Genomic DNA, 49,340 nt, shown 5'->3' on the forward strand with positions numbered 1-49,340 from the left:
TTTGGTGTGGGAAGTTTAAGTTTATTACAAGTACGCCCCATCTCGGTTAACTCACCGCCGCAATGCCAGTCTGGTAAAGGTTCCAGACTACGAAATCATTGCATTACTTGTCTGGCAAGCTGAGGAAGGTATATCTTCTCAGCGCAGATTTGCCCGTTGCTGGGGACTTTGTGGTCTTTCTAGGTCTCGTTTTAATTGCAGGGCTAGAGCGCTTCTCGGCATCACTGCTCAGATCGTCAACGATCTGAAGTCAAGAGTCGATCTGTCCGATCAGTACATGATCATTGACAGTCTACCCATGCCTTTGTGTCAGCCAATTAGAAACCGCAGGGCTAAGGTATTTGAAGGAACAGCCAACATTGGCTATAACTCAACCAAAAAGTTTTACTACTACGGTTTTAAAGGCCATTTTGCCGTATCTCAAGACGGGTATATTCTTGGCTATGTAATCACCAAGGCATCAATCCACGATGCAAAAGAAGCAGAAGAGCTGATTCTCAGTACCCGTCCCGAAGGGCACTTTATCTTAGGCGATGAAGGTTATATAGGCAAACGACTGCACGATGCCCTCAAGATAGACGGTTATATACTGTGGACACCTTATCGGAAAAATATGAAGGGTGCTAAGCAGCATAACAAAAGAGAGCTAATGGCAATTCGCAGAACAATCGAGAGTGTGTGTTCAGTACTAAAGTACTACGGAATTGAAAATATACTTGCAAGAAGTGTAGATGGTTTCCAACAAACTGTCGAGATAATTGTACTAACTTACAATATCAGCTACATCCTACAGAGATATGGATTCAGCTTCTTCAACTAGCACCACGCGTATAATAATAATATTACTGATCCTGTTAGAAATTCAAATCTATCTTGATCATATTAATAATAAAGCTCAAGAATTAAACATCATTGAAGATAGGCATACTTTGTTTGTAATGCACAATAAGGCCAATTCTGATTATGATAGTTTGCTTTTCCAATACATGATTCAGAGTAATTATGCTATGATTCTTGATACTGAAGCTCAAAAGCTTGAAATTGAAGAAAATACAAGTGAAGACGATGATGATAATGATTTAAGCTTTTGGCGTGGTACAGGTGATTTGGACTCACAAACATATAGAGATAGCATGATCTCTGAACTTGAAAATGCAAAAAATTAATAATAACCTAATCAAATTTTTTAGATTGTTAAATTAAAAAGGTTGATAACCAACATTTTTTAGATGCTGATAAATCAACCTTTTTCTTTTTGAAATATAAAAACGATTAAAATAAATCCGGGTTTTCATATGCACAAATACAGATTAACATACAAATTGTTAGCGGTAACATACACATTCGCTATTGTTGATGAAAGCGCTTTAATATACACTTATTCCGGAATATTCAAACAGGAGGAAACTATAATGAATAAAAATAAAAACCGTTACAGTGGAAGTAAATGCGTATTTGTTTGTGCATCAGCCATTTTGAGCCTTTGGCTTGGTGCAACTTGGACTAACAATGTTAAAGCCGCTGAAGTTGACGCAAATCAAGCAGCAAACAACACCGAACAAACACAGCAAATACAACATCCTGCAACGGCTAATAACCAAGATAAAACAAAAGATGCAGGTAATCAAGCTACACCTACTGCAGCTAAGCAAAATAATGCGCAACCAGCAGCAAATGCAGAAAGTAGTGCTTCAGCTCCTGCAACACCTCAATCTGATACAGAAACGGTAAAGGACACAACTAAAGTTGTTATTCACTATAAAGGTGATGGTACTAAATGGGTACCTTATGTATGGGGCAAGAATCCAAGCAGTACTGGTGTTCAATATAATTGGGACGGCAAGGATGATTATGGTTATTATGCCAACATTACACTCGATAATGATGAACAAGAAGTAGGAGTTTTGATTAAAGGTACAAACTCCTGGGATAAAGATGGTACAGGTAACGACCGTTCATTGACTGTTGACGATAATGGTAAGGCTGAAGTTTGGTACAAAGAAGGTTCTGATGATAGTCAGGATGTAACTCCAAGCTATAATTCAGCTAAAATAACAGTTCATTATCATGGTAATCCTGATGCAACAAGTCTTAATTACTGGACTGATACTGATCAAAGTAAACAGACAGTATCATTATCGAAGGAAGACGATGATGATGAAGTTGGTAGCTTTGACTTGTCAGGCCAAACATTTAAAAAGATTTTTGTTTCACCGATTGGTAGTGATACTGAGACTAGAGAATTTACTCCGCTTCCAGGCGATGGAACTACTGATATTTATTTAGTAAATAACGATACAACGGCTTACTACACACCAAGCTTTGCTTTAGCACCAGAAAGCTTAGCTTCAGCTTCAATGGAATCAAGCAATATAGTAGATATAAAGACTGCTAAAAAGATGACTGCAGATGAAGCTAAAGCCATCTTAAAAATGAACAATAACGAAGTTGTTGATATATCCGCAGTTGACGCTGATCAAGATGGCAAGAGTAAAGAATTTAAGATTACCACAGCCAAAGATCTTGATATTTTAGCTAATAATCAAATTGGAATTTACAACAACTTTAAGTATATCGATATTGGCAAATACGTCAGATCCGATGCATTCGATGCCAAATATTACTATGACGGCGATGATTTAGGTGCAAAATACACTCAAAAACAAACCCAAATTAAACTTTGGGCACCAACAGCTAAGAATGTTGTTTTGAACTTATATAGTAACTCATTGGATAATGACTCACCTGCAACTAAGACATTTGTCATGATTCGTGGTGATAAGGGTGTTTGGTCAGTATCTCTTCCAGGTGATTACAAGGATTGGGCATATGATTACAGCTTAACCTTCGGTGATGGTAGCAAGACTGAAAGTAATGATCCATACTCAAAGGCAGTAACCATCAATGGTGTTCGTTCAGTTATTGAAGATTATGATGCAATTAAACCAGATGACTTTAATAGAATGCCTTCATTCTCAAGCCCAACTGATGCAATTATCTATGAAACCAGCATTCGTGACTTTACGAGTGATCCAAACTCAGGTATTAAAGATAGAGGTAAATATTTAGGCATGATTGAATCAGGCGTAACTCCTGATGGCCAGGTCACTGGTTTGGATTACTTGAAGTCATTAGGCATTACTCATGTTCAAATTATGCCAATGTTTGACTTCGCAAGTATTGATGAAACTAAAAATGATGGAACTTATAATTGGGGCTATGATCCTAAGAACTATGATGTTCCAGAAGGAAGTTATTCAAGCAACGCAGCTGATCCAACCACAAGAATCATGGAAATGAAAGAAATGATCAACGGTTTGCACAAGGCCGGTATTAGAGTAATCATGGATGTTGTTTACAACCACGTATACTCACCAAATGACCAAGCCTTGCAAAAGACAGTTCCAGGTTATTACTTCGAATACGATGATGATAACAATATGGTAACTGATAGTGGTTGTGGTAATGATACTGCCAGTGAACGCCTGATGATGAGAAAGTATATCTTGGATTCAGTTAAATACTGGGCTAAAAACTACAACATTGACGGCTTCCGCTTTGATATTATGTCATTGCTTGATACTACTACCATGAATGATATTCGGACTGAATTAAATCAGATTGATCCTGGTATGCTTCTTTATGGTGAAGGCTGGGATATGAGAACCACCAAGCGTGATATCGGTGCTGGTCAATACAATGCAGATAAAATCCCTTCAATTGGCTTCTTCAGTGATGATATTAGAAACTCAGTAAGATCTAATGAACCAACTTACGCTCCAGGTTTGGTTATCGGTGATGGAAAAGAAAAAACGTATGAAGCTGATGCTAAGAAGTTTATTGCCAGCTACTTGGGTGGTAAGGACTTAGCAATTCCTGGTGTTTCTTGGCAGATTCACCCATATCAATCACCAAGTCAAACTATCAACTATGTTGAATGTCACGATGGTCGTACTTTGTATGACTTGTTGAAGTCGGCTTTACCAGATGAATCTCCAGCTAATATTATTAAGCGTGATAAATTAGCAACGTCAATGATCATGTTGGCCGAAGGTGTGCCATTCGTTGATAGTGGCCAAGAAGCTTTAAGAACTAAAGACGGTAACAATAATAGTTTCAATGCTCCAATTTCAGTCAACGAAATTAATTGGGAACGTGTCAAAGAAAATCAAGATCTTGTTAACTACTTCAAAGATTTGGTTAATGTACGTAAGAGTCAACCTGCCTTAGGATTGAACAATTATGATGAAATCGCTAAGACAATAAAGACAGTCAATGCTGGTGAAGGTGGTATCTTTACTTTCGCTTACAAAGAAGATGGCAAGACACTTTATGTAGTATTTAATGTTAACGATAGTAATGCTGAATTGAATGATGTTGATTTGTCTAAAGCTGATAAGTTGCTAGACAGCGATGGAAATGTTGTCTTAGGCAAGGCTACAACATTGATGCCACTTAGCACGTTGATTGCTGTAGTTCCAGATGAAACTCCAGTAACCCCTAGTGATACTGGTAATACTGGCTCCATCACTAATACTGGTTCAGCTGATTCATCACAAATTCAAGGCAATGGTGATACTGATAAGCTTTTACCAGCTCTTGATATTGTCTTAACTAATAATGCTTATATCTATCAAAATGATGGAATTACTACTCTTAAAGAAAATGGTAAGAACATTGTCCTTAAATTGGGTAGAACTATTCATGCTATGAACAATGGTCAAATCTTTACCTTCAACGGTAAGAAATTCTACCAAATTGGAGAAAATAAATACGTCAAAGTTAATAATACTTCGAAACGCAAAGTTTTGATCCATAACGCTTTTGTTTACGCAAAGAGTGGTAAGGCCATTAAGAAAGGCCACAAGCATATTGTTCTGAAGAAGGGCACAATCTTGACACTGGATAATGATAAGATTGTTACTATCAAAGGTAAAAAGTTCTATCGCATTGGTAACAATAAATATGTCAAAGTTGCTAATGTTAAAAAGGATTAATTGCTATTCATAATCTTTTCTCCACATAATTACAAAGCTCTGAATCTAATTAACCATTTACTTAATACTTAAAATTATTTTGGAACAAAAAGTGTCTGGAAAAACTAACTGATTTCCGGGCATATTCAAAAAATCGAAATTGCTTTTTTAGCAGTTTCGATTTTTTCTTTTCTTTATTTTTATCCGATTATTAAAAAAAGCCCATTTATTGAGCTCTTCTTTGCCAATATTTGCTTAAGTTCATGGTCATAAACATCAATCCCTACATCTGTTGCCGCTTTATTTTTGCCTCACAGATGAGTTCGGCGTATGCCAAAACAGTTCTTCATGTGCCCGAAGATTGGCTCTACATCTGGCTTTCTGCAGCCGTAGATTCGTCTGCCTTCTTCGCTTTGAAGAACTTTCTTTGCTTTTCCTTTTAAATACTTCTTGCCAATCAGTGTAGCAGTCATCGCATTGAATAATTATACTCGCTGCCTTAATATTGTAGTCTGGCTTGAGCTGGCCGTTTTTCATGTGATCTTCTTTCATATGCATAAAGATAGCGTCATGATCGGTTTTGGAATAACTGTTGCGGCCATCGAAAATCTGCTTGGCTTGTTCATACTTTTGTGCACGAGGAATATAATCCTTGCGCAGACGATGCAGGATTTTTTTAATCCTCGACGCTTTTGTTTATTAGGCGAGCCGCCGGGAACGGCACGAGGCTCTTTCTCAATTTCATCGCCAAGTCTTGCAATTTCTTGCTCGGTTTCTTCTGCCAATATTTCCATGCCAGTACTGGTTTGAATTTCTTCTTCCCGCATTGCCCGGGCCATATTCTTGGCAATTAATTCATCGTAAAAAGCCATTGCCTGAGTTTTGAGCTTGATTCCGTCAATAAAAATTGCCTCTTCGCGGATTAATTCTTCTTCTTGAAGCATATTAACGAAGTAAACAAAGCTTTTTTTAATCAATAGATTGGCATGCTCGCTTGAACGGAAGTTGTTAATTGTGTGGTAGGAAATGCTTCTTTGTTCGGCTAAAACCATCGGCTGGAATCGAATCAACGAAATCATTAATGACGTTGACGAGATGATTTTTAGGAATGGAAAAATCCAAGTTGAGTGTTAAAGCAGTCTGGCCTGTGATATAATTTTGATACATGATTAAGTCCACCTTTTTGTTTTTATTTTGTGGTGATTTAATAATATCAAGGCCTGGACTGAAAGTACACAAAAAATGCGCTAAGAGAGAAATCTCTTAGCGCATTTTTGTTTAGGTCAGGGAATTAGTTTTTCCCAGACACTTTTTATATTCAACTACTTTTTCTTGGTCATTTGTCCGTCCATCATCTCATAAATATGATCCGCATATTTTTCAAGACGAGGATCGTGCGTAACTAACATGATTGCTTTGTTACGTTCTTTGGCTAGTTTTTTGAACAGCTTGCCAACTTCTTCTACATTTTGCGTATCCAATGAAGCTGTAGGCTCATCTGCCAAAAGAATTTCAGGATTGGCATATAGTGCCCGTGCAATTGCTACTCTTTGCTGCTGACCACCGGATAATTCATTAGGATATTTTTTCACCAATTTTTCAATTCCTAAATCCTTAAATAATTTTGCCAGATCATCCTTAGACAGATTGTTTTGCTTTTTGACCTTATCAACCAAAATAAATTGTTCGGTCACGCTCAAATATGGTACCAAGTTGTAGGCTTGCAAAACAAAGCCGATTTTGTTCAAGCGCAATTTATTGCTTTCCTTGGCTGAAAACTTGGTAATATCTTCGTTATTAATTAACACTTGGCCAGAAGTTGACTTTTGAAGAGAACCAGCAATGGTTAAAAACGTACTTTTACCAGCGCCGGATGGTCCCATAATTAAGACCACTTCTCCTTTATCAGCTTCAAAATTGACATCCTTCAGGGCTTCAACTTGAGCGTCGCCTTTACCATAGACTTTTTTTACATCTTTTAATTCAATTACTGCCATTTTTATGCTCCAATCGCTTGTGCCGGATCAACTTTCAAAATTGATCTTACTGGAATCAAACTGCCGATAATGCCCATCAAAAGCATGCCGACCGTACCAACAACCATGATCGCCGGACTAAAGTTCATTGGAACAGCAGCTGGCAATAAGACTGCCGTCAGCCACATTGCAAGAAGAGCAACGATTACGCCGCTAGCCATCAAAATAATTGATTGACTGATTGTAGCATTAACCAAAGTCTTTGATGGAATACCTTGTGCACGCATAACTGCAAAGTTGTGCAATTTTTGCATCGTCAAAATGTACAAGAAGGCTGCTACGATGATTAATGAAATAACGAATAAGAAACCAATCATCAATTCAAAAGTCATGTTTTGAGCTGAATGGCCTGGCAACTTGTTAATGACAGTCTTAATGTCATATGTCTTCGCATTCTTGTGATTGAACTTATAATTGCTGTTTTGTGAGATGATTGCTGAAGTTTGGACATTAGGCATGGTTACCTTTAATTTCTTCCAGGTAGCCATTGAACCATAGACAATTGGGCCAATGTTGATCTTGGCATTTTTAAGAAAGCCAACGATCTTGTATTTCTTCTTCGAATCATTCAAAGAAATTTTGTCGCCTAATTTATAGCCCTTTTGTTCGAAGGCCTGGTCAACCGTAACTTCATTATTTTTCTTAGCCTTGCGACCAGAAACTACTTCTTGGTCTTTATAAATGAACTGATCCTTATCGATCCCCAAGAATTGTGCAGACATTGACGGACGATTCTTGGCCTTAGCTACAAAAGGCGTTAAGCCAACGTATGCCTCTTTTTTGCCTACTTTAGCATTTTTAAGATCAGTCTTGGTTAATACCGACTGACTCATGCTAATATTGGAATTTTTATTCAAAACAACTTTTTGTGCTTTCCAAGATTCAATCGCCTGGGTATTTTCATCAGCCAATCCTAGAGCCAATGAAGAAAGCATGAAAATTAAGTAGCTGATCAAAAAAATCACCAAAATGATCAAGCCGTAACGCATTTTTTCACGCTTTATTTCCTTAAAAGCTAAAAACATTACCTTTTACTCCCTCTATCTATCAAATACAGACTTTCTTTGAATCGTTTCAGATTCTTTTCTCTATTTTCGGGATCAGCGAAAACAGAATTGATAACTTCATGACTCAGAACCATTGCGCTCCACATTTCAGGGCTCATTTTCAGCAGCTGCTCAGAGTTGGTCTTCATCGCACCGGGAAGAGCAGCCTCATTGCGCAGCATATGCAGCTTCATCATTGCCTCATACTTGCTGTGCTGCGTTTCTGAAATAAACTTACAGACTTGATCATAGAAAAATGCTGGGTCAAATTTTTCCGATGGCTGCATATTCATATGAATCTCTTGAATTGCGATTCTGTACAAATAAGTATATGCATCGGCCAAATCATCGAAGTATTTATAAAACGCGCCTCTGGCAATATTGGCATCCTTAACAATTCTAGCTACCTGTGCATCAGTTAAAGCATGATTGTTAAATTCATGCAGCAAAGCCGCAGTTACACGCTTTTTCTTCTCATCCGGCAAATTTAAAAAAGTTTGTTTAACCATCAAACAAGCCTCCCTTAAATGACACTCCGTCATCAACTATCATTATGATAGGAAGAAGATGACACGATGTCAATATTTAATTACAAAAAAGCCGGAAAATTCCAGCTTAAGCGAGTAACCGATTGTAGTAAAACAATCTGGCAATACCATCGCGCACTTCAAACTTAGTTAATCCACAGTTATCCATCGTATCGATTTTGTCCATATCACCATTAGTCAAATAATGAGCAGCCATCATTCTAATTAATCTGCCATGGGCAACTACTAAAACATTTTTATCAGAATACTTACGATACATTTCGTCTAAAAATTCGCCGCAGCGCTTGTCAAATTCTTCGTAAGTTTCGCCATTTTTAGCGTATTTAACGTAATCGCGGTTAACCTTGCCCCAAGGATCGACAACATCGGGATATTTGTCTCCGATCTCTTCCATCTTCATGCCATCCCAGTCGCCAAAGTCAAACTCAAGCAGGCGCTTATCAAGTTTAATTTCTTTACGGCCTTTAGTAAAAATCTTGGCAGTTTCTACAGCGCGCTTCATTGGACTTGAATAAACCACGTCGAATTCATTTTCATCAAAGTTAGCGGCAGCCTTTTTGGCATAATTGCGTCCGTCAGTCTCATTAAGTTCCGCATCAACAAGGGATCCTTGCAAGCGGTTGTCTTTATTAACATCAGTTTGACCGTGTCTGATAAATACTATTTCCATCTTTTCAACTCCCGTTCTTAACTATAATTATCTTACTATCTTGTGTACTTTCTTTCCATTTTCTTAACTATTTTAAATATAAAATTTGCTTATTTAACATTTAAAAAGTATACAATACTATTAGAAAGATAAATGTTAAAGGAGCTAATGACAATGGGACGCATTACAATTCAACGCGATGGTTTAACCTTGGTAGGCGATCGTGAAGAACCATTTGGCGAAATCTATGATATGGCAATTTTGATGCATGGCTTTACTTCCAGCCGCAATACTGACTTGCTTAAGCAAATTGCCAATAATTTGCGCAATGAAAATGTTGCCAGTGTCCGCTTTGATTTCAACGGTCACGGCGAAAGCGATGGCAAGTTCGAAGATATGACCGTGGTAAATGAAATTGAAGATGGCAAAGCCATTTTAGATTACGTCCGAACTGATCCGCATGTTCGCAACATTTTTTTGATCGGCCATTCTCAAGGCGGAGTAGTTGCTTCAATGCTTGCTGGTCTTTACCCTGATATAATTAAAAAAGTCGTCTTATTAGCACCTGCGGCTCAATTAAAAGATGATGCATTAAAAGGCAGCACTCGCGGGGCTACCTACAACCCTGATCGCATCCCTGCCAACGTACCTTTTGGCAATAAAAAATTGGGCGGCTTCTACTTAAGAACTGCTCAAGTATTGCCAATTTATGAAATTGCTCAGCGTTATACCGGCCCTGCTTCAATTATTGTTGGTTCCAAGGATGAAGTAGTTGATCCTAAATACAGCAAGAAGTACGACGAAATTTACGCTAACAGTGAATTGCATCTAATTGAAAATGCTGATCACAGCTTTACTAATGAATACAAATATCAAGCTGCTCAACTAGCCGCTGACTTTGTCAAACCATTATTTTAATGCCGCTTAAAGTCAAAATTGGTACGAAAGACAAAATGATCCTTTGTACTGTTATCCGGTGAAAATTGAAAATCGAAATCATGAAACTCCTGCAATTGCACGGGAGTTTTTATTTGCTCTTCGGCAATAAAGCGCACTATTTCCCCACGCGCCATCTTAGCGTGAGTAGCAATCGTCCGCCAGCTATCGTTTTTCTTTTCTTGAAAATCAATGCTGATCATCCTTCTGTTATCGTTTAAATAAGGCGAAACCATACGTGAATATTCTTTTGAAGCAAGATTAATTACCAGATCATCATCCTTAAACAAGGAATCAGCAATCTGATGATTCCAAAAGTGATACAAACTGTAATCCTTGAACCCCACCATCTTGGTTTTCATCTCCAAGCGATATGGACAAACTCCGTCAAACGGCCGCAAGCTGCCGTAAAAACCGGAAAGGATTCGCAGATTTTTTTGAATATAATCAAGTGCTGGCTGCGTGAACAAATCAGGTGCCATATATTGATATTGAATACCTGAAAAGGCAACGATTGCTGGCGTTAACCGCTCATTCAAATTCATTTCCGCTAACTGCTTTTCGGCCTGCTGAACCACACGGTCGCTAGCCTGCCATAGCTCTTTTAGTTGCGCAGCAGATCTTGTTTTTAAAAAAACAGCCAGCGTCTGCGCTTGCGCAAGAAATTCCGGCTCAGTTTGAACGGGAAAGGCGTCCAAATCACGTCTCATCTTTTTAGCAGGAGCAATAATAATTTTCATCTTTTCCTTTCCTCGCTTTTTAAGTTAAAATAGCTAAGTATTAAATAAAGGAGTATTTTTCATGAATCCTGATTTTGCAATTGTCTTAAATTTCAAATTAGAGTCTGAACAAAACGCCGATGCGGATTTTTTAGTCAAAACCGCACGCAATGTCGGTGCACGAGCAGTTAGTGGTGGCGATTTTCTAAAAAAAGCCTGCGCTAAATATACTATTTTTTTAGCTGATGAACAAAATGGCGTCGAACTTACCAAGGACAATGTCATTGATACCTTAGTTCAAAACCGCAAAAACGGAAAAACGACTGTCATTAATCTTACAGTTAATGCTGATGGCAAGTTTAATGCAAATAATCAAGCTGTTTTAGACCAAATCAACAAATGGATGCACATGTTTGGTCATGCTTTCAACGAAGGCAAGCTTTCGAACTTAACTGTTGATCAAGATGGCCTTGTATTAGAAAATCGCCATGCAAATTACCAAAAATACGTCTTTTTAAAGAGCCCTTTGCCTGAAAAGATTGTTGTTTCAGGCCTTGAAAAGGCACCTAATCGCGTAGAATGGATTGAAAATCGAATTGATCTTGATTTCTCTTTTGCACAAAACAAAATGAGCATTAATTTGGTGGAACCCGATGATGAATTTGAATGGCAAGTTTTACGAATTCAAGCCCATCGACCAGAAGATGATCTTGCCGAAACTAAATTTTAAAGCAAAAAGCCTAGGATTTTTTTCTAGGCTTTTATTATTGAACCATGATCAAAAAATTGTCTAAACCGTTTCGCTTCATTATAAAGCGTAACTTCATCATTAACTTGCGATAATTTATAACCGACGAAGTAAGGCGGCGCATCAAAGCGAGTAATTAATTTGGCACACACTCCGCCGTCTTCGCGCGGATAAAAGAAGAGGTTATAAGAATCGCAGCGGCCGCTGTACATAATATTAAGCATGTATTTGACGCCGCTTTGAATCCAGTCGGCCCATAAGGCCAGATCTTTTTTAGTTAAAGAATTAATATTTAGTTCTGTATAGCCTTGAACGGGATGCTGGGCAATATTGACTTCCACATCTTGATTTTTAAACAAGCTTTCTCCCTCAAAGTTGTTGGGATGAATATACTTGTAGCCATTTTTGCGCTCTAGACCAACTATCTGAATATGCGGATGAATTAGAGAACCGCCAGAATGCGGGCCATAATTTTTGTACCAAAGAACGGATTCGTATTTGCCGCTATTTTGCATCTCCTCTGCACAGCTCAAAGCAAATTTGATCATCTTCCGATTGTGCTCCTTAGAGTAAGTAGCAATATCGCCGTTATGGTCGTGGCTTTCAATCAACACGGTTTGCATCGTATCACGCAAAGTAGGAAATTTATTATGTAGCCAAATCAAGTCGCCATCACGCTTATAAATATCAGTTAAGTGAGCAACATCGCAAAATGGACATTGTTTTTGCTTGACCGTAGCCTTTTTCCGGTAAGATTGCGGCTTGTTCTTAGCGATTCCCATTTGAAAAACAAGTGGATCATCCGTCATTTTTTAACCCTCTTCGTTTAAATTGCCTTTCTTTAATATTATAATAAAAACGTTAATTTAATTGTACTTTCTTTACTAACCGCTTGGTAGATGATACACTGTTGGTTAACAAACGTTCATTCGATGTTTGAAAAGAAATAAGTTGGGTAATCATGCAATCTAGAAAAGATCTAAGAAAACGTAACAATCGCAATAATATCATTCTGATTATTGGCGGGATAATTATCGTGCTCGCAATTATCTTTGGGGTCGTTATCCACAATAATCGGGGTGCAAGCGAAGCACGTGAAAGAAAATTCGCTACAACTCATTTTAATCCAAACGTTACTATTTACGGCGTGAAGGTTGGAAACTTAACGGTAGCAAAAGCAACTGCCAAGATTAACCAAAAGGCCAAGAATGTTGTTGAGCTGAAGAACCATAAAGTAATCTTGAGCCATGATAGCTCAATTAAGACGATTACTAAAGCAAAAGTGCAAAAATACTTTACGAAGCAGCATACCGACGTACCAAGCAATTACAATTACACTTACAGTTCAAGTGAAATGGCTACTGCTAAAAAGAAGCTGAACCAAATGAATAAAGCCGTTGTTTCTTATAAAATTGCTGGCAAAACTTACCAACTTAAAGCAACAGACTTGATTGATGATGCTACTTACAGCAATGGCAAATATGATTTTAAAGATGTCAGCAAGCTAACTGCCAAGTTAAAGCAAATGAACAAGGACGTCGGTACTCTGAAGAAGAGCTACAAGTTCACTGTTCCTTCTGGCTCTAGCGTTAAAGGCAAAACCATTACCGTTACAAATAAGAGCTATGGCTGGGGCATTTATGAGCAAAAGGCTCAAGCAGCAATTGAAAAAGCCTTTATGAATGGTACCAAGACAATCAATGGTGCTGATTATATCTATGGCTTAGGTTACAGTACTTATGCTCATGGCTACGGCAAGAGCAATCATGGAATCGGCAATAACTACGTTGTTGTTTCTATCAAGAAACAGGAATTATGGGTTGTCAGAAAAGGCAAAGTTGCTGTTCACTTAACCGATGTCGTTACTGGTACTTACACTGGTAAGGGCAACCGGACTCCTACTGGTGTTTGGTATATTCAATACAAGAAATCACCAAGTACCCTTCGCGGCTACAACGATGATGGAACTAAATATGCTTCCAAGGTTAAGTACTGGATGCCATTTACTTTAACTGGCTGTGGTTTGCATGATGCTAGTTGGAGAACCGATTGGAGCAAGACAGCCTACCTTAAGGGTGGTTCACACGGATGTGTTAACATTCGTCCATCTGAGATCCACAAGGTTTGGAAAAACGTCATCAAGGATGAAGCTGTAATTGTTTACAACTAAACAAAATAAAAAATAGAGCTCGTTGGAGCTCTATTTTTTTACGCTTTTTTATCTAACGCCTTCCATGAAGCCATTAATTCGCTTAACCATGAAGAACATCAAGACACCGAAAATGACGCTTACCAAGCCAACAGCCCAGAAATAGGCCACTTCAGTATTTGTTGAATATAATTTAACAATCTGCGCGTTAACGGCCTGTCCAGTGGCATCTGCTAGGTACCACAAACTCATCATCTGTGACCGGTAAGCATTAGGCGCAAGCTTAGTAGTAATTGAAAGACCAATTGGTGAGATAAGCATTTCCGCGATTTCAACAATAAACCAGGAACCGACTAACCATAATGGAGAAACTCTTCCCTGTGTACCAAAGAGCATTCCAGGAATGGCCATCCAAATATATGAAAAACCTGCAAAAATCAGGCCACTGGCAAACTTTCCTGGTGCACTCGGTTGATTTTTCCAGTGTTCCCAAAGCCAAACGAAGAATGGCGTGAGAATCATAATGAAAATTGGATTCAGCGTCTGGAAGTTGGCTGCTGAGAAATGCCAGCTGCCAATATGCAAAATAGTTCTTTGTTCAGCAAACAAAGCCAAAATAACTGAACCTGATTCTTCAATTCCCCAGAAAATAGCAGCAGCGATGAACAATGGGATATATGCCTTAACCCGTGAATGTTCAATTTCATTAACTTTCGGACTGCGCAGCATTGCAACGAAATAGTAAACCGGCAAGGCAATCGCAACAATTGTCAACAAAGTAATAACATTATCGACATTCAATTGACCCATTGAAGCCATAACGCCTAGAATTGCAGCAATAATGGCAATGCAAATTACGATCCATTTTACAATCCGCAATAAATCGGCTTTATCAATTGGATCATTAGGTAATAAGCCGTCAGTTGATAGATACTTTTTCCCGCCAAAGTAATATTGCACTAGACCAAAGAACATCCCTATCGCTGCCAACGAAAAACCAGCATGAAAGTTGGTCTCACTGTCAAATAAGTGAAAGCCAAAACCGTTAGCGGCCCAAGGAACCAAAATAGGTGCAATGGCACTGCCCAAGTTGATTCCGAAAACAAACATACTAAAGCCGGCATCCCGTCTTCGATCTTCTTCTGAATACAGGCCACCAACCATATTAGATACATTTGGTTTAAGCAAGCCAGTCCCAACTACAATTAAAGCAATTGAAATATAAAGCGCAGCTGTACCTGCTGGCAATGCTAGTACAATATGACCCAGCATAATGAAGACACCGCCAATAAACACAGTTCGGCGTGATCCCCAAAGACGATCTGACAACCAGCCTCCGGCAACAGTAGCTAGATAAACTAGTGAGCCGTAGATCGACATGATCGATGCCGCCGTCGTTTGGTTCATGCCTAATCCGCCTTGAGTCACGGCATAGTACATGTAGAACAGGAGAATTGCTCGCATGCCGTAATAGCTAAATCGTTCCCACATTTCTGTAAAGAACAAAGTAGATAAGCCTCGAGGTTGACCAAAAAAGGTAGTATCCATATTCTTGTTATTCATTTGATTACAATAAAACTCCTTTAATCAAAGTTTACACAAGTCATTATTATACAGGCTAAATTCTTTATTCGTCAAAAAAAGCCCTATCCTAACGGATAGAGCTTTTATCATAATGCTTTTTAATTCAAATTAGTTCAAAGCCTTAGCAACAGCGTCGTTAACAGCCTTTCCTTCAGCTTGAATCAAATCTACTCTGGTTTCAATAACCTTAGTATCCATTTGAATTTCACGCTTCAGCAATTGAACGTTAAGCTTTGGTTCAAAGAATTCTTTGAATTCCTTCAATCTTGCAGGAGTTCTGAAGACTCTTGAGATAACTTGAACGAAGGTAGCAAATTCCATGTCACCACCAACAGTCTTATCAAGCCAATCCCAATCTTCTCTAATCCAATCCCAAGCAGCTTGTTCACCCTTGTGATTGGAAAGTACGCCAGCAAACCAGCCACGCAAGTCTTGTGGCTTAATCACATCAGCGTCTTCGAAGTATTCAATCAACTTATTAATTTCAGCTGGATCAGTTGTATCAGTAGCAGCGTTACGCAAATCAGCTTTATATGAAGCATCAGCAGTTCTTTGATATTCCTTGATCAATTTAGCCATCAAGTTGTGACTGCCAAAGTTATTAACTTCATTGATTAAAACGTATGGACGAACATCAGCATTCAAAGCTTCCAGGTTGTCTTCATTTTCTTCAAACAACTTATGTGCAGCCTTGATTGAATCACTGTTGCCAGCGTAAATGCTTGCACCTAATTCATATGGACGAATTTGAACATCGTCATCGCTTTCGCCCTTCTTTGGCATCCAACCTAAGCGAGCAACTTGCTCTTTAGATAATTTGTCATAAAGCTTCTTCAAGTTCTTTTCTTCATCAGAATCAGGATCTACAAATTGACGAAGCTTAGCAGCAGTTGTGTACAAAGCGTTGATGACTAAACCAGACTTAGAGTCAGCGAATTTTGTCAAAAGTGGCACAATTTCAGCATAAGAAATTTGCTTGCCTTCTGCCAAAAGACGAAGATCTTGCAATAATTGCAACTTAGCAATTGGATCCAAATCATCAAGGTCTGACATAATATCCTTCATCAAAGTATCGTCATACTTAATGATGAAGTGGGAATTGTTGCCAACATTGACACGTAATGGATGACCAGCCTTTTCACGCAAAGTCTTGTAATCGCCGAGATCAAGTTCTTTTTCAGACATAATCTTAGGTGCGTCAAAGTTTGCATTCAAAGGAATTTGCCAAGTTCTGTCGACATCTTTTCCTTCACCGATAAAGAATTGCTTTTGACTTAAAACAAGGTGACCATTTTCAGCAACTTTAGCTGTTACAACTGGATAACCAGGTTGTTCAAGCCATGAGTGCATGATTTTACCAATATCCAAATCAGTTGCAGTTGAAAGTGCATCCCAAAGGTCATCACCAGTTGCATTGCCATACTTGTGGTGATCGAAGTAGTACTTAAGTCCCTTGCGCAAAGCATCGTCGCCAAGAAGTGCTCGAACCATTACAAGCATTCTTGATCCCTTGGCATAAACAATCGCTGCATCAAAGGCAGAGTCGATATCAGCCGGATCATTAATCTTCATTTGAATTGGTTGAACACCATCAGTAGCATCCCGACCAAGAGCAGCAGGTGCCTCGCTGGTTTGGAACATTTCCCAGATGTGCCATTCTGGCTTCAAAGCATCAACGGACAAATATTCCATCATGTTAGCAAAACTTTCGTTCAACCATAAGTTGTCCCACCATTTCATCGTTACTAAGTCACCGAACCATTGGTGAGCCAACTCGTGCGTAATAACGGTAGCAACCAATTTCTTCATTTCAAGTGAAGTATTGTCAGGATCAAGAAGAAGATATGCTTCACGGTATGTTACAAGACCCCAGTTTTCCATCGCACCAGCACTAAAGTCTGGCAAAGCCAATTGCCATGAGTTTGGAAGTGGGTACTTAGTTTGATAAAAGTCTTCGTAAAATTCAATTGCTTCTTTAGCAATTTCAAGAGCAAAGTCTAATTCCTTAGCCTTGTGTGCCTTAGTTGCAAAGACACCGATCTTAACGCCATCTTTGGTTTCAGTTATCTTAGATTGCAAATCACCAAAGGCAAATGCAACCAAGTAGCTAGACATGCGAACTGTTTCTTTAAAGTAGTGAACCCCATCTTCCACTTTTTCTTCAGGCATGTTAGCAAGAGCAATTTCGCCAGGTTGTTCATCCCACTTAAGTGCCAAACTAAAAGTTGCTTTAGCTTCTGGTTCATCAACACATGGAAAGGCTTGACGTGCAAATGTTGTTTCAAATTGGGTACCGATAATTTGCTTCTTTTCACCATTTAGTTCGTAATATGATGGATAAATGCCCATCATTGTATCAGTCAATGGTGCGGTATAAGCGATTGCAATCGTAGTCTTACCGGTTTTGCCTAATTCAATTTTAATTGCTTCATCTTCATCGCTAACTGTGAATGGTAAATCTTGACCATCAGCCTTAACTGATGAGACTTTCATAAACTTTTGACTAATTAAAACAGTCTTTTCTTGAGCATCCCCAGTTACAGTTGAAGTACCTGAAATCTTCTTATTTTTACGGTTAACGTCAATAAAAAGATTGTAATGTTCAGGATGAAAAGTTTCATAAACACGTTTAACTTCCATATTTTTCCTCCTAAAATATCATTTGTCCCCTAAATTCTACCAAAAAAGCGTCTCTAACCGTTAAAAAATGTGATTATTTATCGATTGTAAGAGCTCCGTCTTCGTTTTGTAACATTGCTGTCACATTATGCTTGTAGTATATAAGCGTAGTCATTAAGAGAACATTAAGTTTAAATTTTTAGGGAATGAATGAACTATGAATAATAACGTAAAATCAAACTTCAAATCAAATTTATTTAAATTATTCGCAGCTTTAGTACTTGCCTTCACAGCAATCATAGCTGTACAAACTTTTACTACTAATACTTCTACTAACCAAACCGTTCAAGCTGCTACTCTTTCCAAGAGGGAAAGGGCAGCTAAGAAGTGGATTGCAATGCACGAATCAGGCGGTAGCTACACTGCTAGAAACGGTGTTTGTTACGGTAAGTACCAATTAAACATTGCTTACTTACACGGCAATTTATCAGCTAAGAACCAAGAAAGGGTTGCTGATCAATATGTTCACAGCCGTTACGGTTCATGGGTTAATGCTAAGAAGTTTTGGTTAGCTCACCACTGGTACTAATTAAAAGCTCTCAGTTAATTAATTCCGCTAAAAATTCAGAATAAAAAACAGGTTAGAAACAATTTTTCTAGCCTGTCTTTTTTTACTTAAAATTATCTTTTTTGATCGAACGATAACACGCGATCAGCATTACTCCAATCGAACATGCCATTGCAATATAAGCCATCGGACCAATTGTCACAGCATTAGAAGCCGCTGTTTGCAACATTTGATTTTCCATTGCATAAGCAACAATCCAGCGTCGCATCAAAGATGGCGTCAAGATAAAACTGATCATTGCAATAATTGAAGTAATCAAAGTAACATTTCTAGCGTATGGCTCCTTAAAGAATTGTGCCAAAACGCAGAGAGCTGGAGCAATCATCAACAGCAAGATCCACATTACGATCATTCGACCGGAACTGGAACTCATCATCTGCGCACTATTTGTCGCATAACGATAAGAACTCCATAGCTGCCCGCCAGTGAACGTATTCAACAGATTAAGGAAGTACGTTCCCTGTTGACCATAGGCACCACCTTGATTTGATAAAAAGCCTTCGACAATATTCAAACTGTCCGTTGACCCGGCCGAAGTAAAGTTTACGGTGACAACCTGCTTCATATACGTCGCAAGAAACATTGTTACAGAAGCACCCAATTGCAGGGCTCGCAGCATGCTGAGTTTTCTTGAAGCCTTCATCTTAAATTCAAGGCTAAGCACTCGATTAGGATGATGCGACCGTGCAATAAAGTAGATGCCAATTACTGTTAAAATCAGCAGAACAACCAAGCCCCACCAGATTTTTACCATGATTAGGAACAGAGCAATTACAATCAGCAAAACTGAAACATAAGGCCGATCAGAAAATATTTTCCAAAAATTCAACCTAACATGGGTATATTCTTTCCGCGTGCTGTTGACATTGAAATTAGGAATCGTACTTTTACGTGGTTTTACACTCTCGCGATATACGCGCCGACCATTGGCTCTGGATCTGGCGTATTGACTTTTTGCCTTAGTGGCATGTGCCTCCTGATTTTCGCTCTTCATGCGATACTCTCTTCGCGACATATGTGCCATCAAGATCTCTCCCTTCTGAAAAACCAATCTTAGCACAATTCAATAATTCAAACTTATTTTTTTGAATTATTTTGAAAAAATATTAACGTTTGCAATAGATGTTAAAATAATCATTATTGATTAACGAAAGAGATGAACCTTTTTGAATTCTGAAAAACTACCTGCTGGTTGGCATAAAGCCTTCTATACACTATGGCTCGGCTGTTTTATTACGGGGATGGGCTATTCGATGACGATGCCGTTTATTTCCCTCTTTATTTCTGATTTGGGCAATTACAGCAAACTGCAAATCAACTTATATTCCGGTTTAGCCTTTGCCATGACCTTTATCGCTCAAGCGATTGTCTCGCCATATTGGGGAAGCCTAGCCGACAGAAAAGGTCGTAAATTAATGTGCATGCGCGCTTCAGGCGTAATGGCACTAACAATTACCTTAACGGGATTGGCTCCTAATGCAATCTACATTGTTGTCATGCGTTTTATTCAGGGATCATTCTCTGGCTATATTAACAACGCAACTGCCTTAATGGCCGGGGAAACTCCACATAAACGCAGCGGTTGGGTTATGAGTCAAATGATGACGGCTGGTACTGCCGGCAACTTGGTTGGACCACTTCTCGGTGGTGCCCTTTCAAGCTTTTTTGGTAATTGGCTTGGTGGCGCCTGGGGCTATCGGATTCCATTCTTTATTACCGGTGTATTGATGTTTCTTGTATTTTTAGGCACAAGCTTTTTAGTTCATGAAGACTTCACACCGATTTCTCGTGAAAAGATGAAGCCAATGAATGAAATCATGAAGAGCCTGCCTAGCATTAAACTAATCGTTGTCATGTTCATCACAACCATGCTGGTTCAGTCCTCAACAATGTCTATTGATCCAATCGTTTCACTGTATGTTAAATCAATGATGCATGGCGGCGATGTTGCATTTGTAGCCGGCGTAGTCGCAGCAACGCCAGGTCTGGGAACGTTAATCGCTGCCTCTAAAATTGGACACAAAATGGATGAAATCGGGCCTTTACGCGTCTTAAGAGTTGGACTGATTATTGGCGCCGTCTTGTTCATTCCGATGGCGCTAACCAATAGTCCTTGGGTACTGGCTGTTTTAAGATTCTTTCTGGGAATTGCCAGTGCTGCCATGTTGCCAGCTGCTCAAACCGTTTTAACCCTGAATACCCCACCTGAAAGTTTCGGTCGAATATTCTCATACAATCAGTCCTTCCAGGCAGTTGGTGCCGTTCTGGGTTCAATGATGGGGTCAACTATTTCCGGACTTTCCAATTATGCTACAGTCTTCTGGGTAACGGGCTTCACGCTTTTGCTCAATTTCTTATTAGTTTTAATCTTTGCCTGGGGAATTTCTTACCGCAATAAATAAAATAAATCCATGACCTTTTACAGTCATGGATTTTTTATGCATTCATTTCTTTTTTAAAAACATCTGCCATCCTTTGATCAAATGCACACATGGAAATTTTCATTTCATAATCAGGATGATCAGCCAGCCAGTTTTTCGCGGTGGCAAAAGCAATCTTGGCAGCATCTTCAGCAGGATAGCCATAGACTCCAGTTGAAATAGAAGAAAAGATAATACTATGCAAATTATTTTTCTTAGCTAAATCAAGACTGTTTTGATAGCAGGCTGCCAAAAGTTTTGCATCTTCTTCCGGACTCTGAAAACGGTAAATAGGACCGACCGTATGAATTACATGTTTAGCAGGCAAATTATAACCCTTGGTAATTTTGGCTTCACCGGTGTCACAACCATGCAAAGTACGACATTCAGCTAAAAGCTGTGGACCAGCTGCGGCATGAATTGCACCATCAACGCCGCCTCCACCAAGAAGAGATTTATTGGCCGCATTGACGATTGCATCGGCCTTCATTTTGGTAATATTGCCCTGAACGATTTCTATTTCTGACATTTTATTGCACTTCCTAAAGTTGAAATTAGCTCAGTTACAATTACTTTTTACCATAAAACATCGGATATTTGCTATTAAAACTCATCATCCGCGGCGCGTAATTTTTCTGAGGATCAAAAAGAAATTCGCTAAACGCCACATTGTTTACGTTCATCACTTTATCCATATCCACATTAAGAATAACAGAAATTAATGCTCTAATTGCAATCCCGTGACTTGCAACCAAAATCGTTTTATCAGGATATTTGCTTAACAGACCATTCAAGAAACTCCGACACCGTTTTTGAATTTGCGCAAAACTTTCAGCGTCATCTGCGTAATCAACATAATTAGACTGAACACATTTTAAGTCGTCAAATGCTCGTTGATAGGCTAATTTTTCTTGTTCTTCATCTTTCCACTTGCCCATTCTAAGCTCGACGATTCTAGAATCGCGATGAATTTTCTTTTTATTCTTGGTCAGAATTTTGACAGTTTTTATTACCCTAGTTAAAGTACTGGCATAAACATAATCAAATTGCTTCAATCAATATATGGTGCAATTTTTTCTACGGCTTTTATGCCTTCTGCGCTCAGATCAGGATCATTATCGCCGTCAACAACTCGATCCCAAGTATCTGCACTAATGCCATGTCTAACAATTACTAATTTCATGCTGCTACTCATTTTCTAAATAAGCGGCAATCACTTGCAAAACGCCTTGTTCATCATTGCTTGGTGCGATAAATTTAGCAGCTTTTTTGGCACAGTCCAGCCCATTTGCCATCGCATAGCTCAGGCCAGCAAGCTGCAGCATTTCAATATCATTGCCACCATCACCAAAGGCCATTAGTTGTGACCGCGGAATGTTCAAATAATCCAGAAGTTTTGCTAAATCAGTGCCTTTACTTACCTTGGGCGCAATTAAATCCATCCAAGGACCACCACCGCTAACACCCTGAATTTTCAGAGCGTGGTTTTGGTTAAAAACCTGTACTATTTCTTTTACCTTTTCAACTGGAGCATTCAATGTAATTTTAAAAATAGGCTGCGCTACTTCCATAAAATTTTGTACTTGCATTGGATGAACGTATGCCTGACAAATCACTTTTTTTAAAATTAGGATTTGCATCTTTTAAAATAGACGACTGCGTTTCAATTCGTTACCGCTGGCTACGATAAAATGAATATTGTTTTGTTTTAATTTTTTCAGAATCCGAGCAAATTTTACCCTATTAAAATCACTTTTGCTGTTAAGAAAAGTGCCGTCCATATCAACAGCAATTGCTTTAAATGGTAATTTTGTCATTATTCTCTCCAAACAAAAACGCCTTATCCCAAAAGATAAGACGTTTTTTAGCATAAGCAAATTTTTGATTAACCTTTATCAGCACCAGCAGTAATTCCGTTAACGTAGAACTTCTGCATTAAGACAAACAAGATAGTAATTGGGATAGCGATAATTACACATCCTGCAACAAATTGAGCAAAGTATGCAGTTGCATTACCTTTTGCTGTGTGGACCATGTTGTAAAGCCCATAAGCAATAGTGTAATCCTTAGCATTTCCTGAAGTTGAAAGGATAATACCGGAGAAGATGAAGTCTGTCCATGGTGCGATGAATGCTGTTAAAGCAGTATAAACGATCATTGGCTTTGAAAGTGGCAAACCAATGTGGGTAAATACTTGCCATCTAGTAGCACCATCAATTTCAGCAGCTTCGTCGATTGACCGTGGAATAGTATCAAAGAATCCTTTAGCAACGTAGAATCCTAATCCGGCACCACCTACATATACAAGGAACAAACCGAAGAGGTTCAACATGTTAAGACCCTTCAAAATGTAGTACAAAGCGATCATTGACATGAAGCCTGGGAACATTCCTAAAACTAAGGCAATTTGTAAGAATGGTTTTCTAAATGCGAAGCGAAGTCTCGATAATACGTAAGCTACAGAGATTGTTAAGAAAGTGGAGACAATCATTGAAGCAATTGAAACTACCAACGTATTAATAATCCAGTTTGCATATGGATATTGTGGGTTCGTGAAAATCCCAATATAGTTTTGTAATGTGAATTTATCAGGCCAGAAGGTCGAAACAAATCCAGTATCATTGTATGAAAAACTAGCTAAGACGATCCACACAATTGGTAAAATCCAAATAATCGCTAAGATGGTTAAAAGGATATACCGCAAGACCAATGAGAGCTGTCTCTGGTGTGTATAAGACTTCATGTTTATTAGCCCTCCTTGTAAGCATTAGTGTGTCTGTAGGCAATTAAGGATACGGTCGCACTAAGAATAAAGATCAAGATACCCAATACGGCTGAAGCGTTGTAACGTTGCTCCTGACCGAAGGTCAAGTTATATAGCCACGTTACCAGCAAGTCGGTAGATCCGGCACCGTTGTATTTACTGTTCATTGGGGCACCACCAGTTAAGAGGAAGATAACGTTGAAGTTATTGATATTTCCGATAAATTGTTGAATCAGTGATGGAGCCATGACAAACAAGATTTGTGGGAAAGTAATATATCTAAAAATTTGAACAACATTAGCACCATCGATCTTGGCGGCTTCAATTTGATCTTGTGGCAAATTTTGAATAATCGCGGTTGAAATCAGCATTGAAACTGGGATACCAATCCACATGTTAACGATAATAACCGTAATTCTAGCTATAATTGGTGAAGCCTGGTCGTCAATAAAGTGAATTGGGGAACTAATCCAGTGCAAGTTCATTAAAATGGTGTTTAAAGCACCCTGGTAGTCCAAGAATTGAGCCATCATCAACAGTGAAACGAATTGAGGAACAGCCCAAACAATTACGAAGATCGTTCTCCAGAAGCCTTTATGCTTAATACCTTTTGATTCAATCAATAAGGCAAGCAAAACGCCAAAGAAGAAAGTCGTAACTGTTGCTAAAACGGCCCAAATTATGGTCCAACCCAATACTGGGAAGAAAGTACCAGCTAAATCACCGTTAAGCACACTGCCAAATGCTTGAAAACCAGTCCAAGAGAAGGCAATTGGGTGCTCACGGTCATAGTTAGTAAAGGCCATTGAAATCATGAAGACCGTTGGCAAAATAGTGAAGAACAAAATTCCAAGTAATGGAAGAGTCATCAATGTTGCGTGTAAACGTACGTCAAGTAAACTCTTCAATTCTTCAATATTAGTTGGAATATGTTCGCCATCACGCTTCAAAATATAATTGTGTTTAGTAGATCTTAAGTTTACGCAGTAAAGGTAAATCATTACGATACATAAGATAATTGCCAAAACACCAAACAACAGAATCAAAACTGAGTTCGAAGGCTGTTTAGTAATATAAACTCCTTGTGAAGCATCATAAACAACCTTTTTGGTTTTATCGGTACCTAATGTAACCAGCATGCTTAATGCTGAGATACCGCTAAAAATAAACCAAACAACAAAGATTACTTCTGATAACAGGAAAGCTAAACCTTTTACCCATTGCTTATTAGCAAGAGCATTGCTACCCATTATGAAGAAAGATAATTTGGTAGCTATATCCCCTTTAGTCCATACCTCTCGATAAGTTACTTTAGGAGCTACATTCTTTTTTCTCTTAAACATAACTTCTCCTCTTTTCAAGCAAAAAGGTTGGACTATTTAGTCGACCAACCTTTGCTTATGCTTTAAAAGTTAATTACTTCTTTTCAATGTTCTTAGCAAGTTTAGCAAGTTGTGCCTTGTATTGTGATGGCTTGACCTTGCCGTCGTAAGTACCACTGATTAATGGAGCTGAATCGTTCCAGAAAATAGCCATTTGTGGAAGCATTGGTTGCAATACTGAGTAACCTGGCTTAGACATTTGCATTACGGCCTTAGCAACTGGATCGCTTTGAACAGCGCTTGAGTTCACAGCAGCCTGCAATACAGGAATTTGACCAGCTTCCTTGTGAGCAATTAATTGTGCCTTCTTGTTAGTGATGTAAGCAGCTAATTCTGAAGCAGCCTTAGCGTTCTTGGTGTGTGAGTTAACAGCAAAGCCTTCAATACCAAGGAATGCTTCCATTTGTACAGTCTTGCCCCCAACTTCAATCTTAGGATATGGAGCAACTGCGAAGTTCTTACCCAAGATATTCTTGATGTTAGCAGCGTCCCAAGGACCGTCCAAGATAGCTTGAGCATTGCCCTTCTTTAATTGGTTCAAAGCGTTTGAAGTTTGCATTACGCCCTTGTTGTTCTTTTGAGCTGCGTACCACTTTAAAGCGTTAACACCTTGTTGTGAGTTAAAGGTTGAACCCTTAAGGTCTTGTCCGTTGTCACCATACAACTTAGTGCCTGCTGAGAACATTACTGGCCACATTACGTATGCGTTAGTAAAGTCAGTAGCAACTACACCCTTAGAGGTTAAAGTCTTCCAGTCCTTAACATCGCTAGCTGAAAGCTTTGACTTGTTGTAGTAAAGGGTTTGAGCTTGTTCTGCGTATGGGAATGCGTAAATCTTGCCCTTCCAAGTTACACCCTTTGAAGCTACGCTTACGTAGTTGGCTTGAATATCTTTAGTAGCTGATGGTGAAAGTGGGTTAATGTAACCAGCTTCAGCCATTTGACCTAATTGATCGTTTGGAACTTCAAATACGTCGGCAGCCTTTGATGGGTCCTTACCAACATCAGTCTTAGCGTTAGCTGAACCGTTTGGACTTTGAACAACACGCACCTTAATGTTCTTGTACTTCTTAGTAAAGTCCTTAGCAATCTTCTTGTAGTAAGGAACTTGTTGGGTATCAACCCAGAGAGTCAAGCTAGCGCTCTTGCTACTGCTGCTTGATGATGAACTATTTGAAGAGCCTTTTGAGCAAGCTGCAAGTGACATTGCAGCTAAAACAGCTGTACTACCTAATGCCAATTTCTTCCAAAACTTCATGACTTTATCCTCCTAAATAAAACAAAATAATATATACAATATCTTACCAAAAGCAGTTCAGTCTGCAAATTGTAAGCATTAATTAAATTAATTTTTACTAAAACTAGTTAACAATAGCCTTAGTAGTGTCCTTGTCAAAGAAGTGAGCCTTGTTAACATCGAAGCCCATTCTTACCACATCTCCCGGCTTATGATAGTCACGAGCGTTAACGATGGCTACAAATTCAGTGCCGTCAACTTTTTGGTAAAGTTGAATTGTTGAACCTAAAAGCTCAGAAACAACAACTTGTGATTTCACAACGTCATTTGGCCAAGTTTCCAAGAAGGCTTCTTCTGAGTGGATGTCTTCTGGACGAATGCCAAAGACAACATCCTTGTCCGCATAGCCCTTTTCTTCAAGCATCTTTGCCTTGCCTTCTGGAACCTCGATGTCAAGACCCTTGCCATCTGAAATTCTTTGGTCCTTGTAGTGAACGTTGAAGAAGTTCATTTGCGGTGAACCAATGAATCCGGCTACGAATTTGTTGACTGGGTGGTTGTATACCTCCAGCGGCGTGCCGATCTGTTCTACCTTGCCGACTGACATAACGACAACTCTGTCGGCCAAAGTCATGGCTTCAGTCTGGTCGTGCGTTACGTAGATGGTGGTGGTGCCAAGTCTTTGGTGCAGCTTGGCAATTTCAGCACGCATGGACACACGAAGCTTGGCATCCAGGTTTGACAGTGGCTCGTCCATCAGGAAGATCGGCGCATCACGCACGATCGCACGTCCTAAGGCTACACGCTGACGCTGACCACCTGAAAGGGCTGCCGGCTTCTTGTCAAGATAGTCGTTCAAGCCCAGGATGTCGGCTGCGTGGTGAACACGCTTGTCGATGTCTTCCTTCTTGTAGTGGCGCAGCTTCAAGCTGAAGGCCATGTTGTCGTAAATGGTCATGTGCGGGTACAAAGCGTAGTTCTGGAAAACCATGGCAATGCGACGGTCCTTTGGGGCAACGTCATTCATTACCTTGTGGTCAATTTCCAAAGTACCCTTTGAAATGTCTTCCAAGCCGGCAATCATTCTCAAAGTAGTGGACTTACCACAACCTGATGGACCTACGAAAACGATGAATTCCTTATCTTTGATATGTAAATCAAAGTCGTTTACTGAATAGAAATCATTGCCTTCATATTTTTTATACATATGGTTTAAATCAACCTCAACCATACTTTCCTCCTACTTTCCTTTATTTTTCCTCAAATACTTTCTCAATTTCGCTTAACTTCAAATCTGCAGTTGAAGGAACAATGTAATCAGCTTCTTTAAGAAGTTCCTTGTCACCGATTCCAACTGCAAATTGACCTGCAGCTTTGATTGATTCAACACCGGCCTTTGCATCTTCAAAACCGATAACTTCATCAGCCTTGAAACCAGTAAGTTCTTGAGCCTTTTCATAAATTTCTGGGTCTGGCTTGCCGTGATGCAAGGTCGCTGGATCAACAATGCCATCAAATTCATCCATAATGCCTAAACGATTTAAAATCTTTGGTGCATTCTTGGAAGCTGAAGCAATTACCATCTTCAGGTTTTGTGCCTTAGCATCTTTAAGCAATTGTGGTATACCTGGCAAAATATCCTTTGGTGTCATTTTTTCAACTTGTTCAACAAACTTAGCATTCTTTTCAGCAGCAAATTTTTCTTTTTCTGCTTCTGAATATTTATTTTCTTGGCCACCATATTTCAAAATGAGTTCTAATGAATCCATTCTTGAAATACCACGTAGAGAATCAAGTTGATCTTGATTTAAAGAGATTCCTAATTCTTTAGCGAGGTTGTTCCAAGCACTTAAGTGGTAGCGAGCTGTGTCAGTTAAAACGCCATCTAAGTCAAAAATTAATCCTTTAAGCATTCGGTTTTACCTTCTTTAAGTACTACTTCCTTACCTTTTACTAATACTTCTAGGTCTTCGCCTTTAAGCAAAGTAATCTTTGTTTCTTCATGATCAACATAAACTTCAATCAAACGATTACGGTAGTTGATCTTGAAGCTGTAGTGATCCCAATCATTTGGAACGAATGGGTTGAACTTCAATTGGTTGTGATCGTAACGCATACCTGCGAAACCTTGAACAATTGCAAGCCATGAACCACTCATTGAAGTGATGTGCAAACCATCAACCGTATCGTTGTTGTAGTTATCAAGGTCAAGACGAGCAGTTCTTTCATAAAGCTCAATAGCCTTCTTTTGCTTGCCAAGTTCAGCAGCCAAAATAGAGTGAATACATGGAGAAAGTGAACTTTCATGAACTGTTAATGGTTCATAGAAGTCAAAGTTCTTTTCTTTTTGCTCCATAGTATATTCATCGTTCAAGAAGTAGATCCCTTGTAAAACATCAGCTTGTTTGATGAATGGTGATCTTAATATCTTGTCCCATGACCAGTGTTGGTTAATTGGACGTTGATCTTCGATTTCACTAACTGGACGGATATCTTTGTCTAAGAAGTCATCTTGTTGTAAGAAGATGCCGCGTTCTTTATCTTCTGGTAAGTACATCTTGTCTACGATGTCTTGCCATTTAGCTTTTTCTTCTTCAGTTACGTGAACTCTTTCTTGAGCTTCCTTTGTAGCAAGTGGCAAACGTTGCAAAGTGTACTTGAGTAGCCATCTTGCCATAGTGTTGGTAAACCAGTTGTTGTTAACGTTGTTTTCGTATTCGTTAGGACCTGTTACACCGTGTATTACATACTTGTTACGCCACTTAGACCAGTGAACTCTAGCTGCCCAGAATCTTGCGGTACCAACTAAAACATCCATACCTTCGTTCTTAACGTAGCTATCATCGCCAGTGTAATCAGTGTACATAGCGATTGCGTGAGGAATATCCGCATTTCTGTGGATTTCTTCAAAAGTGATTTCCCATTCGTTGTGGCATTCAATACCATTGAAGGTAACCATTGGGAATAATGCACCTGGAAGACCTTGTTCCTTAGCGTTATGGTAGGCACCTGGCAATTGATCGTGACGATATTGAAGAAGTGCTCTTGTAACGCTTGGCTTAGTTACGGCTAAGTACATTGGAACGATGTAAGCTTCAGTGTCCCAGTAAGTAGCACCACCGTATTTTTCTCCGGTGAAACCTTTAGGTCCAACATTCAAGCGCTTGTCTTCACCATAGTAAGTCATGAATAATTGACAAATATTAAAACGAATACCTTGTTGAGCTGCGTCATTGCCAGCGATTTTAACATCACTTGTTTCCCAGCGCTTCTTCCAAGCTTCTGTATGATCTGCTAAGTTATCTTCAAAACTCTTTTCTTGAAGCTTGGTCATTAAGTTGTTAGCAACAGCTTTTTGATCTTTGTCTTCAACGTCACGGCTAGTTACAACAATGACATCTTTTTCAAGTTCATAGCTTTCGTTTTCGTTTAAGTCTACTGAGAATTTTTCGCTTAATTTTGCATCTTCAGTAGTAACTTCGCCGTTAACTGCTTCACCGTTATGACGCAAGCTTTCTTTAAGCAAAACAGTGAATTGTGGAACATCATAAGGATTTGACTTAGTTTTTACTTGAATAGTCTTAGCTTCTTTATCTTCGCCAAGTGGAATCCAGAAACGGGCGCCATAGTTACTATCCTCGTTAACTACAGTTCCATCTAAAGTTGAGTCAAAGTAAATCTTTGCATGACCTTCAAGTACAGTTGCCTTAACTTTAATTAGAGCAGCTTCTTTTTGAATAATATGAAGGAAACGTTCAAATTCAAATTTTACTTTGACGTCCTTGCCTTCATAAATAAAACTTCTTGTAAGAAGACCTTGGTGCATATCGAGTGCTAATTCAAAATCATCAAATTTTACTTTAGCTAAGTCGATCTTTTCACCATTTACTGTAATTCCGATTCCGATAAAGCTGGGTGCGTTAGGAGTTTTACCAAAGTATTTTGGATAACCATTCTTCCACCAACCTACTACAGTTTTGTCTGGAAACCAAACCCCAGCCAAGTAGGTACCTTGAAGACTGTCACCTGAATAGCCTTCTTCAAAGTTTCCTCTCATACCCATGTAATCATTACCAATTGCAGTCATACTTTCTTGCAATCTTTTATCTTCAGAATTAAAAGTATGAGTTACAACTTTCCAAGGATCGATTTCAAAAATTCGTTTCATAATCATTCTCCATGAAGTGCTCTTTTGTTTACGTTTCCATTATTGCGGATGTGAAAGCGGTTTACAATATCAAAATCGATGTTAACGGTATCAGAATTAAGATAAAAAATAAAAGACGAGTGATACACTAGCCTTTTATTCATCATTTCTTATGCTTTAATAACTACAAATCCCTTTGGAGCAAGCTTTCCGCCATCATAGTTTTGTTTCAGCAATTCATTGTCAGCGGCAAGTCGAATATCATGATCGGTTGTATTGAAGTAAGCAATTATGTGTTCTTCACCTGTTCGATCGACCTTGATTAAGCCATCTTCAGTTACAGATAACAAAACTTTTCCTTTACCAAAGGTTTGTGCATGCTTTAAGCGCATTTCAACTAAAGCATGAACTCTCTTCCAGATTGGGCTGTCTTCTTTGCTCCAATTCATTGGCTTACGACAATCGGGATCATTGTCGCCCTCCATTCCCATTTCATCACCGTAGTAAATACATGGGCTTCCAGTTTGCGTAAAGATAAAGGCCATTGCCTGCAATGCGAGATCTTCATCCCCGTTAGCCACGGTTCTAATTCTTGCAGTATCATGACTGTCCAAAGTATTAAGCATTGCCTGGTTGGTGCTGTCACGATACAACATCATTTGATCGTTCAAGTGCTCAACCATAGCTTTAGCTGACATTGCATGGTGGAAGAAGTGATCTTCAACCTGCAAAGTGAATGGATAGTTCATAACGCCTGAGAATTCATCACCATTGAGCCATGGACGAGCTGAGTGCCAAATTTCACCAACGATATAAAAATCAGGTTTAATTGCAACCAAAGCTTGGTGGAATCTCTTCCAGAAGTGGTGATCAACTTCATTGGCAACGTCCAAACGCCAAGCATCAATATCAAAGTATTTAACCCAGTAAGTAGCAATTTCAAGCAAATAATCTTGAACTTCAGGGTTGGCAGTATTCAGCTTAGGCATTGTTGGTTCAAAGGCAAAAGTTTCATATGGTGGTTGGCCTTCACCCTTAGCTGGATTGCGATATGGTTCAACTGGGAAGGAGTTAATGTGGAACCAATCGGCAAAGCGTGATTTTGCACCATTTTCAACTACATCTTGCCATTGCATTGAGTTCTTGCCGATATGGTTGAATACGGCATCAAGCATAACTTTCATGCCACGTTTATGAGCTTCATTAACAACCTTTGCAAACAAGTCCTTATCACCAAAAGCAGGATCGATTTCAAAATAGTCGACAGTATCGTACTTGTGGTTGGAGCTTGCTTTAAAGACAGGGCAGAAGTAAAGGCCATTAACGCCTAGCTTTTGCAAATAATCCAAGTGGTCAAGTACACCTTGCAGGTCACCACCATAGAAGTCTTCGCGGCCAGGGTGATCGTCTGGATTCCAAGGTTTAGTACCTTTAGGATCATTTGACTTATCGCCATTAGCAAAACGTTCTGGGAAAATTTGGTACCAAACTGTATGTTTTACCCAATCTGGCGTTTTATCCATATCAATTTCATGGAAATATGGAACTCTAAAGTAGGAACCATCGGCTAGTAAGCTTTTCTTACTGTAGTCATAAATGCCACGGTCCCCAAAAATCTTGCGATCGCCATCTTTGCCAGTTACTTCAAAAGTATACTTGATTCGGTGGTATGGCACTTCAAGCGTAGCTCCCCAATGATCTTCTACCTCACCTGAACCAATTTTTTCCATTTCAACTTGTTTAGCAGATGAAGGTGGCATGTAATTGTCAACATAGTGCACAATAATTTTTTCAACATCATTTTTTGCAGTGTGAAAACGAACGCGTACACGGTTGCGATCAAGAACAAAACAATCTTCGCTTTCTGATCTATGACGTAATGCAGCTACTTGCATCTTTTAATTCTCCTTTTTTCTCATCAAAACAACGCCAGCATATGGCATCAAGGTTAATTTTTGCTTATTTAATTGATACTGACCTGCACTTAATACTTCAGTTTCATATTCGGCTGGAATTTCCACAGTCGTTTTTTCCGGACTAAGTGAAACCGCAACAATGGCACTTTCATCTCCGAGATCACGCTCATAAACATAAGAGTTTTTATCCGTTGACAATAGATAGTAGCTACCATCTTGGAAAAGATCTGTTTGTTTCAGAGCTAGCATCTTTTTATAAAAACTAAGAATTGAAGTATCATCATCAACTTCATCTGCTACACTGGCAGCATCAACTTTTTCTCCGTCAATCCATGGCTTTACTTTTGAAAAGCCGTTAAATTTATCATTATTCCATGGCATTGGGCCACGTGCAGGCAGCTTATGCGTTGCACTAACCATTGCTATGGCTTCTTCTTCACTCTTGCCTGCTTTTTCAGCGGATTCAATAAATGGCTTAACCGTCATATCTTCAAACTGTTCGGCATGATCAAATTTCAAATTTTGCAAGCCTAATTCTTCACCGTAATAAATCACAGGAATTCCGTGTTGCAAATACATTAGCATTGCCAAACTGCGTGCTTCAGTGTCATTGTTGGCAACCCGCGTTCTAAGACGAGCCATATCATGGTTGCCCCAATACAAAGTTGGTTCTGAAATGCCATTCAAGGTCTGCTGCCAAACTGCTTGATTTTGCTTAAAAGCAGTCATATCAAGCGGTTTAGGCTGATATTGAGCTGAGAAGCTTGGATCAACGTGACTATCATCTTCACTGAAATAACGGAAGGTAATTACGCTATCCATCAAGTGATTGCGCTTGCTAGTGTAGTCAACTGCTAAGTTAACGCTGGCACTAGCTGCTTCACCTAATAATAGAGTTTCTGGATAGTCCTGCTTAATCTTTTCGCAGAATGGCCGCATCCACTCTTGCACTTGTGGCAAGTTAGCGAAAAACGGTTCTGCAACAACCGGCTTGTCACTATTATCAACAGTTGGAAAACTCTGACGCAAATCAGCTTTGCCAATATGAATAAAGGCATCCAATCTTAAACCATCGATCCCCTTATCCAGCCAATATTCCGCAATTTCCAGCATCGCATGTCGTACTTCAGGATTTTTCCAATTCAAATCAGGCATTCGTTTGTCGAACAAGTGGAAGTAAAATTCACCGGTTCCAGCTGGGTCGGGCTCCCAAACACTGCCGCCAAAGAAGCTGCCCCAATTGTTGGGACGCTTATTATTTTCGCCGGCAAAAATATAATAATCACGGTAAATGCTATTTGGATTCTTAATTGCATCTTGGAACCATGGATGCTGATCCGAAGTATGATTTAAGACAAAGTCCATAATGACGTGAATCCCTGCTTCATGGAAAGCCTTAATCAAGTTTTCCATATCCTCCATCGTCCCCATATGTGGATCAATGGCAAAATAATTTGAAACATCATAGCCATTGTCAACTTGTGGCGATACAAAAACAGGATTCAGCCAAACAGCGTTAATACCTAGGTTTTTTAAGTACGGAATTCTCTTTTTTATTCCATTAAGATCCCCAATTCCATCATCATTCGAGTCTTGGAAGGACTTGGGGTATATCTGATAAATAATTGCGTGATCATACCAATGTGCCATAATCTTTTCCTCCAAGTCACAGTCTAGTCGATTACCGCAACCGCTTTCAACTCAAAATATGATGTTATCGATATCAAAAAAAGGAACGAGAAAAGGATATCGTTCCCTTTATCTAGTTGATCCTCTTCGAATCAAAGTTGGTTTTATCATTACTTCTCCTTGCGGTGAACCCGACTGCTCAATCTTTTGCAGCAGCATGTTTGCCAGCATTTCACCCATTTCCATAATTGGCTGTTTAATCGTTGTTAATTTTGGATTGGCAACTTGATCCAAAAAGACGCCATCATAGCCAATTACGCCAAAGTCTTCTGGCACTTTGCCGTTTTCAATCCGCAACTGTCGTTCAACGCCAATTGCAATTCGGTCGCTTGCGCAAATGAAGCAAGTATCCTTTTTGAATTCACTAAAATGTTCATGAATCAAATCCTGAGCAGAATGGCTGTGATTTGGCAAACGATAAATTTGCGGAATAATTTGATTCTTTTGCAAAGTATTGATATAACCGGCCTCACGCGAATATTCAAACGGTTCTTTAATATCAATTCCGATAAAAATTATTCGCTTATAAAATCGATTCATTGCATATTCGGTCGCAATTTTTTCACCTAATTGATTATCGCTATCAACGAAGTCATAGCCACGGTGATTTTCACCGAATAAAACAAAAGGCTTATCTAATTGATCGAACAATTCATAATTTTTGTTGCGTGCTCCAGTAATCAAATAACCATCTGCACGTCCGGTTTCGATTTTCGTCGGATCGGCCACTAGCTGCATCGCATATTGCTTTTCATTAAGACCGCGAGCAAAGCCGAACAACAAGTTAATATAATAAGGCTCAGTCGAATCAATGTCTTCCAAAGTAACAAACTTTACAACATTAGAACGATTATTAACTAATGCTTGCGCAATAGAATTCGGATGATAATCAAGCTTAGCAATTGCTCGTTCAACTAAACTCCTCAATTCTGGCGTAACTTGTTCAGGGTGGTTGATCACCCGTGAAACTGTCATCTTTGAAACATTAGCTTCTTTAGCTACATCTGATAAAGTTACCATAGTTTTATTTACCTATTCTAAATACATTTGTCTAAACTGGTTTAAGTCTGATTGGCTAAAGCCAAGTTCTTTTTTGAAAAATGAATCAAAATTGCCCCAACCTGCACGAATAGTATCGGTAATGCCATGAATTGCTGTTCCTTCGCCTTTTGTAACGTTCATTTTAGCAATCATGCTCGAAATTTCATCAGTGCTTGGAAAGTTTTTAGCAAGTGCAAAATCATACAAGGTATTGGTTAGCAAATAATCACGGGCAATCGTGTCATCATCAACGCCGAGTGCCATCAAAATAAGCGCCGATGTCATTCCTGTTCGGTCCTTTCCTGCACTGCAGTGATAAACAAGTGCCTCATCTTCTGGAAGTTCGAGCAGTTCGGCAAAAATTTTTGCAAATTCTTCTTGGCTGTGCGTGTTAAGAATCGCTCGCTGATAGATTTGTCCAATGAAATTGTCCTTCAAATCAGGTAAATGATGGAAAAATCTGAATAATTTATTATTAGCTTTATCCTCATTTAAATCATTTGAATATAGTGGTGCATCAACATATTTCACATGATCCCAAAGAACATCGGGAGCAGAATTTTTCTCATAATTTGAACGTAAATCGCAGTCGACAGTGATCCGCAATTTGGTCAACGTGATCTTATCTTTGTAAGATAAAGAACTGAGTGAATCAGAACGGTAGATTTTATTCCATTTCACGCTTTGCCCTTGATTATTTTTATAACCACCAATATCGCGGAAATTAAGCGGCCCATCAAGTGCGACAATTCTATCATGTGTCATTTGTTATCACCTCAATCATGTAATCATTTTCATTCTACTTTCGATTATAGAATTATAATGAAAGTTGCTATCTTTAAGCAATTATAACTCTAACTAATATATCTTAATCTCACCTAATACTCAATCAATCATTAGTTGTATATTAAAAAAAGAGTTGGTTATAACCAACTCAGATTTACCTATTTATTTACTAAATGATGATTATCAATTGTCCATGATTCAAAGCCGTACTTCTTTGCCAGGTCAAAATTAATATGGTGTGCACTTTCAATAATCGTCTTATGAGTATTGTACAGAATCTCTCTAATATCATCCGAATTCTTTTCATCAAGTGCTGCAGTGATTTCATCCAGCAGAATAATTGGACGATCACGTAACAATGCTCTAGCAATAACTAAGCGCTGTCTTTGACTACCTGATAAGTCTTCTTGTTCAGGGTGAATTACTCGATTCAGCGGATCTTTACCTAATTCATCAGTTAAGCCTACTTCACTTAAAACTTTTAGTAGTTGCTGATCAGTAAACGATTCACCTAAACATAGATTATCTTTAATCGTCCCTTGGAATAACCATGGCGTTTGAGCAATATAAACAGATTGTGCAGAATTAGGATCTTCACCACCAATTTTTATCGTACCATGTGATGGTTTAAGCAGACCTGAAACCATATTAAGTAGCGTACTCTTGCCTGATCCGGATGGACCTTGCAACAATACCTTTTTGCCATAAGCTAAATCAAAGTTCAAATTCTGATAAATTAGATGATCCTTGGTAAGTTAAGCTAACATCATCAAATTTGATATCTGGCTTTTCATTTTCCGTTTTAGCATCTTCAAAAATATCATTTTTAGCAAGTTTAAATTTTCTAATCTCAGTCGTGCTGGCAACTTGTGCCCAATATTGCATTAACCCACGGAAATTTTGTACAACGCTATTTGCTGATAAAGTTAACGAAAGCAGTGCACTAATCGTTACGCCAAATTGATGAGTAGTGATGAAGTAAAAACCGATTGCCCATGGTGCAATAATAGCTAAAACTGTGAATAACAAGTTAGCATATTGAATCCACCATTGTAGATTTTCTTGCTTTAATAAAGTATTTTCACTAGTTTCAACATCTTGGCTAACTCGCTTAAAGAACGGCTTTTGAGCTTGATATTGCAAAATATCACGTAAGCCTTTAAACCAATCACTGGCCGAGCGCATCATTTGGCTATTTTCATTACTCCACTCTTCACCTAATTTTCCTAACTTATTTTTACCAAATAGCATTGGAATCAAGCTTAAACATGAGAAAGCAACGAAGATAATCCCCATGAGCAAATTTACTCTTAGAACATAAATCGTAGAAATAATTGCGGCTGTACCAGTTGATAGAATTCCGGCAATCACGGCAAAATATTGATCATCGATTTTGGTTGCATCATTACTGATATGATTAAGACCGTTTGCTGCATCTTCCTTTAAAGCGAAGCTATTGATCAACATAGTTTTCTTCAACTTAACTCTCAGATGCTTACGAGCCATATTAAGAAAGATATTTTGTAAAACAATTGCAGTGTAAGTAGCAACAAAAATTATCATACTTCTAATCAAAAATAGAATTAAATCTGTACCACTTTTACCAACTAAGTTAGGAAATTGACCTAAGATTATACCGTTGATAACTCCTTCAAAACCACCAGCAATTAAGGTGATCACAATGAGTAAAAGGAGCCAGAACGGCAAATTTTTAACAGTCCATTTGAAGTTTATGTTCATAGTTTTTACTACTTTTTTCGTTAAATATAAAAATATGTATTTTCTATTTCTTTTATAAAATCCAATAAACTAATATTATTTTTCGTTAGTATTTCAAAAAGATCATAAGCAGAAATATCATGTTTATCACGTTCGATTTTGGAATAATGCGCAGTTGAAATTACACCTGCTGCCATCTCAGTTTGCGTTAAGCCCAGATCTTCTCTCTCTTTTTTTAAAGCTTCACCAATTGTCATATTTATTCACCGTGTGCAAAAACTTCTGTAGCTTTAACGGCTCGCTTCCAGCCATCATATAATTGCTGGCGCCCTTTTTCTTCTAATTGTGGAACAAAAGATTGTCCGATCTGAGCAATTTGTTTTAACTCGTCAGTGTCTTTCCAAAAGCCTACTGCCAAACCAGCTAAAAATGTGACGCCCATACCAGTTGTTTCCAAGATTTTTGCTCGCTCAATCTTGGTTCCTAAAATATCGGCTTGGAATTGCATTAAGTAGTTATTGTTCGATGCACCTCCATCAACGCGCAAGGTTGGGATTGCAATGCCAGAGTCCTTTTTCATCGTATCGGCAACATCCCTTGTTTGATAAGCCATCGACTGCAGTGTAGCTTTAATCAAATCGTTGTTGCTCGTTCCTCTCGTCAGGCCAAAAATCGCACCGCGGGCTTCCGCATCCCAATATGGTGCACCTAAACCTGTAAAGGCAGGAACAACGTATATTTCATTATGCGATTTTGACTTCAAAGCAGCCTCTTCAGATTCAGGAGCTGTTTTAATCATTTTCATCGAATCACGCAGCCATTGAATAGCTGAACCGGCGACGAAAACGGAGCCCTCTAATGCATAATTTACCTTGCCATTAATGCCATAAGCAATTGTCGTTAACAAATTATTATTGGACTGCGTTGGCTTTTCACCGGTATTCATAACAATGAATGAACCCGTGCCATAAGTGTTTTTGACCATCCCTGGCTTTAAAGCCAGTTGACCAAATAAAGCAGCTTGTTGGTCACCGGCCATTCCGGCAATTGGAACTTTTCCACCAAAAAAGGCATAAGGAGCTGTATAACCATAAATTTCGGAATTGGAATGAACTTCCGGCAGCATCTTTTTAGGAATATTGAGCAATTTCAAAATATCGTCATCCCATTGAAGAGTATGGATATTGAACAGCATTGTTCTAGAAGCATTGGTGTAGTCGGTCATATGAATTTCGCCATCGGTTAATTTCCACAACAGCCAACTATCAATCGTACCAAATAATAGCTCGCCTTTTTCCGCCCGTTCTTGTGCACCAGGAACTTGATCAAGAATAAAGCGAATTTTGGTGGCACTAAAATAAGGGTCAATAATTAAACCAGTTTTCTTTCGAATTAATTCACTGTAGCCATCGTTTTTCAGCTTTTCAGCTAACGGCGTCGTCTGCCGTGATTGCCAAACTATCGCGTGATAGATCGGACGACCGGTTTCCTTATCCCAGATAACCGTCGTTTCACGCTGATTGGTAATCCCGATTGCAGCAATTTGATCAGGCCGAATACCAGAAGTAATGAAAGCTGTCGCAATCGTTGTTTGAACAGTTTGCCAAATTTCTTCTGCATTATGCTCAACCCAGCCTGGTTGCGGAAAATATTGCGGAAATTCACGCTGACTTGAGACAATTTCTTTGCCTTCATGGTTAATAATCATTGCTCTCGTCGAAGTGGTTCCCTCATCGATCGCCATAATATATTGTTCTGCTTTTTTTGCCATAATTTTCCTCCGTAACCGCTTTCTCATCTAGTTTACTGTTTTCTTCCTTATTTAAAAAGCATTTTTTCTACAACTGCATTATTATTCAGTTATACTTTATATATATAGGAGATAAAATTGGAGGCTAAAATATGAAAAAAGAACCAATTGCTGTCACAATCGCTGGTAATGATAGTGACGGAAGTGCAGGCATGCCAGCTGATTTGCACTCTTTTTACGCACGCGGCGTTTATGGAATGGGCTTAATGACAGCGGCAGTTGCCGGCAACACAACCGGAATCTACGCGCAAGAAGTGATGCCGCTTGATTTTATTCAAAAACAATTCGATGTTTTGGCCGATGACTTCGACATTAATGCCGCAAAGACCGGAATGGTGGCCGATTCAAAAGTCATGAATGTTGTCGCTGATAATTTGGAAAAATATGATTTTGGCAAGATTGTCATCGATCCAGTCATCTCTACCAAACACGGCAATACTTTAATGGATGATAAGTCTTATGACACTTTTATCAAGCGCCTAGTTCCACTAGCCGACGTTATCACGCCTAACTATTATGAACAAAAGAAATTGACTGGTCTTGAATTGAACGATATTGATGAAGTTAAAAAAGGTGCCCATATTTTGCAGAAGATGGGTGCTAAAAATGTTCTAATGAAGGGGCGCCATGACGGCAGCGAAGATGAAGTTACCGATATTCTTTTAACCGAAAATGGCGAATTCCACACTTTTACCAAGCCATACTTTAAGACTAACCGGGTTAACGGAACTGGCGACACTTTATCCGCAGTCATTGCAGCTGAATTAGCCAAGGGAACCGACTTATTAAAGGCTGTCAAAATAGCCAAGGACTTTACCTACGATGCAATTTCACACCCGATTGAAGTTGGCTCAAAGTTTGGTCCAATCAATCATTTAGCAGCACAACAGGATGAACATGAATAATATTCTTTTTTGCTCCAGCAGCAACTTTTAGGCTATACTAAAACAAGTAAAATTGGACAAATAAGGGACGATAATATGAGCGATAAATTAATTAAAATTGCATACTTGTATGAAGATCTGATGAACACTTACGGTGATTCGGGTGATGTCAAAATCCTGCGTTTTTTATTAAAACGGGAAGGCTATGACACACAAGTTGACAATATCTCTTTAGGTGATGATTTTAACGCTGAAGATTACGACTTTGTTTTCTTTGGTGGTGGACAGGACTTTGAACAAACTGTCGTTGCTAAGGACTTACCACGTCATAAAGAAACATTAGAAAAATACATTGGCGAAGAAAATCCGATGCTTTGCATTTGCGGCGGTTACCAATTGATGGGCAGCTACTACAAAACAAATTCAGGCGTAACCATTAAAGGGTTGGATATTCTGCCTTTGCACACAGTCTTCAAGGCAGATAAGAGAATGATCGGCGATACGCGTTATATGACTGAATGGGGCGAAGTTAAGGCATTTGAAAATCATTCGGGTCAAACCTACTTTGACAATACTGACAAGCTTCATCCATTGGGAGATATGATTGAAGGATATGGCAATAACCCGCAAGATAAAGAAGAAGGCTTGCGCTATCGCAATTTTATTGGTTCATATTCACATGGTCCATTACTTAAAAATGTTAATGTCGCTAATGCAATTATGAAAATGATTATTGCTCGTCATGCTCAACGTGTTGGTAAAAAAGAAGTTAATGAATAAAAAATAAAGCTTAACCGTTTTGGTTAAGCTTTATTTTTTTACTCGGTACAATATTTAACGCCATCACCGCTAATACTACTAAAATCGAACCGACCCAATCCATTCCAGCCATTGATAAGCCAAATACCAGAACAGAACCAATTGTCGCCGATAATGGTTCAAAAGCATCTAGCAGGCTGAAAGTTGCTGGCTTAACATAGCGCAAGGCATTCGCCATCAATTGAAATGGAATAATCGTTCCAATAATAATTACTGCTGCCGTCCACAGCCAAATTTCCGGTTTATTAGGTATTTGTGGCATCTGCGGATGGAGAATGACTAAGCCAATTCCAGCCGTCAGCATCCCCCAACCGGTACCCACTAAGCTGGACGTTCTTTTCACAATGCTCACCGGAATCAAAGTATAACTTGCTTCGCCAACAGCTGATAGCAAGCCGAAGAACAATGCAACTGGTGTAATGGTTAATTCATTTATTTTTCCATGCGTAGATAATAAAAAAACGCCGCCAAACGCGAGAATAGCTGCAATTATATCCAATCTGCGCATAACTTGCTTATGCGTTACAGTCAAATATCCAATGACAAAAAATGGACCAATAAATTGTAAAATCGTAGCCACTGAAGCATTGGCCTGTTGAACAACGATAAAATAAAACAATTGTACTGGCAGCAAGCCAAAGATCGCATAAGCAAAAATAATCCAGGCATCATGCTTATTTTTTAAAGTTTTAATCGGTTTCTGCTTAAATACTGCCGCAAAAACGAGCAGAACAATTCCTTAAACGATTAATCTAATTTGGGTCAGCCAGATTGGCGTAACCTCTGAACTGACATTAAACAAAGCCTTTGCGAATAAACCAGAAATGCCCCACATAACTGCTGACAAGGCATCTAAAAAGGTCCAAAAGCGCCGCTGTTTTTGCGTTACCATTTTTATCCTCAATTATTGATGAATTTTATTTTTATCTTTTTTCTTAGGAGAAATATTAAGTGCCATCGCTGACAAAACAACTAAAATAGATCCTACCCAATCCATTGGCATCATGACCAAACCAAAGACTAAAACGGAACCTACAGTTGCGGAAAATGGCTCAAAAGCATCAAGCAAACTAGCAGTTGAGGCCTTAATAAAGCGCAATGAATTAGTCATTAATTGGAAAGGAATAATTGTTCCGATAATAATTACAGCCGCAGTATAAAACCAAACTCTAGGATCGCTTGAAATTTTCGGCATTTGCGGATGCACAATCATTAAGCAAATTCCAGCTGAAAGAAGGCCCCAGCCAGTAACTACCAAACTAGATACCCTCTTTAAAACACTGATTGGAATTAAGGTGTTGGTTGCAACTCCGACAGCTGAGAGAAGACCCCAAAACAGGACGTCCGGCGTAATTGCAAAATGATTGAAATTGCCGTGAGTTGCGAGCAAAACGACGCCGATAAAGGCACAAATTGCCGCAACCACATCTAATTTTCGCATGACCTGTTTATGAGTAATGGCTAAATATCCCATAACAAAAAATGGACCAACAAACTGTAAAATCGTAGCAATCGATGCATTAGCCTTTTGTACAACAATAAAATAAAACAGCTGTACCGGCAAGAGGCCAAAAATACCATAAGCAATTATCACCCAGGCATCATGCTTGTTTTTCATAGTCCCAAATGGTTTTTGACCAACTATTCCTGCCAAAATGATCAAAACTATTCCTGATGTAACCATCCGAATTTGCGATAGCCACATCGGCGTAATTTCCGGACTAATATTGAACAAGGCTTTAGCAAATAATCCTGAAATGCCCCACATCACACAAGCTAGAGCTGCTAAAAATTCCCAAAGACGACGCTGCTTTTGCGTTACCATACAATTCCTCCCCTGTTTTTCGACAATAATTATCATAACACAAGAAAAAGCATAGCCATGTTACTTTATCAACATGATTATGCTTTTCAAATATTTTTAATTTTACTTATTGTTTACTATTATGATCCAAAACAAATGGACTTAACAAACCGACCAGTAAGCCATAGATAAAGTACAAACGGTAAATATCAGCCTGTTCGGGATGGCGAATCCATAAGATTAATGCCATCATTGCTAGCACACCACCGAGATAAATTGTTGACGAAAAGTGTTGATTGGCAAAAAAGCTAAATGCTGTTCCCAAAGTTAACAAAAGCAAAATACCAAATACAAACACGATTACCGGACCTTGTGTTTGCACATCGAAATCCAACATGCGTGTTCCAGTAAACAATTGCCAAATCATAAAGCCGGCAAGTCCTAAACCTAAAAGTAAAATAATTATCCGGGTAATCAGGGAAACAGTTTTCTTCAAAAGTACTCTTCCTTTCAATATCATTGCTAGGATAATTATAGTAAAGTTTTTGTTCGAGCTAAACATATTTGAATATTTCTAATTTAAATAAAATCTGATTTTAAATTTATGCCAGCTACTTTTTTAATAGTGTCCCTGCATCATTCAAATCAAAATAAAAAATCCCGGAATCCTCCGAGATTTTCCATTAGTCTAAACCACAATTCTTAAAGATTTCATCAACATGACGCAAATGATAATGATAATCAAAGGCATCATTCAAATCATCTTCAGACAAGTAATTCATAATTTCACTATTTTCAATTAATTTTCTAAATGACGTTTGGGTATCCCAAGACTCGTTGGCCAATTTTTGAACCATATCATAAGCCTTTTCACGTGAAAGTCCTGCTTCATCAATCAATTTAAGCAAAACTCTTTGTGAATAAATCAAACCGTAAGTCCGGTCCATGTTCTTAAGCATAGTTTCTGGGAACACATCCAAGTTGCTCAAAATGCGGTTGAAGCGGTGAAGCATATAATCAATGCCAATTGTCGTATCTGGCAAAATCACTCTTTCGGCACTGGAGTGAGAAATATCACGTTCATGCCACAAGGCAACATCTTCATATGCAGTTACAACATTTCCACGTAAAACTCTTGCCATTCCGCACAAATTCTCTGAACCAATTGGATTATGCTTGTGAGGCATTGCAGAAGAACCTTTTTGTCCTTTACGGAAGTGTTCCTCAACTTCATGAATTTCACTACGCTGCAAACCGCGAATCTCAGTTGCCCAATTTTCAATACTCGTCGCAATAAGAGCAAGCATTGCAATGTATTCAGCGTGCAAATCACGTGGCAAAACTTGACTGGTGATTGGCTGCTGCGTTAAACCTAATTGCTTCATCACACTAGTTTCAACAGCAGGTGGAACATTAGCAAACGTACCAACCGCACCTGAAATTTTACCTGATTCAACGCCTTGAGCAGCATGTTCAAAACGATCGATATCACGGTTGATTTCTGCATACCAACGTGCAAGCTTTAAACCAAAAGTCGTAGGCTCGGCTTGAACACCATGGGTTCTGCCCATTTCAACGGTATACTTATATTTCTTTGCCTTTTCAGCAATCGTCTTCTTCAACTCATCCAAGTCTTGGCGAATAATTTCATCAGCCTGCTTTAAAATGTAGCCTTGTGCCGTATCAACAACATCAGTTGAAGTTAAGCCAAAGTGAACCCATTTCTTTTCATCGCCCAGACTTTCAGAAACAGTTCGCGTGAAAGCAACAACATCGTGATGAGTAATTGCTTCAAGCTCGCCTACGCGTTCAACAGTAAAAGAAGCATTCTTCGCAATTTTTTCAGCATCTTCTTTTGGCACTTCACCTAGTTCAGCCCAGGCATTAGTAGCAGCAATTTCTACCTTAAGCCAAGAAGCATACTTATTTTGTAAAGACCAAATTTTGCCCATTTCCGGGCGTGTGTAACGTTCAAGCATAAATTACATTTCCCATGGATTCTTCAAAACGATAGTTTGTTCACGATCAGGACCAACAGAAACTGTTACAAGTGGAACACCAACCAATTCTGAAACGCGGTTCAAGAACTTCTTAGCATTTTCTGGCAATTCATCCCAAGTCTTAACTTGAGTAATATCTTCATCCCATGCTGGAAGTTCTTCATAAACAGGTTTGCATCTGTACAATTCCTTCAAGCTTGCTGGGTAGTAATCGATCTTCTTGCCATCAAGTTCATAGGCAGTAGCAATCTTAATCTTGTCAAAACCAGAGAAGACATCAAGCAAGTTAAGACTCAAACCATTAATACCAGAAACACGCTTAGCATGACGAAGTGCAACTGAGTCAAACCAACCAACACGACGTGGACGACCAGTAACAGTACCATATTCATGAGCAGTATCACGAATCCGATCGCCGATTGCATCTGTTAATTCAGTTGGGAATGGGCCTTCACCTACACGAGTGGTATAAGCCTTGCAGACACCGATAACAGTGTTCAAACGGTTGGCACCCATACCGATGCCTGAGCAGACTCCGCCTGAAATAGTGTTGGATGAAGTTACGTATGGGTAAGTACCTTCATCAATATCAAGCATGGTACCTTGCGCACCTTCAAAAAGCACCTTTTCACCATTATCTAAGGCATCGTTAACTAAAACAGAAGTATCAGTAACGTACTTCTTCATCTTTTGACCGTATGCATAGTATTTTTCAAAAATATCTTCAAATTTAAGAGCAGGCTTGCCATAAACCTTAGTGAAAAGTTCATTCTTAATCTTTAAGTTCAAGCGTAATTTTTCTTCAAAAGTATCTTTTTCAAGCAAATCACATACACGAATACCAATTCTTGAAGCCTTATCCATGTAAGTTGGCCCAATTCCGTTCTTGGTAGTACCGATCTTCTTGTCACCTTTTGCTTCTTCTTGATATTCATCTTGCTTAACGTCGTAAGGCATGATGATGTTGGCACGGTTAGAAATTCTAAGTTTGCTAATATCGATGCCGTTCTTTTCAAGATTATCAAGTTCGCCAAACATAACTTCTGGGTTGATAACTACACCGTTACCAATTACAGCACCCTTAGAAGCAGCGAAAATTCCTGATGGAATCAAACGCATCTTAAATTCCTTACCATTAATATCAATTGTGTGCCCAGCGTTGTTACCACCGTTAGAACGCACAGCCATGGTAGCTTCTTTACTTAAAAAGTCGGTAATTTTCCCTTTACCTTCATCGCCCCATTGACTACCTACAACTGCAACTGCTGTCATTATTTTCACCTCATAAAAATTTCTCTATCAATGTTACCGTCAGATATTCTAGCAATTAAGAAATTAATAGTCAATGCAAAACACGAATTATTTTAATTTTATCCAAAATAATAGTTCGTTTTTATCTTGACAACTTACTTTTATTAACTTATAGTAGTTTTCGTTTGATAAAACAAAGACCCAAAGGGGAGTAAATATAATGAGCAATTATTTTAGTATGGAAGCCTTTGATTATGATGATATTCAACTTGTTCCCAATAAAGGGATCATCAAAAGCCGCCGTGAAGCAGATACAAGTGTTCGCTTTGGAAACCGAACATTTAAGATTCCTGTTGTTCCCGCTAACATGGAAAGCGTGATTGACGACAAATTGGCCGTTTGGCTTGCTGAGAATGGTTATTACTATGTCATGCATCGTTTCCAACCCGAAAAGAGAATTGATTTTATTAAAATGATGCATGAAAAAGGTCTATTTGCTTCTATTTCTGTAGGAATTAAAGACAGTGAATACAATTTCATTGACCAATTGGTTGCAGAAGACGTTAAGCCGGAATACATCACAATTGATGTTGCGCACGGTCACTCCGTTTACGTTATTAAAATGATTCATTATATTAAAGAAAAATTGCCAGATGCTTTTTTAACCGTTGGCAACGTTGCTACACCAGAAGCTGTTCGTGAATTGGAAAATGAAGGTGCAGATGCTACTAAAGTCGGCGTCGGTCCTGGTCGAGCATGTATTACGAAGTTAAAAACTGGTTTTGGCACTGGTGGCTGGCAACTGGCTGCCTTAAGAATGTGCTCCAAAGTTGCCAGCAAACCTTTGATTGCTGATGGTGGTATTCGGCACAACGGCGATATTGCCAAATCTATTCGCTTCGGCGCAACAATGGTAATGATCGGTTCAATGCTTGCTGGTCACAAGGAATCTCCAGGTAATGTTATTAAAATCGACGGCAAGACTTACAAGCAATATTGGGGTTCTGCTTCTGAAGTGCAAAAAGGCGCTTACCGCAATGTTGAAGGCAAGCAAATGTTGGTACCATACCGTGGATCAATCAAGGATACGCTTGATGAAATGAAACAGGACCTACAGTCTTCTATTTCTTATGCCGGCGGTCGTGATTTGAATGCGATTAAGTTGGTCGATTACGTTATCGTAAAGAATACTATTATGGATGGCGATAAGTAGCAAAATACTAATTATGTTAAAATTTTATTTCATCTTAGTTATTTTCTAGTTAAAAACTCGCATTAAGGATAGTATCTCTAGGGATTTTTCGCTAAAATTAGAATGGACTTAGTGTTGTTGGGTAGTCAGCACTAAGTCTTTTTTTCAAAAAATCACTATTAACCCTTAGCTATTTTATGTTATACTATGAGGGTTGAGACGCGCCCTTAGCGCAACTGGATAGAGTGTCTGACTACGAATCAGAAGGTTGAAGGTTCAAATCCTTCAGGGCGCATGTTTGCGGGAAATGGCTCAGTTTGGTAGAGCACCTGGTTTGGGACCAGGGGGTCGCAGGTTCGAATCCTGTTTTCCCGATAATTTTTAAGCAAGTACAAAAAGTACTTGCTTTTTTTATAATCTGTATTTAGAATATATAATAAATTAAAAAGCTATGAGAAAGACGAGTAAATTTGTCATGCCTAACAGTGAACTAGCGACAGTGCGAAGCTAATGACCTCTGACTTATTGAAAAACACTTTTGAGCATGCTCGCTGAAATAAAATATTAGAGTAAGTTGAGACGTTTCCGGTACGTTACCTCGCCGGTAGAATATGCTAGTATTCTATAGAGTCGGTCTATTTATTAGACAATTTGGGTGGTACCGCGGAAAAAGCCTTTCGTCCCTTGCAACTGGGGAGCGAAGGGCTTTTTCTTTACTCTCAAATCTTTTATTTGAAGGAGAAACACTATGACTTTGATTTTACCTAAGGACTATCGCCCTACTTTAACTATTCGTGATACTGAAGCTGCAATTGTTTTTATCAGAGAAACTTTTCAAGATGAACTTACTTCAATTATGGGTTTGCAAAGAATGTCAGCTCCAATGTTCGTCGAAAAAGCCAGTGGTTTAAACGACAACCTTAACGGTGTTGAACGCCCAGTTGCTTTTGACATGAAGGCAATGCCAGACAATACAATCGAAGTGGTCCATTCATTAGCGAAGTGGAAACGACTCGCACTTAAGAAGTACGGCTTTGGTATGCACGAAGGGCTCTATACCAACATGAACGCCATTCGCCGCGATGAGGACCTGGACAACTTCCACTCAATCTATGTTGATCAATGGGATTGGGAAAAAGTCATCGCTAAAGAGGAGAGAAATACCGACACTTTGGAAGTTACGGTAATGAAGATTTTTAAAGCAATTAAGGCAACCGAAAAATTGGTAGCAGCCCGCTATCCTGGCTCTACTTACCGTTTGGCCGATCACGTATCATTTATTACCACTCAAGAGCTTGAAGACCGTTGGCCTGAACTCACTCCTGAAGAACGAGAGAACAAAATTGCCAAAGAAGAAAGGGCCGTCTTTATTATGAAAATCGGTGATAAATTGAAGCGCAGCGGCAAGCCTCACGATGGTCGTGCTCCCGATTATGATGACTGGCAATTAAACGGCGATCTGGTCTTCTGGTATGAACCACTTAAACAAAAGATTGAACTTTCATCAATGGGAATTCGCGTTAGTGAAGAAAGTTTGCGCGAACAATTAAAGAAGGCTCATTGTGAAGACAGAGCCAAGCTACCATTCCACCAAATGCTGCTCAAAGGCGAATTGCCTTACACTATCGGCGGCGGAATCGGTCAGTCACGTCTTTGCATGCTGCTTTTAGCCAAAGCGCATATTGGTGAAGTACAAGCCTCTATTTGGCCTAAAGAAATGGTTGAAAAATGTACCGCTGATCACATTGCATTATTGTAATCAACTTCTAAAACACAAAAAAAGGATTCAGATATTTTCCAATGTCATTAAGTTAAGACCCGTTTCTTATACACATTTCCGC

44 protein-coding genes, 2 tRNA genes, 3 pseudogenes and 1 other annotated feature are annotated in these 49,340 nt (G+C 39.0%); of the genes and pseudogenes, 14 read left to right on the forward strand and 35 right to left on the reverse strand.

Annotation, left to right across the window (positions count from 1 at the left end):
- Positions 1-19: 19 nt before the first annotated feature.
- From B2008_RS06945 to pulA, 3 genes and pseudogenes are all read left to right on the forward strand, one after another.
- Positions 20-820, forward strand: a pseudogene (locus B2008_RS06945) (IS982 family transposase); the annotation flags it as partial.
- Positions 798-1,166 (forward strand): hypothetical protein, encoded by a 369-nt coding sequence (locus tag B2008_RS06950; RefSeq protein ID WP_281829414.1) that lies wholly within the window; start codon positions 798-800, stop codon positions 1,164-1,166. The pseudogene B2008_RS06945 and the gene B2008_RS06950, both read left to right, overlap by 23 nt.
- A gap of 246 nt (positions 1,167-1,412) precedes the next feature.
- Positions 1,413-4,997 (forward strand): type I pullulanase, encoded by a 3,585-nt coding sequence (gene pulA / locus B2008_RS06955; RefSeq protein WP_281829416.1) that lies wholly within the window; start codon positions 1,413-1,415, stop codon positions 4,995-4,997.
- Positions 4,998-5,058: 61 nt separating this feature from the next.
- Here pulA and B2008_RS08375 read toward each other — a convergent pair.
- The 6 genes and pseudogenes from B2008_RS08375 to B2008_RS06985 form a co-directional block, all read right to left on the reverse strand.
- Positions 5,059-5,422: pseudogene (locus tag B2008_RS08375) on the reverse strand (transposase); the annotation flags it as partial.
- A 102-nt stretch (positions 5,423-5,524) separates the two neighbouring features.
- Complete coding sequence (locus tag B2008_RS08365; protein ID WP_414672001.1) at positions 5,525-6,055, reverse strand: hypothetical protein; 531 nt, start codon at positions 6,053-6,055, stop codon at positions 5,525-5,527.
- Between the two features lie 243 nt (positions 6,056-6,298).
- A complete protein-coding gene (locus B2008_RS06970) occupies positions 6,299-6,973 on the reverse strand; it encodes an ABC transporter ATP-binding protein (RefSeq protein WP_281829420.1) in 675 nt (224 codons plus the stop codon).
- 2 nt (positions 6,974-6,975) lie between these two features.
- Entirely contained in the window at positions 6,976-8,037 is a 1,062-nt protein-coding gene (locus B2008_RS06975) for an ABC transporter permease (protein WP_281829421.1), read from the reverse strand.
- Positions 8,037-8,567, reverse strand: coding sequence for a TetR/AcrR family transcriptional regulator (locus B2008_RS06980; protein ID WP_281829423.1), 531 nt, complete (start codon positions 8,565-8,567; stop codon positions 8,037-8,039). Before B2008_RS06980 ends, B2008_RS06975 begins: the two co-directional genes overlap by 1 nt.
- A 106-nt stretch (positions 8,568-8,673) precedes the next feature.
- Positions 8,674-9,276, reverse strand: a complete 603-nt coding sequence (locus tag B2008_RS06985) for a histidine phosphatase family protein (RefSeq protein WP_281829425.1) — start codon at positions 9,274-9,276, stop codon at positions 8,674-8,676.
- A 153-nt stretch (positions 9,277-9,429) separates the two neighbouring features.
- On the opposite strand from B2008_RS06985, the gene B2008_RS06990 reads away from it, so the two are divergent.
- On the forward strand, positions 9,430-10,173 hold the full coding sequence (locus B2008_RS06990; protein WP_281829427.1) for an alpha/beta hydrolase: 744 nt from the start codon (positions 9,430-9,432) through the stop codon (positions 10,171-10,173).
- Here the strand turns inward: B2008_RS06990 and yaaA are convergent.
- A complete protein-coding gene (gene yaaA, locus B2008_RS06995) occupies positions 10,170-10,931 on the reverse strand; it encodes a peroxide stress protein YaaA (RefSeq protein WP_281829428.1) in 762 nt (253 codons plus the stop codon). The two genes, B2008_RS06990 and yaaA, sit on opposite strands and share 4 nt — an antisense overlap.
- A gap of 61 nt (positions 10,932-10,992) precedes the next feature.
- Here yaaA and B2008_RS07000 point away from each other — a divergent pair, with 61 nt between their 5' ends.
- Positions 10,993-11,640, forward strand: coding sequence for a hypothetical protein (locus B2008_RS07000; protein ID WP_281829430.1), 648 nt, complete (start codon positions 10,993-10,995; stop codon positions 11,638-11,640).
- 23 nt (positions 11,641-11,663) lie between these two features.
- Here the strand turns inward: B2008_RS07000 and B2008_RS07005 are convergent, their stop codons facing one another.
- On the reverse strand, positions 11,664-12,467 hold the full coding sequence (locus tag B2008_RS07005; RefSeq protein WP_281829432.1) for a DUF4931 domain-containing protein: 804 nt from the start codon (positions 12,465-12,467) through the stop codon (positions 11,664-11,666).
- Positions 12,468-12,619: 152 nt separating this feature from the next.
- On the opposite strand from B2008_RS07005, the gene B2008_RS07010 reads away from it, so the two are divergent.
- On the forward strand, positions 12,620-13,828 hold the full coding sequence (locus B2008_RS07010) for a L,D-transpeptidase family protein (protein ID WP_281829434.1): 1,209 nt from the start codon (positions 12,620-12,622) through the stop codon (positions 13,826-13,828).
- A gap of 48 nt (positions 13,829-13,876) precedes the next feature.
- On the opposite strand, the gene B2008_RS07015 is transcribed toward B2008_RS07010, so the two are convergent.
- Together B2008_RS07015 and B2008_RS07020 are read right to left on the reverse strand one after the other, a co-directional pair.
- Positions 13,877-15,370, reverse strand: coding sequence for a peptide MFS transporter (locus B2008_RS07015; RefSeq protein WP_281829436.1), 1,494 nt, complete (start codon positions 15,368-15,370; stop codon positions 13,877-13,879).
- A 129-nt stretch (positions 15,371-15,499) separates the two neighbouring features.
- Positions 15,500-18,031: a M1 family metallopeptidase gene (locus B2008_RS07020; protein WP_281829437.1), complete on the reverse strand. Its 2,532-nt coding sequence runs from the start codon at positions 18,029-18,031 to the stop codon at positions 15,500-15,502.
- 196 nt (positions 18,032-18,227) lie between these two features.
- On the opposite strand from B2008_RS07020, the gene B2008_RS07025 reads away from it, so the two are divergent.
- Positions 18,228-18,599: an aggregation promoting factor surface protein gene (locus tag B2008_RS07025; protein WP_281829439.1), complete on the forward strand. Its 372-nt coding sequence runs from the start codon at positions 18,228-18,230 to the stop codon at positions 18,597-18,599.
- 82 nt (positions 18,600-18,681) lie between these two features.
- Here the strand turns inward: B2008_RS07025 and B2008_RS07030 are convergent, their stop codons facing one another.
- The gene (locus B2008_RS07030) at positions 18,682-19,662 is read right to left on the reverse strand and encodes a cytochrome C5 (protein WP_281829441.1); all 981 of its coding nucleotides are present in this window, start codon (positions 19,660-19,662) and stop codon (positions 18,682-18,684) included.
- Positions 19,663-19,804: 142 nt separating this feature from the next.
- On the opposite strand from B2008_RS07030, the gene B2008_RS07035 reads away from it, so the two are divergent.
- Entirely contained in the window at positions 19,805-21,040 is a 1,236-nt protein-coding gene (locus B2008_RS07035) for an MFS transporter (RefSeq protein WP_281829442.1), read from the forward strand.
- Between the two features lie 34 nt (positions 21,041-21,074).
- Here B2008_RS07035 and B2008_RS07040 read toward each other — a convergent pair whose 3' ends face one another.
- From B2008_RS07040 to glpK, 19 genes are all read right to left on the reverse strand, one after another.
- Complete coding sequence (locus B2008_RS07040; RefSeq protein ID WP_281829443.1) at positions 21,075-21,587, reverse strand: O-acetyl-ADP-ribose deacetylase; 513 nt, start codon at positions 21,585-21,587, stop codon at positions 21,075-21,077.
- Positions 21,588-21,627: 40 nt separating this feature from the next.
- Positions 21,628-22,113 (reverse strand): histidine phosphatase family protein, encoded by a 486-nt coding sequence (locus B2008_RS07045; protein ID WP_281829444.1) that lies wholly within the window; start codon positions 22,111-22,113, stop codon positions 21,628-21,630.
- The gene (locus B2008_RS07050; RefSeq protein ID WP_281829446.1) at positions 22,110-22,241 is read right to left on the reverse strand and encodes a histidine phosphatase family protein; all 132 of its coding nucleotides are present in this window, start codon (positions 22,239-22,241) and stop codon (positions 22,110-22,112) included. The genes B2008_RS07045 and B2008_RS07050 overlap by 4 nt, the downstream gene beginning before the upstream one ends.
- Before the next feature lie 4 nt (positions 22,242-22,245).
- Positions 22,246-22,647 (reverse strand): HAD hydrolase family protein, encoded by a 402-nt coding sequence (locus tag B2008_RS07055; RefSeq protein ID WP_281829447.1) that lies wholly within the window; start codon positions 22,645-22,647, stop codon positions 22,246-22,248.
- Positions 22,648-22,701: 54 nt separating this feature from the next.
- Entirely contained in the window at positions 22,702-22,875 is a 174-nt protein-coding gene (locus tag B2008_RS07060; RefSeq protein ID WP_281829448.1) for an HAD hydrolase family protein, read from the reverse strand.
- Positions 22,876-22,943: 68 nt separating this feature from the next.
- Positions 22,944-23,801 (reverse strand): sugar ABC transporter permease, encoded by an 858-nt coding sequence (locus B2008_RS07065; RefSeq protein WP_281829449.1) that lies wholly within the window; start codon positions 23,799-23,801, stop codon positions 22,944-22,946.
- 5 nt (positions 23,802-23,806) lie between these two features.
- A complete protein-coding gene (locus B2008_RS07070; RefSeq protein ID WP_281829450.1) occupies positions 23,807-25,165 on the reverse strand; it encodes a carbohydrate ABC transporter permease in 1,359 nt (452 codons plus the stop codon).
- 73 nt (positions 25,166-25,238) lie between these two features.
- Positions 25,239-26,462 carry an extracellular solute-binding protein gene (locus B2008_RS07075; protein ID WP_281829451.1) on the reverse strand — a complete coding sequence of 408 codons (1,224 nt, stop codon included), beginning with the start codon at positions 26,460-26,462 and terminating at the stop codon, positions 25,239-25,241.
- A 103-nt stretch (positions 26,463-26,565) separates the two neighbouring features.
- On the reverse strand, positions 26,566-27,672 hold the full coding sequence (locus tag B2008_RS07080; protein WP_281829452.1) for an ABC transporter ATP-binding protein: 1,107 nt from the start codon (positions 27,670-27,672) through the stop codon (positions 26,566-26,568).
- A gap of 19 nt (positions 27,673-27,691) precedes the next feature.
- Positions 27,692-28,354, reverse strand: a complete 663-nt coding sequence (pgmB, locus tag B2008_RS07085) for a beta-phosphoglucomutase (RefSeq protein ID WP_281829453.1) — start codon at positions 28,352-28,354, stop codon at positions 27,692-27,694.
- Positions 28,339-30,609 carry a glycoside hydrolase family 65 protein gene (locus tag B2008_RS07090; RefSeq protein ID WP_281829454.1) on the reverse strand — a complete coding sequence of 757 codons (2,271 nt, stop codon included), beginning with the start codon at positions 30,607-30,609 and terminating at the stop codon, positions 28,339-28,341. The genes pgmB and B2008_RS07090 overlap by 16 nt, the downstream gene beginning before the upstream one ends.
- 149 nt (positions 30,610-30,758) lie before the next feature.
- Positions 30,759-32,483: a glycoside hydrolase family 13 protein gene (locus B2008_RS07095; RefSeq protein WP_281829455.1), complete on the reverse strand. Its 1,725-nt coding sequence runs from the start codon at positions 32,481-32,483 to the stop codon at positions 30,759-30,761.
- Positions 32,484-32,486: 3 nt separating this feature from the next.
- Complete coding sequence (locus B2008_RS07100; protein ID WP_281829456.1) at positions 32,487-34,154, reverse strand: glycoside hydrolase family 13 protein; 1,668 nt, start codon at positions 34,152-34,154, stop codon at positions 32,487-32,489.
- A 108-nt stretch (positions 34,155-34,262) separates the two neighbouring features.
- A complete protein-coding gene (locus B2008_RS07105; protein ID WP_281829457.1) occupies positions 34,263-35,213 on the reverse strand; it encodes a LacI family DNA-binding transcriptional regulator in 951 nt (316 codons plus the stop codon).
- A 12-nt stretch (positions 35,214-35,225) separates the two neighbouring features.
- A complete protein-coding gene (locus B2008_RS07110) occupies positions 35,226-35,999 on the reverse strand; it encodes a tyrosine-protein phosphatase (protein WP_006352218.1) in 774 nt (257 codons plus the stop codon).
- Between the two features lie 179 nt (positions 36,000-36,178).
- Positions 36,179-36,712, reverse strand: a complete 534-nt coding sequence (locus B2008_RS07115; RefSeq protein WP_286822622.1) for an ATP-binding cassette domain-containing protein — start codon at positions 36,710-36,712, stop codon at positions 36,179-36,181.
- Between the two features lie 22 nt (positions 36,713-36,734).
- On the reverse strand, positions 36,735-37,760 hold the full coding sequence (locus B2008_RS07120) for an ABC transporter transmembrane domain-containing protein (RefSeq protein WP_281829459.1): 1,026 nt from the start codon (positions 37,758-37,760) through the stop codon (positions 36,735-36,737).
- 20 nt (positions 37,761-37,780) lie between these two features.
- Complete coding sequence (locus tag B2008_RS07125; RefSeq protein WP_281829460.1) at positions 37,781-37,996, reverse strand: helix-turn-helix domain-containing protein; 216 nt, start codon at positions 37,994-37,996, stop codon at positions 37,781-37,783.
- Between the two features lie 2 nt (positions 37,997-37,998).
- The gene (gene glpK / locus B2008_RS07130) at positions 37,999-39,510 is read right to left on the reverse strand and encodes a glycerol kinase GlpK (RefSeq protein WP_281829461.1); all 1,512 of its coding nucleotides are present in this window, start codon (positions 39,508-39,510) and stop codon (positions 37,999-38,001) included.
- Between the two features lie 131 nt (positions 39,511-39,641).
- Here glpK and thiD point away from each other — a divergent pair, with 131 nt between their 5' ends.
- Both thiD and B2008_RS07140 read left to right on the forward strand, forming a co-directional pair.
- Positions 39,642-40,454 carry a bifunctional hydroxymethylpyrimidine kinase/phosphomethylpyrimidine kinase gene (gene thiD / locus B2008_RS07135; RefSeq protein ID WP_281829462.1) on the forward strand — a complete coding sequence of 271 codons (813 nt, stop codon included), beginning with the start codon at positions 39,642-39,644 and terminating at the stop codon, positions 40,452-40,454.
- Between the two features lie 75 nt (positions 40,455-40,529).
- Complete coding sequence (locus tag B2008_RS07140; RefSeq protein ID WP_281829463.1) at positions 40,530-41,213, forward strand: type 1 glutamine amidotransferase; 684 nt, start codon at positions 40,530-40,532, stop codon at positions 41,211-41,213.
- Positions 41,214-41,223: 10 nt separating this feature from the next.
- Here the strand turns inward: B2008_RS07140 and B2008_RS07145 are convergent.
- The 5 genes and pseudogenes from B2008_RS07145 to B2008_RS07165 all read right to left on the reverse strand — a co-directional run bounded on the left by B2008_RS07145 (position 41,224) and on the right by B2008_RS07165 (position 46,328).
- Positions 41,224-42,144: pseudogene (locus tag B2008_RS07145) on the reverse strand (EamA family transporter).
- A gap of 12 nt (positions 42,145-42,156) precedes the next feature.
- Positions 42,157-43,077 carry a DMT family transporter gene (locus tag B2008_RS07150; RefSeq protein ID WP_281829464.1) on the reverse strand — a complete coding sequence of 307 codons (921 nt, stop codon included), beginning with the start codon at positions 43,075-43,077 and terminating at the stop codon, positions 42,157-42,159.
- Between the two features lie 106 nt (positions 43,078-43,183).
- Positions 43,184-43,552, reverse strand: a complete 369-nt coding sequence (locus tag B2008_RS07155; protein ID WP_281829465.1) for a hypothetical protein — start codon at positions 43,550-43,552, stop codon at positions 43,184-43,186.
- A 187-nt stretch (positions 43,553-43,739) separates the two neighbouring features.
- Entirely contained in the window at positions 43,740-45,035 is a 1,296-nt protein-coding gene (gene purB / locus B2008_RS07160) for an adenylosuccinate lyase (protein ID WP_281829466.1), read from the reverse strand.
- Positions 45,036-45,038: 3 nt separating this feature from the next.
- Entirely contained in the window at positions 45,039-46,328 is a 1,290-nt protein-coding gene (locus B2008_RS07165; protein ID WP_281829467.1) for an adenylosuccinate synthase, read from the reverse strand.
- A gap of 199 nt (positions 46,329-46,527) precedes the next feature.
- Between B2008_RS07165 and B2008_RS07170 the strand changes: the two genes are divergently transcribed.
- The 4 genes from B2008_RS07170 (at position 46,528) to asnA (ending at position 49,258) form a co-directional block, all read left to right on the forward strand.
- The gene (locus B2008_RS07170) at positions 46,528-47,520 is read left to right on the forward strand and encodes a GMP reductase (RefSeq protein ID WP_281829468.1); all 993 of its coding nucleotides are present in this window, start codon (positions 46,528-46,530) and stop codon (positions 47,518-47,520) included.
- Positions 47,521-47,720: 200 nt separating this feature from the next.
- Positions 47,721-47,794: transfer RNA gene (locus B2008_RS07175), tRNA-Arg, on the forward strand.
- A 6-nt stretch (positions 47,795-47,800) separates the two neighbouring features.
- A tRNA-Pro gene (locus B2008_RS07180) sits at positions 47,801-47,874 on the forward strand.
- Positions 47,875-47,941: 67 nt separating this feature from the next.
- Positions 47,942-48,187, forward strand: a binding site (T-box leader).
- A gap of 60 nt (positions 48,188-48,247) precedes the next feature.
- Complete coding sequence (gene asnA, locus B2008_RS07185) at positions 48,248-49,258, forward strand: aspartate--ammonia ligase (RefSeq protein ID WP_281829469.1); 1,011 nt, start codon at positions 48,248-48,250, stop codon at positions 49,256-49,258.
- The last annotated feature ends 82 nt before the right edge of the window (positions 49,259-49,340 follow it).

The sequence above is a fragment of the Lactobacillus sp. UBA5813 genome, assembly GCF_002417895.1.
Taxonomy (GTDB): Bacteria; Bacillota; Bacilli; order Lactobacillales; family Lactobacillaceae; genus Lactobacillus; species Lactobacillus amylolyticus.

Bases quoted from the DNA above. Each gene is read 5' to 3' on its own strand.
- B2008_RS06970 (WP_281829420.1), bottom strand. From the start codon at position 6,973: ATGGCAGTAATTGAATTAAAAGATGTAAAAAAAGTCTATGGTAAAGGC.
- thiD (WP_281829462.1), top strand. From the start codon at position 39,642: ATGAAAAAAGAACCAATTGCTGTCACAATCGCTGGTAATGATAGTGAC.
- B2008_RS07095 (WP_281829455.1), bottom strand. From the start codon at position 32,483: ATGCAAGTAGCTGCATTACGTCATAGATCAGAAAGCGAAGATTGTTTT.
- B2008_RS07040 (WP_281829443.1), bottom strand. From the start codon at position 21,587: ATGTCAGAAATAGAAATCGTTCAGGGCAATATTACCAAAATGAAGGCC.
- B2008_RS06980 (WP_281829423.1), bottom strand. From the start codon at position 8,567: ATGGTTAAACAAACTTTTTTAAATTTGCCGGATGAGAAGAAAAAGCGT.
- B2008_RS07015 (WP_281829436.1), bottom strand. From the start codon at position 15,370: ATGAATAACAAGAATATGGATACTACCTTTTTTGGTCAACCTCGAGGC.
- purB (WP_281829466.1), bottom strand. From the start codon at position 45,035: ATGCTTGAACGTTACACACGCCCGGAAATGGGCAAAATTTGGTCTTTA.
- B2008_RS07075 (WP_281829451.1), bottom strand. From the start codon at position 26,462: ATGAAGTTTTGGAAGAAATTGGCATTAGGTAGTACAGCTGTTTTAGCT.
- B2008_RS07025 (WP_281829439.1), top strand. From the start codon at position 18,228: ATGAATAATAACGTAAAATCAAACTTCAAATCAAATTTATTTAAATTA.
- B2008_RS07120 (WP_281829459.1), bottom strand. From the start codon at position 37,760: ATGAACATAAACTTCAAATGGACTGTTAAAAATTTGCCGTTCTGGCTC.
- B2008_RS07110 (WP_006352218.1), bottom strand. From the start codon at position 35,999: ATGACACATGATAGAATTGTCGCACTTGATGGGCCGCTTAATTTCCGC.
- yaaA (WP_281829428.1), bottom strand. From the start codon at position 10,931: ATGAAAATTATTATTGCTCCTGCTAAAAAGATGAGACGTGATTTGGAC.
- asnA (WP_281829469.1), top strand. From the start codon at position 48,248: ATGACTTTGATTTTACCTAAGGACTATCGCCCTACTTTAACTATTCGT.
- B2008_RS07065 (WP_281829449.1), bottom strand. From the start codon at position 23,801: ATGAAGTCTTATACACACCAGAGACAGCTCTCATTGGTCTTGCGGTAT.
- pulA (WP_281829416.1), top strand. From the start codon at position 1,413: ATGAATAAAAATAAAAACCGTTACAGTGGAAGTAAATGCGTATTTGTT.
- pgmB (WP_281829453.1), bottom strand. From the start codon at position 28,354: ATGCTTAAAGGATTAATTTTTGACTTAGATGGCGTTTTAACTGACACA.
- B2008_RS07125 (WP_281829460.1), bottom strand. From the start codon at position 37,996: ATGACAATTGGTGAAGCTTTAAAAAAAGAGAGAGAAGATCTGGGCTTA.
- B2008_RS07100 (WP_281829456.1), bottom strand. From the start codon at position 34,154: ATGGCACATTGGTATGATCACGCAATTATTTATCAGATATACCCCAAG.
- B2008_RS07005 (WP_281829432.1), bottom strand. From the start codon at position 12,467: ATGACGGATGATCCACTTGTTTTTCAAATGGGAATCGCTAAGAACAAG.
- B2008_RS07050 (WP_281829446.1), bottom strand. From the start codon at position 22,241: ATGAAATTAGTAATTGTTAGACATGGCATTAGTGCAGATACTTGGGAT.
- glpK (WP_281829461.1), bottom strand. From the start codon at position 39,510: ATGGCAAAAAAAGCAGAACAATATATTATGGCGATCGATGAGGGAACC.
- B2008_RS07070 (WP_281829450.1), bottom strand. From the start codon at position 25,165: ATGTTTAAGAGAAAAAAGAATGTAGCTCCTAAAGTAACTTATCGAGAG.
- B2008_RS06950 (WP_281829414.1), top strand. From the start codon at position 798: ATGGATTCAGCTTCTTCAACTAGCACCACGCGTATAATAATAATATTA.
- B2008_RS07090 (WP_281829454.1), bottom strand. From the start codon at position 30,609: ATGAAACGAATTTTTGAAATCGATCCTTGGAAAGTTGTAACTCATACT.
- B2008_RS07150 (WP_281829464.1), bottom strand. From the start codon at position 43,077: ATGGTAACGCAAAAGCAGCGTCGTCTTTGGGAATTTTTAGCAGCTCTA.
- B2008_RS06985 (WP_281829425.1), bottom strand. From the start codon at position 9,276: ATGGAAATAGTATTTATCAGACACGGTCAAACTGATGTTAATAAAGAC.
- B2008_RS07140 (WP_281829463.1), top strand. From the start codon at position 40,530: ATGAGCGATAAATTAATTAAAATTGCATACTTGTATGAAGATCTGATG.
- B2008_RS07165 (WP_281829467.1), bottom strand. From the start codon at position 46,328: ATGACAGCAGTTGCAGTTGTAGGTAGTCAATGGGGCGATGAAGGTAAA.
- B2008_RS07060 (WP_281829448.1), bottom strand. From the start codon at position 22,875: ATGACAAAATTACCATTTAAAGCAATTGCTGTTGATATGGACGGCACT.
- B2008_RS08365 (WP_414672001.1), bottom strand. From the start codon at position 6,055: ATGATTTCGTTGATTCGATTCCAGCCGATGGTTTTAGCCGAACAAAGA.
- B2008_RS06990 (WP_281829427.1), top strand. From the start codon at position 9,430: ATGGGACGCATTACAATTCAACGCGATGGTTTAACCTTGGTAGGCGAT.
- B2008_RS07010 (WP_281829434.1), top strand. From the start codon at position 12,620: ATGCAATCTAGAAAAGATCTAAGAAAACGTAACAATCGCAATAATATC.
- B2008_RS07030 (WP_281829441.1), bottom strand. From the start codon at position 19,662: ATGGCACATATGTCGCGAAGAGAGTATCGCATGAAGAGCGAAAATCAG.
- B2008_RS06975 (WP_281829421.1), bottom strand. From the start codon at position 8,037: ATGTTTTTAGCTTTTAAGGAAATAAAGCGTGAAAAAATGCGTTACGGC.
- B2008_RS07000 (WP_281829430.1), top strand. From the start codon at position 10,993: ATGAATCCTGATTTTGCAATTGTCTTAAATTTCAAATTAGAGTCTGAA.
- B2008_RS07055 (WP_281829447.1), bottom strand. From the start codon at position 22,647: ATGCAAGTACAAAATTTTATGGAAGTAGCGCAGCCTATTTTTAAAATT.
- B2008_RS07170 (WP_281829468.1), top strand. From the start codon at position 46,528: ATGAGCAATTATTTTAGTATGGAAGCCTTTGATTATGATGATATTCAA.
- B2008_RS07020 (WP_281829437.1), bottom strand. From the start codon at position 18,031: ATGGAAGTTAAACGTGTTTATGAAACTTTTCATCCTGAACATTACAAT.
- B2008_RS07080 (WP_281829452.1), bottom strand. From the start codon at position 27,672: ATGGTTGAGGTTGATTTAAACCATATGTATAAAAAATATGAAGGCAAT.
- B2008_RS07105 (WP_281829457.1), bottom strand. From the start codon at position 35,213: ATGGTAACTTTATCAGATGTAGCTAAAGAAGCTAATGTTTCAAAGATG.